The organism is Corynebacterium kalidii (assembly GCF_022869005.1).
GTDB classification, from domain to species: domain Bacteria; phylum Actinomycetota; class Actinomycetes; order Mycobacteriales; family Mycobacteriaceae; genus Corynebacterium; species Corynebacterium kalidii.
This window is the reverse complement of sequence record NZ_JALIEA010000011.1, coordinates 457780-514126: the sequence shown is the minus strand read 5'-3', so window position 1 is coordinate 514126 and position 56347 is coordinate 457780. Positions and strand designations below refer to the sequence as shown.

The following is a 56347-nucleotide window of genomic DNA, read 5'->3' as shown; positions in this document are numbered from 1 at the left end:
CTGCTGGTCGAGTACACGACGCTCCTGCAGGACGACCCGCTGTTCCGCGCGCTGGCGTCCACCACCGTCCTCGTCGCACCCCAGGTGTCCGGCACCAGTCCGGACAAGACCGCGGCACTGGACGGGTGGCGGACACGGATCGCCGACGCCCTCGCCGCCGTCGAGTCCATCCGACCGACTCCGGCCCTGTCCGCCGAGACCTCCGCCGGAATGGTCCTCACGTTCCTCCAGGGCCTCACGGTAACCGCGGTGACCCGACCCCACGACCTTCCGCAACCCGACGACCTCGGCACCGCCATGTCGGCGCTGGTGAGGGGGTTGCTCACTATGTAAGGACCACAGACCCATGATGTCTTCCCGCACTTCTCCCCCGTCATCGCGGAGAGGATCGTCCACCCGGGCGCTCCTCGTCGCCTCGATGGCCCTGTTCACCGACAACCTCGTCGTCGGCCTCGCCGTCCCGGTCCTCCCGCTGCTCCCCAGCGTGGTCGACGCAGGACCGGCGTGGACCGGCGTCCTCTTCTCCTCCTATGCCGCCGCGGTCGTCGTCGCAGCCCTCGTCGCAGGACGGTACGTCGACCGCCATGGACCGAAGACACCCCTGCTCATCGGGATGGTCGGCCTGGCCGCCGCGACCCTCCTGTTCGCCACCGGCGGCCCCTTCTGGCTCCTGCTCGTCGCCCGTACGGCCCAGGGAATCGCCGGCGGCATGTCCTGGGTCGCGGCACTGTCACTGATCGCGGCGACGACCTCCTTCGAGAAACGCGGTCAACAGATGGGGATCGCGATATCGATGATCACCCTCGGTGTGCTCGTCGGCCCACCTCTCGCCGGCGTCATGGTCGAGCACTTCGGCACCGCGTCGCCGTTCCTGTTCGCCGCCGCCGTCGCCCTCGTCGACGGTCTCCTCCGGATACTCCTGATCAAGGACTCGCCACGGGTCGCCGACGACACGTCCGGCCCGGTGGCCGTACTCAGGGTGCCGGGGTCGACGTCGATTGTCCTCGTCGTCGTGATCGGCGCCGCGGTGATGGCCGGGGTCGAGCCCGTCCTCCCGGGGCACCTGGGGGCAGGCTCCCTGACCATCGGGCTGCTGTTCGGACTCGCGGCCCTGACCGGTGTGGTCGGCAACCCCGTCGTGGGAAGCCTCGTCGCATCTGTCCCGTCCCGGCTCCTGGTCGGGGTCGGTGTCGCCGCCGCAGTCGCCGCGTTGCTGGCGATCGGGTGGGCCGAGGACATGTGGCTCACCGCGACCGGCATGGCGCTGCTCGGGTTCTCCGCGGCCTTCCTCCATGCACCCGCCACGACGCTGATCAGCGAGCAGGGCTTCCGTGCACAGCCACCGACATTGGGGGGATCGTTCTCCCTCTACACCCTGGCCTACGCGGCAGGACTCGCCGGCGGTCCCCTCCTGACAGGATTCGCGGTCGACCGGGCCGGATTCACCACCGCGATGGTCATCGCCGCCGTGACGCTGGCTGCCCTCGGCGCCCTGTCGTTGCCCCGCCTCCCGGCGGCCGACGGTCCCCGCTGAGCATGCCGTAGATGACGGTGTCCGTCCACTCCCCCTTGCTCCACCAGTCCTGCCGGAGGTGCGCTTCGCCGACCATGCCGACGGCGGCGGCCAACCTGGCGGAGGCCTCGTTACGGGCGTCCATCTGCGCCGCCACCCGGTGCGCCCGGTAGGCGCCGAACGCCAGGTCGAGGACGGCGGCCACCGCTTCCCGGGCCAGGCCCCGCCCTCCGTACGCGGGGTCAAGTACCCACCCGATCTCGGCGATCCGGTGCCCGCGGTCGGCCCACCAGAGCTGGACGTCCCCGACGACCCGGCCGTCGTACTCGACGACCACCGCAAGCGCCCCGGAGGCACCGTCGAGCCCGTCCTTGCCGGCCCGTTCCATGACGTGACGCTCGGCGTCGTCGGCGGTCCAGGGGCCGTCCAACAGGTACCGCGCGACATCCTCCCGTGCGTAGATCCCGTGCAGGGCAGGTGCGTCCTCCGGCCTGTGCAGCCGGAGCCGTAGCCGGTCGGTGGTCAGGGCGCCGGGGAAACTGTCCTGGGTGTCCATGACACAAACCTAACATAGCTCGCTTAGCGCGGGGTGCCCCTCCGATAGTGTGGTGCCCGTGAACTACTGGGACCACCGCACGCCCGCCCGACGCACGCGGAGCATCACCGAACAGGACATCGCCCGCACCGCCTCGGAACTCCTGGACGAGGGAGGCCTGCGTGCACCGACCGTGCGCGCCGTCGCCCAGCGGCTCGACGTCGCAGCACCGAGCCTCTACTCACGGATCAGGACCGTGGACGACCTGTACGACCTCGCCCTGGACCACACCCTGGGCGCGGACACGGACATCACCGCCGCCGTCCGGGACGCTCCCCTGCACCCGTTGATGATGACCTTCTACCGCCATCTGGTGGCACACCGGTGGGCCTGCCAGGTCATCGCGATGCGGGCACCACGCGGGCCGCACTACCTGCGGTTGTCGGAACGGATGTGCACCCTGCTGGCCGGCACCGGCGTCCCCGACCCCCTCGGGGCGGCGTACGCGCTGTCGAACTTCGTGATCGGCAGCGCCAGCACCGCCCCGATGATCGGCGATGAACGCGCCGCCCCCGTCGACCCGGACACCGCACCGACCTATGCACGTCTCCACCGGGAGCACGCAGTGCCTCCCGAGACGATCGTCTCCGCCGGTCTCGCCGCGCTGGGGGCACCACCGGAGACGACGGCGTCGCGCCACTAAACTATCTATGTTAGTTTTGCGTCATGCTCACCACGTCACTGCTCCCACTGACCTCCGGCACCACCCGGCTGCGGCCACTGGCTGAAACGGACGCCCCCGCCTTCGCCGAGGGCACCCACGACGCGGCGGTCCGTCGGTACGCCCACCTCCCCGCGACCTCCTACACACCGGCCTCCGTCACCGAGATGATCCGCGACGACGCCACGCCGGGCCTGCGCCGCGGTGACCTGGCCGTCCTCGCCATCGCCGACACCGCCACCGACGACTTCTGCGGCAGCCTGGTGATCTTCGACGTCACCGACGCCGACGCCGAGGTCGGGTTCTGGCTGCACCCCGACCACCGCGGTTCCGGCAGGACGGCGGTCGCACTCGACCTGGCGTGCGACCTCGCCCGCCGCAGCGGACTGTCACGGCTCACGGCACGGACCGTGCCTGACAACGCCGCGTCGCAGCGCATCCTCGACCGTGCCGGGTTCACCCCGGACGGCCGGGTCACGGAACCGGCACCATCCGGTCGCCCGGTGGAGCTCCTGCGGTACCGCAGGACGCTCGACACACCCCGCTGACCCCCGCCGTCAGCCCATCACCCTGGCGAAGTACTCCCCCAGCGCCCGGGTGTCGTCGAGGGGCAGGACGGCGGAGACGTACTGGTCCGGACGGACGACGACCACCGCGCCGTCCCGACTGACCCCGCGGGCCTCGAAGATGTCGTCGTCACCCAGCGCGGACCAGACGTTCTCCCAGTTCTGGAGGTGGAACGGCCCCACCCGCGGGAAGAAGACCTCCGGCGCGTCGAAGAGCTCGAAGTCGTGGTGGTTCTGCTGGTAGATGACCTTGATGTCGAACAGCGTGTCGTCGTCCCGGCCGTCCGGGGTCCGACGGCGCACCGGCGACTCCGGGGAGTTCTGCATCCAGTCGGCCCACACGCCGAGCATCGACTCCTCGCCCGGGGCCGGGGAATCGGCGAACACGTAGATCCGCCACCGGCCGTCGGCGGAGTGCTGGTGCCCGATGTGCCTCCGGTTGGCGTCGCACCGGCGCATCGCCGGATGCGACTTGAACCGGCGCCCCACGGGGAAGCCGGACGCCAACCCCTGGTGGCGGTCGTCGGCGGTGATCATGCTCTCGTCGTAGTCCGTCATGAACCCGGCGGCGAACTCCTCGGCCGCGAGATAGTACTTCTCCACGGCGTGCGGGTCCTCGAGTTCCTTCGGCGGCGTCGCCATGAGCGTCGACCACTCCCGGTCGAAGTCGATCAGGTTCGAGGCCGCCGGGTACCGCTCACTGTGGTAGGTCCGGAGCAGCTCCTCCGGCGCCAGCCCGGAGGCCACGTGCCCCAGCTTCCACCCGATGTTGAAGCCGTCCTGGATGGACACGTTCATCCCCTGCCCCGCCTTGGCGGAGTGGGTGTGGCAGGCGTCCCCGGCGAGGAACACCCGCGGCGCGGTGTCCCACGAGGCGGCGGACCCGTCGTCGGCGACGACGACCGCGTCGTCGAACCCGTCGACGAGGCGGTGCCCGACCTCGTAGATGGAGTGCCAGGCCACGTCCTTGACGGTCACGTGGTACGGGTGCACGATCTCGTTCGCCTTGGCGATGATCACGTCGATGGGGGTGTTGCGCACCTCGTGGTTGTCGTCGTCGGCGACCTCCCCCAGGTCGACGTACATCCGGAAGAGGTAGCCACCCTCCCGGGGGATGTGGAGGATCGAGCCCGCCTTGGAGTGGATCGCACACTTGGTGCGGATGTCGGGGAAGTCGGTGTCGGCGACGACGTCCATGACACCCCAGGCGTGGTTGGCCTGCTTGCCGCTCAGGGTCCGTCCGATCGACTCCCGCACCCCGGACCGGGCCCCGTCGCAGCCGACGACGTAGCGGGCGCGCACGGTACGGGTGTGCTCCTCGCCCGGCACCGTGCGGCGGAGTTCGACGGACACCGGGTAGTCGTCCGGGCCGCAGGGACCGTCGGAGACCGTCAGTCCGACGAACTCCCACCCGTAGTCGGGCGTCATCCGCGACGGCGAGTGCTCCATGTAGCGGGCGAAGTAGTCGAGGACGCGGGCCTGGTTGACGATCAGATGCGGGAACTCACTGATACCGTGCTCGTCGTCCACCGGCCGGGCGGTGCGGACGATGTTCTCCGGGGCGTCCGGGTCCGGGTTCCAGAAGGACATCTCGGTGAGGTGGAACGCTTCGTCCATGATCTCGTTGGCGAACCCGAAGGCCTCGAAGGTCTCCACCGACCGCGACTGGATCCCGTCTGCCTGCCCGATCTCCAACCGGGACGGACGACGTTCGACGATCCTGGTGTGCACCTCCGGGAACATGGACAGCTGGGCCGCGGCGGTCATGCCGGCGGGTCCGGTGCCCACGATGAGCACGTCCATCTCGTCCGGGAGGTCGTCGGGACGGTCGATCCCCGAGGCCGGGAGCCGCTTCGGTTCCTCTGAAACGTAGCCGTGGTGGTGAAACTGCATGATGTCCTCTCTGGTTCAAGGTCGTGTGGTGGTGGGGAACCTCGGTCGTCGCCGGCAGGCAGCTGAGAACGACGGCCCGGAGATTCCGGAGATCGTATATGATGTCGCGCTACGTGGCGTCCCGGGAACGCCCGAGGACGAAGTGCCCGGTCGCCTGCTCCGCCTCGTTGTCGGGCCCCAACGCGATCCCGGTGCGGTCCTTCAGCAGCAGCACCGCCGCCAACCCGACGAGCGTGGCGGTGACCAGGTACCCGGTCACTGCGGCGGTGCCGCCGGTACCCTGGACCAGGGCCGCGGCGATGGTCGGGGCGAAGGCCCCGCCGAGGATCGAACCGATCGCATAGGTGATCGACACCCCCGAACCACGGATCGAGGCGGGGAACAGCTCGGCGTACATCGCCGACTGCTGCCCGTAGGTGAGCCCCAGGCCGACGGTCAGGAACACCAGCACCCCGAACAGGATCCAGATGTTCCCGGTCCCGACCAGCGGGAACAACGCCGCCGCACCGACGGCCTGCACGAGGAAGCCGATGATGTACGTCCTGCGCCGTCCCAGGTGGTCCGACACCCAGCCGGCGACGAGTGTGAAGAGCATCCAGGTGGCGGCCGAGCCGGTCACTGCGAGCAGCACCGCACCGCGTTCCATGGCCAGGCCGTCCGGGTCCGTCGCGTGGTTCTGGATGAACCCGCCGGTGGTCATGTAGCCGACCGTGCCGTTACCGGCGAACACCAGCGCACCGACGATGACCAGCGGCAGGTACCGGCGGAAGAGCGAGCCGACCGGATTGGTCGCCCCGGCCTCCGCACGCTGGCTGATCTCCTCGAACACCGGCGACTCGTCCACCCCACGGCGGATGTAGAAACCCACGATGACCAGCAGGATCGAGAAGAGGAACGGAATCCTCCACCCCCACTCCATGAAGGCGTCGCCGGGGGCGATGACGTTCATCAGCGCCAGGACACCGGAGGACAGCAGCAGGCCTGCGGGCACGCCGATCTGCGGACCGGCGCCGAACAGCCCGCGCTTGTGCACCGGCGCATGCTCGACGGCGAGCAGCACGGCCGATCCCCATTCGCCACCTGCGGACACCCCCTGGAGGATGCGCAGGACGATGAGGAGCACCGGTGCCCAGACCCCGATGGAGTCGTACGTCGGCAACAGGCCGATCAACGCGGTGGCCGCACCCATGGTGAACAGGGTGACCATCAGCACCAGGCGCCGGCCCACCCGGTCGGCGAAGTGACCGGCCAGGAAGGCACCGAGGGGCCTGAACAGGAAGGACAGCCCGACCGTCAGGAAGCTGACGATCGTCGCGGCCCCGGACCCCAGGGGCCCGAACATCAGCTGGTTGAAGACCAGACCCGCGACGCTGGCGTACAGGAAGAAGTCGTACCACTCGATGGCGGTACCGATGGTGGTCGCCGCGACGACCCTGCGGCGCTCGGCCAGGGTGGTGTGCGGAGCCGTGGACTCACGGCCGTCGGCTCCCGCGGTTCTCTGTGTCATGGACACCCCTAAAAACTGTGCTTGTCGTCATGTTCCGCCTGTGATGTGATGCGGAACACTTGCCTGCTACGCCACGATCATATACGATTTGGGCTAGTTGGCAACACCCGGCAACACCCAATGACATTCCGCCGACATTCTTCGCTTAGGAGATCCACGTGACGAACGTCCCGCCGCCCCCGGTGCACCCAGGCAAGATCATCGCCGTCCACGTCGCCTTCGACTCACGCGCCCGCCAGCGCGGCCGCTGGCCGAAGAAGCCCTCGTACTTCCTCAAGGCCCCCAGTTCACTGGCCGGGTCGGGCCAGGAGATCGTCCGCCCCGCCGGCACCGAGCTGCTCGCCTTCGAGGGCGAGATCGCCCTGGTGATCGGCACCCCGGCGAAGAACGTCCCCCTCGACGAGGCCTGGGACCACGTCGCCTCCGTCACCGCGTCCAACGACCTGGGCATCTACGACTACCGGGCACAGGACAAGGGGTCGAACCTCCGCTCGAAGAGCCGTGACGGCTACACCCCGCTCGGGCCCGGGTTGATCGACGCCCGAAGCATCGACCCCGCCGCCCTGCGTCTTCGGACCTGGGTCAACGGCGATCTCGTCCAGGAGGGGCGGACCTCGCAGGAGGAGCTCCTGTTCCCCCTGGCCCAGTTCGTCGCCGACCTCTCCCAGCACATGACCCTGGAGACCGGCGACGTCATCCTCACCGGCACGCCGGCGGGGTCGACCGTCATCCAGCCGGGCGACGTGGTCGAGGTCGAGGTCGACGCACCGGACGCCCCCGGGGCCCCCAGCTCCGGGCGGCTGAGCAACACGGTGGTCGACGGTCCCGGTGACTTCGACGACACCGTCGGCATGCTGCCGTCCATCGACGACACCCAGCGCGCCGACGCCTGGGGCAGCCCGGAAGCCGCCGGTCTCCCCGCCGACCCCTACGCCCTGCCCGAGGAGCTGCGGAGCAAGCTGGAGCAGGCCCCCACGGCAGGTCTGTCCGCGCAGCTCCGGAAGCGCGGGCTGAACCAGGTCGTCATCGAAGGTGTCCGTCCGCAGACCACCGGCACGAAGCTGGTCGGTGCGGCCCGGACCCTGCGCTTCCTGCCCGGCCGCGAGGACCTCTTCCAGACCCACGGCGGCGGCTTCAACGCCCAGAAGAAGGCCTTCGACACCGTCCGCCCGGGTGAGGTCCTCGTCATCGAGGCCCGCCGGGAGCCGGAGTCCGGGACGATGGGCGACATCCTCGCGCTCCGGGCACAGTACAACGGTGCCGCGGGTGTGGTCACCGACGGCGGGGTACGGGACTACGAGGCCGTCCGTGAGATCGGCCTGCCGGTCTTCAGCCAGGGCGCCCACCCCGCGGTGCTCGGCCGTCGGCACGTCCCCTGGGACAGTGACCTGGCCATCGCCTGCGGCAACGCGACCGTCGTCCCCGGCGACGTCATCGTCGGTGACGACGACGGGGTCGTCGTGATCCCCCGCGCCCTGGCCGAGGAGGTCGTCGACGACACGCTCGCGAAGGAGCACGAGGACGAATGGGTCGCCGGGCGCGTCGCCGAGGGCGGGGCGCTGGACGGCCTGTTCCCACCGGTGGGCGCCAACCGGGAGGCTTACCGTTCGTACCTGGCCGACCACCCGGTGGAGACACCGGGGACGGGGGAACAATGACCCCCACGACCGGAACGACCAGCGGTACGAAACTGAGCAAGGCCGAGCAGACCTACATCTGGTTGCGGAACAAGATCCGCACCCGGGAGTACGAGCCGGGCCACCGCCTGGTGCTCAGCACCCTCGCCCAGACACTCAACATGAGTGTCGTGCCGATCCGCGAGGCGATCCGGCAACTCGAGGCGGAAGGGCTGGTCACCTACGAGCACAACGTCGGTGCCCGGGTCTCCACGCTCAGCCAGGACGCGTACTTCGAGACCATGGAGTCCGTGGCACTGCTGGAGGGCCACGCCACGGCGCTGTCGGTCCCCCACCTGACCCCGGACGACCTGGGGCAGGCACGGGAGCTCAACGCGCAGATGGAGAGACTGCTCTCCGACTTCGCCCCGGAGACCTTCACCGCCCTCAACCAGAAGTTCCACACCGCCCTGTTCCACCGGTGCCCGAACGCGCGTCTGGTCGAACTCGTCTACGACGAGTGGGACCGGCTCGACTACTTCCGGGTCTCGACCTTCAGCTACGTACCCCGGCGGGCCGAGGACTCGGTGAAGGAACACCACCGGCTGATCGCCCTGATCGAGGCGGAGGCCGACCCCCACTACATCGAACACGAGGCCCGGAACCACCGGCTGCGGACCAGCCGCAGCTACCGGGACCAGATCACCCACTCCACCACCAACCCACCGAAGGAGCCGAACGCATGACCACCGACAACCACTCCACCGTCAAGCCCGACAACCTCCCGGACGTGATCCGCCACTACATCAACGGCGAGTACGTCGACTCCCTCGACGGCGAGACCTTCGACGTCCTCGACCCGGTCACCAACGAGCCCTACATCCAGGCGTCGTCCGGGAAGGCCGCCGACATCGACGCCGCCGTCGCGGCGGCACGGTCGGCGTTCACCGACGGGCCGTGGCCGACGATGCTGCCGGGCGAGCGCTCCCGCATCCTGCGCAGGATCGCCGACATCGTCGAGACCCGCAGCGACGAGCTCGCCGCCATGGAGTGCTTCGACACCGGTCTGCCGATCTCCCAGGCGCTGGGCCAGGCCCGTCGTGCCGCCGAGAACTTCCGGTTCTTCGCCGACCTGATCGTCGCCCAGCACGACGACGCCTTCAAGGTCCCGGGCCGCCAGGCCAACTACGTCAACCGCAAGCCGATCGGTGTCGCCGGCCTGATCACCCCGTGGAACACCCCGTTCATGCTCGAGTCCTGGAAGCTGGCCCCGGCGATCGCCACCGGCAATACCGTGGTCCTCAAGCCGGCGGAGTTCACCCCCCTGTCCGCCTCCCTGTGGCCGGGCATCTTCGAGGAGGCCGGCCTGCCGAAGGGCGTGTTCAACCTGGTCAACGGCTACGGCGAGGAGGGCTTCGCCGGCGACTCCCTCGTGCGGCACCCGGACGTCCCGCTGATCTCCTTCACCGGCGAGTCCCGGACCGGGCAGACCATCTTCGCCAACGCCGCGCCCTACCTCAAGGGCCTGTCGATGGAGCTGGGCGGGAAGTCGCCCGCCATCGTCTTCAACGACGCGGACCTGGACACCGCCATCGACGCCACCATCTTCGGTGTCTTCTCCCTCAACGGCGAGCGGTGCACCGCCGGCTCCCGCATCCTGGTCCAGCGCGACATCTACGACGAGTTCGTCGAGCGCTACGCCGCCCAGGCCAAGCGCGTGAAGGTGGGCCTGCCGTCGGAGAAGACCACCGAGGTCGGCGCACTGGTCCACCCGGAGCACTTCGAGAAGGTCATGAGCTACGTCGAGCTCGGCAAGGAGGAGGGCCGCCTGGTCGCCGGCGGTGGCCGCCCGGCGGACTTCCCGGAGGGCAACTTCGTCCAGCCGACGGTCTTCGCCGACGTCTCCCCGGACGCCCGAATCTTCCAGGAGGAGATCTTCGGCCCCGTCGTCGCCATCACCCCGTTCGACACCGACGACGAGGCCCTGGAGCTCGCCAACAACACCCGGTACGGCCTGGCCGCCTACGTCTGGACCAACGACCTCAAGCGGGCCCACAACTTCGCCCAGAACGTCGAGGCAGGCATGGTGTGGCTGAACTCCAACAATGTCCGTGACCTGCGCACCCCCTTCGGCGGCGTGAAGGCGTCCGGCCTCGGGCACGAGGGCGGGTACCGCTCCATCGACTTCTACACCGACCAGCAGGCCGTCCACATCAACCTCGGCGAGGTCCACAACCCGGTCTTCGGCAAGCAGGACGCCGACTAGTCCACCCCGGTGCACCCGGCACCACCCCGACACGACACCGTCCCTCTTCTGAAAGGCCACTGACATGTCCGACAGCACCCCGATCCCCACCCCGTCCGTCACTCCCCCCGACATCCTGCGCTGCGCGTCAATGGAGCTGCAGGTCACCGACCTCGCCGCCTCCCGGGAGTTCTACGTCGACGTCCTGGGACTCGTCGTCACCGAGGAGGACGAGAACACCGTCTACCTGCGCAGTATGGAGGAGTTCATCCACCACAACCTCATCCTGCGCCAGGGTGACGTCGCCGCGGTCGCCGCCTTCTCCTACCGCGTGCGCTCCCCGGAGGACCTGGACCGCGCGGAGGCCTACTACACCGCACTCGGCTGCCGGGTCGAACGCGACCGCTCCGGTTTCGTCAAGGGCGTCGGCGACTCCGTCCGCGTCGAGGACCCGCTGGGCTTCCCCTACGAGTTCTTCCACGACGTCGACCACGTCGACCGCCTCGCCTGGCGCTACGACCTCTACACCCCCGGCGCCCTGGTCCGCCTCGACCACTTCAACCAGGTCACGCCGGACGTGCCGAAGGCCGAGAAGTACCTGGAGGGACTGGGCTTCCGCGTGACCGAGGCGATCCGCGACGACGAGGGGACGACGTACGCCGCGTGGATGCGCCGTAAGCCCACCGTGCACGACACCGCGATGACCGGCGGCGACGGCCCGCGTATGCACCACATCGCCTTCGCCACCCACGAGAAGCACAACATCCTGGCGATCTGCGACAAGCTCGGCGCGCTGCGGCGTTCCGACGCCATCGAACGCGGACCCGGCCGGCACGGCGTCTCCAACGCCTTCTACCTCTACCTGCGTGACCCGGACGGTCACCGCGTGGAGATCTACACCCAGGACTACTACACCGGCGACCCGGACAACCCGGTCGTGGTCTGGGACGTCCACGACAACCAGCGCCGGGACTGGTGGGGAAACCCCGTCGTCCCCTCCTGGTACACCGAGGCCTCGCTGGTCCTGGACCTGGACGGCAACCCGGTCCCCCTGTCCGAGCGCACCGACGCCTCGGAACTCGAGGAGACCATCGGCGCCGACGGGTTCTCCTACACCCGCCGCGACGAGACCGAGGAGTCCATGCCGGAGTGGAAGAAGGGCGAGTACAAACTCGGCCACCAGCTCTGACCGGCTCTGACCAGCTCCGAAGGCCCGAGAACACAGCAGAACCCAGCGGGAGGGAACATCCACCGTGCTTGACAACGACACGCTCACCAGGATCGCCGACGATCTGGCGGCGGCCGAGGAGGGCCGCACCATGATCCCGCGGCTGACGGCGCAGTACCCGGACATGACCGTGGAGGACTCCTACGCGGTCCAGAACGAGTGGAAGCGCCGCGGCATCGCCGCCGGACGCCGCCTCGTCGGACGGAAGATCGGCCTGACCTCACGGGTCATGCAGGAAGCCACCGGCATCACCGAACCCGACTACGGCGCCATCTTCGCCGACCAGATCTACGACAACGGCTCGGAGATCGAGCACGGACGGTTCTCCAACGTCCGGATCGAGGTCGAGCTGGCCTTCGTCCTCAAGGACGACCTCCGCGGCCCCGGCACCACGATCTTCGACGTGCTCCGCGCCACCGAGTACGTGGTACCGGCCCTGGAGATCCTGTCCTCGCGCATCGAGATGGAGGGGCGCACGATCGTCGACACGATCAGCGACAACGCCGCCCTGGGTGCCATGGTCTACGGCGGCCGCCCCGTCGCCGTCGACGCCGTGGACCTGCGTCGCGTCGCCGCGCTCCTCTACCGTAACCACACCATCGAGGACACCGGCGTGTCGGCGGCCGTCCTCAACCACCCGGCCACCAGTGTGGCCTGGTTGTCCAACAAGCTCGCCGGTCACGGCGACAGCCTGTCCGCCGGGGACGTCATCCTCGCCGGTTCGTTCACCCGGCCCATGTGGGTGCACCAGGGGGACACCGTCCACGCCGACTTCGGCGAGTTGGGAGACATCACATGCCGTTTCATCTAGAACTGCCGCCCACCTTCATCGACCGGCTGCGTGGGGCCGACCGCCCCCAGGTCGGGATGTGGGTGTGCTCCGGGTCGCCGGTCGCCGCCGAGATCGCCGCCGGGTCGGGGCTGGACTGGGTCCTCATCGACGGCGAGCACGCCCCCTACGGTCTGGAGACCGTCACCGAGCTCCTGCGGGCCACCGCCGCGTACCCCGCCACCGCGGTCGTCCGCGTGCCGAGTGTGGACCGGGTGCTGATCAAACAGTACCTGGACCTCGGCGCCCAGAACATCATCGTGCCGATGGTCGACACCGTCGCGCAGGCCGAGGAGGCCGTGGCCGCGATGCACTACCCGCCGCGCGGGGTCCGGGGCGTCGGCAGTGCCCTGGCCCGCGGTTCCCGGTGGAACATGGTCGAGGACTACCTCGGTTCGGCCTCCGGGACCGTCGGTCTCGTCGTCCAGATCGAGTCGACCGAGGCGGTGGAGAACGTCGGGGCGATCGCCGGCGTGGACGGGGTGGACGCCGGGTTCGTCGGACCGAGTGACCTCGCGGCGTCCATGGGTCTGCTCGGCCAGCAGACCCACCCGGACGTCGTCGCCGCGGTGAAGACGGCCATCGCCGCCTTCACCGCCGCCGGCAAACCGGTGGGGGTCAACGCCTTCAACCCGGACCAGGCGCGCGACTACCTCGACGCCGGTGCCTCCTTCGTCCTCGTCGGCGCCGACGTCACGCTCCTCGCCGGCGGGGCGCGGCGTCTCGCCGAGGACTTCGTCGACCCGCTCGAGGGGAACGACCGGTAGGAGTTCTCCCCCGAGGGTCCGTCTGTGCGGAGCGGGAAATATCTGCAGGGAAATACTCCCCGCGTATATTTCCCGTTCCGCACAGTCATGTTGCGACGACATATCCACGCCTGAAAATAGCAGCACTTTTCGGCAAGCCGTGTGCACTCAACGTCAATCCCGACCACCGTGTCCGGGGTCACAATGACTAAGGAAAGCAAAAAACAGCACCGAATGAGGTGGCACCATGGCAGAACACACGACGCACCGGAGTATCACCGGTGACGATACTGCAGGAGCGCCTGCTCTCCGCCGTGGACGTTTGTCGACGGCATCACTCGTCTTCATCATCATCGCGGCATCGGCACCGCTCACCGTGCTGGCGGGCGGTATCCCCACCGCCTTCTCGGTGTCGGGATTGCTGGGCGCCCCACTGGCCTATGTGGCACTCGGGGTGATTCTCGTCCTTTTCGCCGTCGGATACGGACGGATGAGCAGCAGAATACAGAACTCAGGCGCATTCTACGCGTATATTTCGGAGGGTCTGGGAAACCGTCAGGGAATTGCCGCCGCCATCCTCGCCCTGGTCTCCTACAACATGATGCAGATCGGCCTCTACGGCATGTTCGGTTTCTCGGCCGCCGCGGCGGTGTCCGGCTGGACCGGGCTGGACGTCCCCTGGTGGGTGGCCGGCGCGACCGGGTGGGTCATCGTCGCCGTCCTCGGCGTGAACAAGATCGACCTGTCGGCGAAAGTCATTGGCGTGCTCGTCGTCCTCGAGTTCCTCGTCGTCATCGCCGTCTCCGGGCTCTCACTGGGGCACGCCCCCGAGGGGATCACCGCCCAGGGCCTGCTGCCCGACCAGTTCTTCACCGCGGGTATCGGCGTGCTCCTGGCGTTCTCCATCGCGGCCTTCATGGGCTTCGAGTCCGGGGCGATCTACTCCGAGGAGACCCGGGACCCGGAGCGCACCGTCCCCCGGGCGACGTACATCGCGGTCGGCGTCATCGCCGTGTTCTACGCGTTCTCCGCCTGGGCGCTGGCGACCGGGGTCGGCCCGGGGAAGGTCATCGAGGAAGCCACGACGTACGGCCCCGACCTGGTGTTCGTCTGGTTGGCCGAGCGCAGCCCGGTGCTGTCCGACATCGCCACCGTCCTGTTCGTCACCAGCCTGATCGCCGCGCTCCTGGCCTTCCACAACGCCGCCGCCCGCTACTTCTTCTCGTTGGGCCGCGCCGGTGTCATCCCCCGGGTCTTCGCCCGCTCCGGGACCAACGGCGCCCCGGTCGCCGGGTCACTGACCCAGTCCGCACTCTCGCTCCTGGTCGTGGCGGTCTTCGCGGTCGCCGGCCTCGGTTCCGACCTGGGCGACCTGTACCCGGTCCTCACCCTGTTCACCTGGTTGACCAACGCGGCGGCCTTCGGTCTCGTCTTCCTGCTCACCGTCACCGGCGTCGCCATCCTGGTCTGGTCGTCGCGCCAGAAGGACGGCGCCGGGGTCTTCACCCGGGTGGTCGCCCCGCTGGTGTCCAGCATCGGCCTGGCGGTCGTGGCCGTCCTGATCCTGGCGAACTTCGACCTGATGATCGACGGTGCCGGCCCGGAGTGGCTGGTCTACGTGATGCCGGGCGTGATCATCGCCACGGGCCTCGGGAGCCTGGTCTGGGGCGAGGTCCTCCGGCGCATCCGACCGGCGACCTACGCCGCGCTGCAGGACAACCTCGACCAGGTCCCCGACTGACCCCCGTCACGACACACCACCGGAAAGGAACATCCCCATGAACGACACGCACATCGTCATCGTCGGTGCCGGCTTCGCCGGCCTGACCGCCGCACGCGAGCTGCAGGCCGCCGGGCTCAGCTGCGAGATCGTCGAGGCCCGCGACCGCATCGGAGGCCGCGCGTGGACCGCCGACCGCATGGGCCGTCCCCTGGAGCTCGGGGCGACATGGGTCCACTGGCACCAGCCCCACGTCTGGACCGAGATCACCCGCTACGGCCAGCAGATCGTGTCCAGCCCGGTGGACAACGACGCCTACTGGGTCACCGACGGCGAGGTCAGGAGCGGCACCGAGGCCGACCTCGACAACCTGCTCGAGGCCCCGATGCGCAGGATCTTCGAGGGCTCCCGCGAGTTCTTCCCGAACCCCCACGACCCGCTCCACGTGCTGTCGGAGGACTTCGACGGCCCGGCGGAGGTCCGTGAGCGCTTCCTCGCCGCCGACCAGGCGAGTGTCCTGGACCCGGTGCGCACCGGTGAGTTCACCCGCGAGGAACAGGACCTGTGCGACGCCTACTGGTCCGCCGGCTACATCGGGGACCCGAACACCGGGTCGTCGCTGATGGCGAAGCAGTGGGCGGCGTTGTGCGACCACCGGCTGTCCCTCGTCGACGAACAGACCCTGCGGTACAAGCTGGTCGACGGGATGAGGGGGATCTACGGGAACATCGCCGCGGACCTCGACTGCCCCATCCGCCTCAACACCCCCGTCACCGCGGTCGAGCACCACGACACCGGGGCGACGGTGACGCTCGCCGACGGTGAGGAGATCACCGCGGACGCCGTCATCGTCACCGCCCCCGTCGGCGCCCTGGACACCATCGACTTCACCCCTCCCCTGGCGGAGGGCCTCCAACGCACCATCGACCAGAAGTGGAACTCCACCGGCTTCAAGATCTGGATCAAGGTCAAGGGACACCACAGGATCATCGGCTACGCGCCGACACCGGCGACCGTGGCGGTGTTCCGGTCCGAGTACTTCATGGACGACGGCACCACGATCTGCGTCGGTTTCGGGTCCCACCACGACCAGGTCGACCTGGAGAGCGTCGACGACGCGCAGAAGATCGTCGACCAGTGGCGCCCTGACCTGGAGGTCGTGGACTGCACCGGGCACGACTGGGTCGCCGACACCTGGTCGGGGCAGGCGTGGGCGACGCTGCGGCAGGGCCAGTTCGCCGACGCCTGGCACCACTTCGGCAGGACGGACACCCGGCTGTACTTCGCCGGCGCCGACTGGGCCAAGGGGTGGCGCGGTGTCGTCGTGGACGGTGCCATCGAGCAGGGTATCTCCACCGCACGGCGCGTCATCGACGCCGTCGGCCGGCCACGTTAGCCCGGGACGGCGGTCGCCCTCGTCCGGAAGTGGCTCGGTGACTCCCCGTACTCCGCGCGGAACGCCCGGGACACCTGGGAGGCGTCGGGCAACCCGTGGCGGCCCCCGATGGTCTGTATCGTCTCCTCGGCATGCCGCGGGTCGGCCAGGTCACGGCGGATCAGCTCGAGGCGGCGACTGCGGATGTAGTTGGCCACCGAATGGTCGTTGACGGCGAACTGGGAGTGGAGGTGCCGCACCGAGACATACAGGGCCTTGGCGATGCTGGTGGGGGAAAGGTCCACGTCCTGCAGATGCCCGTCGATGTAGTCGGTGGCCTGCCGGAACAACGTCGCCGACGACGACGCGTCCGCGTCCCGCTGCAGTTCCGACGACAGGACGGTGACCAGCATGTCGAGGGCCGAGCGTACCAGTGACCCGGCGTGGGGCCCGTCCAGGACGTCGAAGTTCATGGCCAGCTGCTCGAACAACGGCACCGCCACCCGGCCGAGCCCGGAGTCCCCGGAGATCCTGGTGGCGGTGACACCTTCGACGTCGTCGGGCGGCAGATGCACGAAGCTCTGGGGGAAGTGGACCACCATGGAGCGGGTCCGCCCCGGGTAGTGCAGACGGTAGGGCCGCTGTGTGACGTAGAACGCCAGGTCGCCGGGCATGAGCACGCACTCGCGGCCGTCCTGCTCGACCACGCAGGTGCCCTCCAACTGCAGACTCAGTTTCCCGAACGAGGCGGCCCTCGGAGCGACGTCCTCCTCCCGCCGTTCGACGGTGTGCCCCGGGCTCTCCAGGTCGTAGAGCGTCACCTCCCCCACCGAGATCATGCTCGCCCGGGCCTCGAACGCCTCCGGGTCCGGGGTGGTGATGTGCAACGGCCCGAAGGCCGACGATGCCGCGACCCGCCACTGGCTGAGGCTCTGCGGCTCCGGTGTCCGGTCAGGCAGCCCCACGGGAACCTCCAGATATGTCCTTCACCACACTGATTGTGGAATGTCGTGCACGTTACGTCAAGTTACGCGCTGTGCCGGAAGTCACAATGGAGGGCGTCATCCACCACATCGAGGAGTTTCCATGAACAGTGTGTACACCACCTACAGCCAGCTGCATGCCGCGATCGACGCCGGGGAGTCCGGGCGCACCATCCTGGACCCCGCGACCGGTGAGCCGGTCGGCCACGCCCCGGCCCATACGGTCGACGATCTCGAGCGCGCGGTCACCACCGCCACCGACAGCCAGCGGGCCTGGGCCGCCCTCAGCGACGCCGAGCGGTGCGCCTACCTGGAACAGGCCGCGGACGCGGTCGAGGGTGCCGCCGAGGCACTGGCGGAGCTCGTGTCCCGCGAGCAGGGCAAGCCGCTCTCCGGCCCGGGTGCCCGGTTCGAGGCCGGCGCCTGCTCCGCCTGGCTGCGCACCACCTGCTCGCACGACCTGTCCGAGGAGACCGTCGTCGACGACGGGGAGACGCGTGCGGTCCTCAACTACCGTCCGATCGGCGTCGTCGGCGCCATCGGCCCGTGGAACTGGCCGATGATGATCACCGTCTGGCAGATCGCCCCGGCACTGCGGATGGGCAACACCGTGGTGGTCAAGCCGTCCGAGTACACCCCGCTGTCGGTGCTCGGCCTGGTCGAGGTGCTCAACTCCGTCCTGCCGGAGGGCGTCCTCCAGGTCGTCTCCGGCGACGGCGAGGTCGGCGCCGCCCTGTCGACCCACCCCCGGGTGGGCAAGGTCATGTTCACCGGCTCCACCGCCACCGGCCGGAAGATCGCCGAGGCGTCAGCGGCCTCCGTCAAGCGCCTGACGCTGGAGCTGGGCGGCAACGACGCGGGAATCGTCCTGGACGACGCCGACCCCGCGGAGATCGCCGAGGGCCTGTTCTGGGGTGCGTTCATCAACATGGGTCAGACCTGCGCGGCCCTGAAGCGCCTCTACGTGCACGACTCCATCTACGACGAGGTCTGCGCCGAGCTGGTGAAGGTCGCGCAGAACATGCCCATGGGTGTGGGCCTCGACGAGAACAACGTCCTCGGACCGGTGCAGAACCAGATGCAGTTCGACATCGTCGACCGGCTGGTCACCGCCGCCACGGACTCCGGTGCGCGCGTCCTCCTCGGCGGTGAGCCGGACCGCGACGCCCCTGGGTTCTTCTTCCCCACCACCCTCGTCGCCGACATCGACCCGGCGAACCCGCTGGTGGTCGAGGAGCAGTTCGGCCCCGCCCTGCCGATCATCCGGTACACGGATTTGGACGACGCGGTGGAGCAGGCCAACTCCTTGGACGTCGGCCTCGGCGCGTCGGTGTGGTCGTCCGACCGGGCGCGCGCACGTGCCGTCGCCGCCCGCGTCGAGGCGGGCACGGTGTGGATCAACTCCCACGGTGGAGTGGACCCCCGGATCCCCTTCGGCGGGATCAAGCAGTCCGGCTACGGGGTCGAGTTCGGTGTCGACGGGCTCAAGAGCCTGGGCGTGCCGCAGGTCATCAACGGCTGAATGAGGCGACGTCGGCGGGCTGTTCCCCGCCCCGCCGACGGTGATGTTTTGCCCCCTGGAGTACCATCACTGCGGTCGCACGCCCCACCACGGCACGTCGCCCCGAGTCCCCGCCGCCGTCAGGCGCGGTGACGGGTCACCGCCCACCCCATGCGGTCACCGTCCCGCACCGGCGGCGGCAGTGAACTTGCCTCCCCAAGGAGTACCGTGAGCCCGCACGTCCTGACGATCAGCGTCCTGGTGTTGATCTTCCTCATCGGCACACTACGTCACGTCAACCTCGGCATCCTCGGTCTGATCGGGGCGTTCATCGTCGGTCTCGGGGTCCCCGGCTTCGGGGCGGAGGCCGGCGACGGAGCCGACGGTGTCTTCGACCAGGTCTTCGCCGGGTTCCCCGTCGACCTGATGATCGCCCTCATGGGCCTGACCTACCTGTTCGGGTTCGCCCAGCAGAACGGCACGATCGACATCATCCTCGACTGGGCGATGAAGGCGGTCCGCGGCAACCGGGCGGTGATGCCCTGGATATTCTTCGCCCTGACCGGGGCGTTCATGTCGATCGGCGCGATCTTCGCCATCGGCGTCATCGCGCCGCTCGCCGTCCCGTTCGCGCGCCGGTACCGCATCAACCAGCTCATGATGGGCATGATGGTCGTCCACGGCGGAATGGCCGGACTGCTGTCCCCGTTGAGCGTGTACGGCATCTACGTCAACGACTTCCTCCGCAGCAACGATCTCGGCAACCACCAGTGGACGCTGTTCCTGATGGCGCTGGGGTTCAATGTCGTGATGGGGGCCGTCGTCTACGTGTTCCTCGGCGGACGCAACCTCTTCGGCGCCCGTGCCCGCGCCGAGCAGGCCCGCATCGACGCCGAGGACGCTGCGGACGCTGCGGACGCCGACGGGCCGTCGGCAGGGACGGCGACCGCCACGCGCCGCACGAGGATCAGCTCCTACCAGGCCGCCACGATGGTCGGGCTCGCGGCCCTGGTGGTCGGGGCCGGGATCTTCGCCCTCAACATCGGTGTCGTCTCCCTGGTCATCGGCGGCTGCCTGGCCATCCTGAAGCCGACGGCGTCGCACACCGCACTGGCGAACGTGTCGTGGTCGACGATCGTCCTGGTCGGCGGCATGATCACCTACATCGAGGTCCTGGAGGCGGCCGGGACGGTCGACGTGATCTCCGACGCGATCTCGTCCCTGGGTGCGCCGCTCATCGGCCTGCTCCTGCTGTGCTACCTGTCGGGCATCGTCTCGGCGTTGGCGTCGTCCATCGCGACGATCGGCATCGCCATCACCATGGCCGCCCCCTTCCTCGTCAGCGGGGACCTGCCCATCGCCGGGACCGCCGCGGCGATCGCGGTGGCAGCCACCGTCGTGGACGTCTCGCCGTTCTCCACCAACGGGGCGATGGTCCTGGCCAACGTCGACGCCGCCCACCGGGACCGCTTCTTCCGCCAGATGCTGATCTACTCCGGGGTGGTCGTGCTCGTCGGGCCGCTGCTGGCCTGGCTGCTGGTTTTCCTGCCCTTCTGACACCCCGGCGGGGGGCGGCTACGCCTGTCGCTCGAGGTAGGACTTCAACGACGACACGAAGAACGCCCAACCGTCACCGACGCCCTGCAGCATCACGGAATCCGGCGAGTCGAACCCGGAGTGACGCAGCCGCAGCACCGTGCCGGCCATCCCGTCGTCCTCGAACGGTTCCATCGACCAGCGCACCGTCGTCCTCTCCGACAGCGCCGCCTCGAAGTCCTCGTCCGAGGAGAACAGCGGCCGGTGCATCGGCTGGATCGGGTGCCAGGTGTACTCCACGTACTCGCCCGGGACGACCCCGGTGACCTTCTGGCCGAGGTCCTCGAACTCCCCGGCAGCGTCCGACTTCCACAGGACGGTGTCGCCGGTGCCCCACGAGGAGCTCGGACCGGTGCCGAGCATGTACACCTCGATGTCCGACGGTGTGGTCAGCGCCTCGAAGACCCGTTCCGGTCCGACGCCGAAGATGAATGACACGTAGGTGAACGAGATGTCGCCCATGGTGCAGCTTCCTTCCGGTGGTGTGTGCCGACACGGGGCCACGCGGTGACGCGACCCACCTCCCCGAGGCTACCCGCACCGGGCCGGGACAACAGGAAACTGACACCGCCGTGAGCGGATTTCAGTTCCACGCAGAAGACCGCGCACCCCGGGCCCGTATTACCCGAGGTGCGCGGACGTCTTCGAAAGGGTGACCCTCATGCTCCGAGGTCGCGCCCAGGAGCCATCAATTCCTGGACAACTCCTATGGTATCCCACAGGAACACTCCGAGGAAGAGCGACACCCCGGGGGGGTGTCGAATCGCATGAAACCTGCCCGGCGGGCACACGGTAGAGTGGCCACCGTAGTCACCGGCGGGACGACCCGCCCGGTAATCACCTGAGCAGGGACGACCCCGCAGAAACTCCGGGTACACCGTCATGACCAGTGCATCCGTCCGCATACGCGACACCTTCTCCCCCGCCGACACCGGTCGCCTCGTCCTCGGGTGGGGCACATTCCTCGCCACCGTCGTGGCCGGCCCCTGGCTGGAGGGCCCGCTGCCGACACCGGTACTCACCGGCGTCCTCGTCGTCATCGTCGCCGTCATCGTCGTCTGCGCCTTCGGCGTGGTCGCCCAGGCCGAACACCTGGCGCACCGTCTGGGCGACCCCTACGGCACACTGATACTCACCCTGTCGATCGTGGTCATCGAGGTCATCCTGATCTCCGCGGTCATGCTCGGTCCGGGCGACCACACCACGATCGCGCGCGACTCCGTCATGGCCGTCTCGATGATCATCCTGAACCTGGTGATCGGGGTGGCGCTCATCGTCGGCGGACTCCGCCACGGCGGCATGCTGCCGAACCGGACGGGGACGTCTGCCTACCTCGCGGTGCTGGTCGTCCTGACGACGATGGCGTTGGTGATGCCGGGCCTCATCGGCACCGACGGGACGTACACGACCGCCCAGGAGATCCCGGTCATCGTCTTCACGGTGGTGCTCTACATCTTCTTCCTCTACCGCCAGACGGGCGCGCAACGCGACGACTTCCGGGAGGTCACCCCGCACGACGCCGCGCGGCCCGCCGCGGACGACTCCCCCGCCGACTCCGCCGACGCCACCGACATCCGCGCCGTCATCGCCGGGCACCGCCGCGAGATCCTCGGCCGCTCAGGCATCCTGCTGCTGACCGTGCTGCCTATCGTCCTGTTGTCCCATGACATGGCCGCCCTGCTCGACGACGGCCTGGCACGCGCGGGCGCCCCGGTGGCGCTCTCCGGCGTACTGATCGCCATGGTGGTCTTCCTCCCGGAGACACTCACCACCGTCCGCGCAGCCCACCAGGGTGAGATCCAACGGGTCAGCAACCTGTGCCACGGCGCGTTGGTCTCCACCGTGGGGTTGACGATCCCGGCCGTGCTGACCATCGGGATGGTCACCGGACAGCGTGTGGAGCTCTTCGAGTCGCCGACGAACCTGGTCCTGCTCGCCGTCACCCTGCTCCTGTCCGTGGCGACGTTCACCGGGCGCCGGGTCACGGCACTCCACGGCGCGGCGCACCTGATGGTGTTCCTCGTCTTCGGGTTGTCGATCTTCGCGTAAGCACGCCCGACCCCGGGGGGGGCCACGCCGATCCCCTATGATGGCTCCCGGAAGTACATGACCAACTGAATACCGACCACCCACAGACACGGGGTGTCCCGGCGCGCGGTGCCGGGGCTGAGATCACACCCGTTGAACCTGACCTCATTCACATGAGCGGAGGAATGTCCATGCCGCCCACGCCGGCGGTGGCGGTCGACGATGTCGACGTCGCCTACCCGAACACCCCTGCCGTCCTGCGGGACGTCGGTCTCGTCGTGCCGCCCGGGGAACATGTCGCCGTCATCGGCCGTTCCGGGTGCGGGAAGTCCACGCTGCTGCACCTCATCGGCGGCCTCCTCGACCCGGCGCGTGGCACCGTCGTCGTCCACGGCGACTCCGACGGCCGCGCCAGACTCTCCCACTGTGCCCTGATGCCCCAGGGTGACAGCCTGCTGCCGTGGTTCAGTGTCCGTGACAATGTCGCCGTCCCGTTGCGCAACGCCGGGGTGCGGCGGCGTGCCGCCCGGGCCCGGACGGCCGAGGCACTGGCGTGGTGTGGTCTGCAGCACCACGGTCTCCAGCGGCCTGACCAGCTCAGTGGTGGTATGCGTCAGCGTGCCGCGTTGGCGCGTGCACTGCTGGCCGACAAGCCGGTCCTGCTCGCCGATGAGCCGCTGGGCGCGTTGGACGCGATCACCCGCGCGGAGATCCAGGACTGGTTGCACGGTATGTTGACGGCTCCGGAACCGCAGGCCACGACGATGGTCATGGTGACCCACGACGTGGACGAGGCCCTGCTGTTGTCCCACCGGGTCGTCCTCCTGGCGGACGGCCGGGTGCGGCGGACGTGGCCGGGGTGGTTCGACCGGCGTGCGGGTCGCGCTCGGGAGGACGTGCTGGCCGATCCGGGGTTCGCGGCGGACCGTTCCGCGCTGCTGCGCGAGCTCGCCGGAGGTGACCGGTGAGTACCCGTGTCCCCCGTACCGTCCTGTGTACCGTCCTCCCTCCCCTGGTCACCGTGGTTCTCGTCGCGGTGCTCTGGGTGGCCGTCAGCTCCGGGGGCCGGGTGGAGGACTACGTGCTGCCCTCGCCGGGTGCGGTCGCCGACGCGCTGCGCGACAACTGGTCGGTGCGCCTGTCCTCGGCCACCTGGCTGACGCTGTCCGAGACGCTGCTGGGCGTGTTGTGCGGGGTGGTGGTCGCCGTGGCCGTCACCGTGGCCGTGGGCTACGTTCCGCTGCTCGGTCGGGCCGTGACCCCGTTGCTGGTGGCGTCCCAGGCGGTCCCCACGATCGTCCTCGGCCCGATCCTGACCATCGCCCTGGGCTACGGGATGGCACCCAAGGTGATCGTGGTGGCCCTGGTGTGTTTCTTCCCGGTCGCGATGACCATGCTCTCCGCCGCCCGTGGCGTGGACCGGAGACTGGTGGACACGATGCGCAGCCTCCACGGCACCCGGCATTCGGTGTTCTGGCGTCTGCGGTTCCCCGCCGCCCTGCCGGCCGGGTTCTCCGGGCTCCGCGTCGCGGTGACCTACGCCCCGGTCGCGGCGGTGTTCTCGGAGTACACCGGCTCCACCGACGGGGTGGGTTACCTCCTGCTCCAGGCGATCCCCCGGTTGCAGACGGACTTCGTCTTCGCCCTCGTCGTGGTGCTCACCGGCATGTCCGCCTCCCTGCTGATCCTGGCCACCGCCCTGGAGCGGCTCTGCTGCCCGTGGGTGTCCGACTCCTCCCGTCCGCATTCCCCGAAAGGTCCCCGATGACACTCCTGACCCGTACCGCCACCGTGCTCGTCACCGTCGCCGCCGCGTTCTCCCTCGCGGCGTGCGGCGGCTCCGACGGGGCTGCGCCGGATGACACCCGGCACACCCGCGTCCTGCTGGACTGGAACCCGAACCCCGACCACCTGGCGCTGTACACGGCCAAGCACACCGGCGCCTACGACGACCGTGGGTTGGACGTGGAGTTCCTGCTGCCCGGCAACACCGCCGACGCCGCCAAGGACGTCTCTTTGGGACGCTCGGACCTGGCGGTCAGCTACGAGGCCGACACGATCCTGGCCCGGGCCCAGGGGCTGGACGTGGTCAACGTGGGGGCGCTCGTCCCGACACCGTTGAACTCGCTGATCACCAAGGCGGACTCGGGGATCACCGGTCCCGGTGACCTCGGCGGGAAGTCCGTGGCGATCTCGGGGCTGCCATCCCAGGAGGTCACGTTGCGCTACATCGCGCAGAAGGCCGGTGTGGACCCGGCGTCGGTCACCATGCCGAATGTGCAGCAGAACCTGAACCAGGCGCTGCTCGGTGACCGGGTCGACGCGATCTTCGGCGCCTACCCCAACATCGAGGGCGTGGAGCTGGCCGAACGCACCGACATCACCACCCTCACCGCCGCGGAGATGGGGGTGCCGTCGTCGGCGGAGCTGGTGGTCATCGCCAACCCGACCCGGTTGGCCGAGGACGACGCCTACGCCGGCCGTGTCCGCGACTTCCTCGCCGCCACCGCCGAGGGACACGACGCCGCACTGCAGGACGCCGACCTGGCCGTCGAGGCCCTCACCCCCGATACCGCGGGTGCCTACGACCCGGACCTGCTCGCGGCGATGGTGGACGCGACGATCGCGATCCTGCGGAAGGGCAACAGCGACGGGGACACCACCTTCGGGGTGCAGAACCCGCAGGCGTGGTCGGACTACGCCGACTGGATGCGGGAGAACGGGCTCCTCGACGACACGTCCGGCGCCGACACCGCGGTCGACGGTGCCGACGCCACCACCAACGACTACCTGCCGGAGTAGTCCCGGTCAGCCCGGTCAGCACGATCCTTGACCTCCTGCATCCGGGACTGCAGGTCGGCGGTCACCGCGGCCACGTCGGCGTCGGGTGCGACGCGCACCGGCTCACCGACGACGACCTGCACGGTCACCCGCCGGCCCCAGAGCCTTGGGCGTTCACCCTTCGTCCAGAGCTTCTGCGTCCCCGCGCACCCGACCGGGACGATCACCGCGCCGGACTGCGCCGCCATGCGTACCGCACCCGACTTCAGCGCGCCGACCTCCCGGTCGTGCCGGATGGTCCCCTGGGGGAAGACGGCGACGACCTCCCCGTCCTGCAGGGCCTCCACCGCCGCGGAGAACGACTCCTGGCCCCGGCCCGGGGTGCGGTCGACGGCGATGCCGCCCAGTTCCACGAACAACTTCGTGATCCACCGGGTGGCGAACGCCTCCTTCTTCAGCATGTACCGCGGTTTACGGTCGCCACGGAGCTGGAGCGGGCAGCTGACCGGGATGACGTCGTAGTAGGCCCGGTGGTTCGGGGCGAGCACCACACCCCCGGTGAGCGGGATGTTGTCCGCCCCGACGATCTCGACCCGGATGTTCTGCAGGTAGAAGATCCACAGGATGATGTTCTTCAGCACGTCGTAGAGGGACCGTCGACGTTGTCGCGGAGCGGGCCGGCTGCCGTCTGGAGTGGTGGTGATGGCGCGCGCAGCCCAGGACATGTCATTCAGCATGTGAAACATCCTAGCGTCCGCTACAGGCGCCGTCCCCGGAAACCGCTGACGGCTCTCAGCCGGTCGTCACCGCGCCCACCGAGGCCGACCGCACCAGCCTGGCGTACTTCGCGAGCACCCCGTGCAGCCGCGGGTTCGGCGGCGGGGCCCAGCCCACCGCGCGTTCGGCCAGGACCTCCGGGTCCACCAGCAGGTCGATGCGGCGGGACGGGATGTCCACCCGGATCGGGTCACCGTCCTCCACGAACGCGATCGGCCCGCCGTCCACCGCCTCCGGGGCGACATGGCCGATGACCAGGCCGGTCGAGCCGCCGGAGAACCTGCCGTCGGTGATCAGCAGCACGTCCCGGCCGATACCCGCGCCCTTGATGGCGCCGGTGATCGCCAGCATCTCGCGCATCCCGGGCCCTCCCTTGGGCCCCTCGTAGCGGATGACGACCACGTCACCCTTCTGCAGTTCCCCGTTGAGCACGGCGTCCATCGCGGGGCCCTCCTGGTTGAACACCCGTGCGGTGCCCTCGAACACCTCGGCGTCGAACCCGGCGGTCTTCACCACCGCCCCGTCCGGCGCCAGGGACCCCGTGAGGATGCTGAGACCACCGGTGGCGTGCAGCGGTTCGTCCATGCGGCGCAGGATCTTCCCGTCCGGGTCCGGCGGGTTGATCTCGGCGAGGTTCTCCGCCACGGTCCTCCCGGTCACCGTCATGCAGCTGCCGTCGATGAGTCCGGCGTCCAGCAGGGCACGCATGACCACCGGGATCCCGCCGACGGTGAAGACGTCGTTCATCACGTACCGGCCGAAGGGCTTCAGGTCACCGAAGTGCGGGACTCGGTCGCCGACGTCGTTGAAGTCCTGCAGGGTCAGGTCCTCCCCGGCCTCGTGGGCGATGGCCAGCAGGTGCAGCACGGCGTTGGTCGACCCGCCGAGCGCCATGACCACGGCGACGGCGTTGAGCAGCGACTCCCGGGTGATGATGTCGCGGGCGGTGATCCCCTGACGCAGCAGTCCGACGACCGCCTCGCCGGAGCGGCGGGCGTACTCGGTGCGGTTACGGTGGATCGCCGGTGGCGCGGCGGACCCGGGCAGGCTCATCCCCATCGCCTCGGCCGCCGAGGCCATGGTGTTCGCGGTGTACATGCCGCCGCACGCCCCCTCGCCGGGGCAGACGGCACGTTCGATGACCCCGACATCCTCCTCGGACATCCGGCCCGCCCGGCACGCCCCCACCGCCTCGAAGGCGTCGATGAGCGTGACCTCCTTCTCCGTGCCGTCGGACAGCCGGGCCTGCCCCGGCATCGTCGACCCGTTGTAGAGGAACACCGAGGCCAGGTCCAGCCGCGCGGCGGACATGAGCATGCCGGGGATGGACTTGTCGCAGCCGGCCATGACGACGGAGCCGTCCAGCCGCTCGGCGGACATCACCGTCTCCACCGAGTCCGTGATCACCTCACGGGACACCAGCGAGTAGTGCATCCCCTCGTGCCCCATGGAGATCCCGTCGGACACCGAGATCGTCCCGAACTCCAGCGGGTACCCGCCGGCGGCGTGCACCCCCTCCTTGGCGAAGCCGGCGAGCTTCTTCAGCGTGAGGTTGCACGGGGTGATCTCGTTCCACGAACTGGCGACGCCGATCTGGGGTTTGTCCCAGTCCCCGTCACCCATGCCGACCGCCCGGAGCATGCCGCGGGCGGCTGTCTTCTCCAGCCCGTCGGTGACGTCCCGCGAGCGGGGTTTGATGTCCACGTCGTGTTCCATGTCACGATTCTAGAGGAACACCGGCGACGGTGACCGCGAGCCGGTCACCCCGTACCTCCACGGTGAGGTCGGTGAGCCCGTCGAGGACGGCGTCGGCGGCCATCTCCCCGTCCAGGGCCTCCAGCTGCGCACGTGGGTGGGACGTCGCGACCGCCAGCACCCGTCCCCCGGCGGCCCGTCCCGCCCCCAGCCCGGCTGGCGCGTCCTCGAGGACGAGGCAGTCCGCCGGGTCCACGCCCAGCCGCCGGGCCGCGGCACGGTACCCCTGCGGATCGGGTTTGCCCTCGGTGACGTCCTCCGCGGCGACGAGGACCTCCGGGACGGGGAGCCCCGCGGCGGCCAGGCGCGCACGCATCAGCGCCCGGGACCCGGACGTCACCGCGGCCCAGGCCGACTCCGGGAGCGCGGCGAGGAGTTCGGCGGCGCCGGGGAGTGCGACGACGCCGTCGACGTCGGCGGCCTCGACCCGCTCGAGTTCCTCTGCCTCGGCGGCGACGTCCTCCGCCGGGAGGAACTCCGCGATCGTGTCGGCGGAGCGACGGCCGTGACAGACGGCGAGGACGGCGTCGGCGTCGATACCGTGGCGGGCGGCCCAGGACCGCCAGGCCCGGTTGACGGCGGGCGTGGAGTCCACCAGGGTGCCGTCGATGTCGAAAAGGATCGCCGCCACGGTGAACGTGGAGGACGTGGGCTCTGTACTCATCAAGGCTCCTCACCTCGCCGGTGTGTGTACGCCCTGTCGAGTCTACGGATCACATGACGACCAACGGGACCGCCCAGACCGCGGTGAGGACGAGCCAGACGACGACATTCGCCCACCGGTAGTGCACGACCAGGGCGGCGAACTCGCGGAGGAACGCCGACGGCAGGTAGTACCAGGGGGTCGGTGCGCCCAGCGCCGAGACCCGCGAGCGCAACCGGCGCGACAGCGCCACCGACCGCAGGACGTGGAAGTTGTTGGTCACCACCAGCAGGCTCGGGTCGCTGTAGCCGGCGTCCTCGAGCAGCTCGCCGGTGAAGCGCAGGTTCTCCTCGGTGTTCGTCGACCGGTCCTCGACGAGGATCCTGTCCGCGGGGACCCCGCGTCGCCGCGCGTAGTCGGCCATGGCCGCCGCCTCGGACCGGTCCTCGTCGGGGCCCTGGCCGCCGGACATGACCATCAGCGGGGAGTCCCCTGCCCCGACCCTCGCCCGGTACTCCGCCACGGCGCTGTCGACCCTGGCCGCCAGCAGGGGCGACACCTCACCGTCCACCAGGCCGCACCCGAGGACGACGATCACCTCCTCGTCACCCTGGTGCGGGATCCACCGGTACACCACCGCGTAGACCGTGTACGCCACGAGCTCGACGATCAGCATGCCGCCGGGGATCAGGGCCAGGACGGCGATGTTCCACGCCGCACGCGCCGGCCACGACAGCACCGTCAGGTCATTGGCCACGAGGTACACCGCGACCGCCGCGACGACCACCGTCGCGACCAGGGCCACGCCGATGACGGCCGGTGTCAGCGTCGCCAGCCGCAGCCCCTCCCGACGCACCACCACACCGGTGTTCGCGATGAGTGCCACGCCCGTGACGACCACGATGACGGGGCCGGCCAGCAACGGTGCCGTGCCGATCAGGGCCGGCACCGACACCGCGTGCACCGGCAGCAGTGCGGAGGTCAGTGCCAGTGTCGCGTACCAGAGCGCCCCGGCGGAGGCCAGCAGCCAGAACCCGTTGGACGGGCGTCGGGGATGCCTGCGTATCCGCCAGACGGTCGCTGCGACGGTGACAGCGAGGATGATGAGCGGGACGGCGGTGGCGGTGTGCATACCAGTCACTCTCCCCGGTAGCGGCCGCACGGTCATCGTCCCAGAGGCTGAACTAGCGTGGCGCCCGAGCTATCGGCGTCATACCCCGGTCGTATCCGGAGGGACGGGACGACCGGTGGTGAATTACGTTCATCACCGGCCCCCCTGTTAGCCTGAGGATGCCCGACGAGCCCCCTCCACCTCGACCGACTGACAGGACTGACTACCCCATGGAACTCCTGCGCGACATCGTCATCGTGCTGCACCTCACCGGCTTCGCCCTCCTCTTCGGCTCCTGGGCCGTCGAAGCCCTGGCCCGGCGGATCCGCATCACCTCCGCCATGCACATCGGCCTCACCGTCGCACTCGTCTCCGGACTGGCACTCGCCGCCCCCTGGGGCATGGACGGAGACCTGAACCACATGAAAATCGGCATCAAGCTCGTCGTGCTCGTGGTCATCGGCGCCGTACTCGGTATCGGCGCCGCAAAGCAGAAGCGTGAGGGCGCGGTTCCCCCGGCCCTGTTCTGGGCCGCCGGCCTGCTGACCCTGGCCAACGCGACCATCGCCGTGCTGGTCTAGGAGCCTCCGACGGACGTCAGCGGGTCGCGTCGATGACGAGCTTTCCGTTGGCCTCCCCCGCCTTCGAGATCTCCAGGGCTTCCGCGGCCCCCTCCAGAGGGAACACGCGGTCGATGTGCACCGACACCGCTCCCTCGACGACCTTCTCCAGCAGGCAGTGCAGCCGCCCACCGTCCGGACGCACCCACACCCACCGTCCGCCGTGGTCCTCGACCGTGTCGTCCGCGATCGAGACCATGCGGCTGCCACCGGTCTCACCCAGCAGGGCCAGGCTCTGGTCCACCACACCGCCGACGAAGTCGACGACCGCGGTGACCCCACCCGGCGCGATGCTGCGTACCCGGTCCTCGAGCCCCTCGCCGTAGGCCACCGGTGTCACGCCCATCTCCCGGAGCCGGTCGTGGTTCCCCGGCGACGCAGTGCCGATGACGCTCACGCCGTAGTCGACGGCGAGTTGGGCGGCGATGTGGCCGACGCCGCCGGACGCCCCGTGGATCAGCAGCGTGTCGTCCTGCTTCAGCTCCACCATCTCCAGGGCGCGTAGGGCCGTCCCGCCCGCCAGCGGCAGGCTGGCGGCGGTGTCCATGTCCACCTCGTCGGGGACGATCGCCGCCGACTCCGCGGGCACGGCCACGTACTCGGCGTAGGTGCCGCCGTGGACGACCTCCTTACGGGCGTAGGCGGCGACGCGGTCCCCCACCCGGAACTCCGGGGTGTCCGGTCCGGTGGCCTCCACCGTTCCGGCGACGTCCCAACCGGGGATCACCGGGAAGACGGCGTCGAGCATCATGTCCAGCCCGCCGGCCATCACCTTCCAGTCCACCGGGTTCACCGCGGCCCGTTCCACACGGATCAGGACGGTGCCCGGGCCGACCTTCGGCACCGGGACGTCGTCGAGCTGCAGGGTGTCGGGGGTCCCGTACTCCGGGTAAGTCATCGCACGCATGTGTCGGACAACGCCTCCGCGGACCCGGGTATTCCGACGCCGGTCAGTAGTGGCCGGGCGGGTCACTGCCGGGGAAGGACTCCTCCTCCCACTGGTCGACACGTCGGTCGGCGGCCTCGGGGCTCTCCTGGCCGGAGCCGGGCCGCTCCGACTCGTCGTCGGCGATCTTCTTCTTGTCGTCGCTCATCGTTACCTCCACGTCCATGGTGTCTGGTTCGAGCTTGCCGTCCCGAGGGTACGCCTCTCAGCGCGGTTCCTCAGCGCAGTTCCTCAGCGAGCGCGACGATGATCCCCTCGGGGCCGCGCAGGTAGCACAGCCGGTAGACGTCCTCGTAGCGGACGATCTCCCCGACCAGCCCGGCCCCGCGCCCCTGGAGCCGGGCGACGGTGCCGTCCAGGTCGTCGACGGCGAACATGACCTGGCGCAGCCCCGGTGTCTCCACCGGCTCCGGTGCGCGGTCGCCGAGGTCCGGTTCCGGGCGGACGTACCTGGTCAGCTCGATGCGCCCGTGGCCGTCGGGGGTGTGCAGCATCGTGATGTCGGCGGTCACCCCGTCGATGCCGCAGATCCGGTCGACCCATTCCCCCTGGACCTGCGTGGTGCCGTCGACCTCCATCCCGAGCTCCCGGAAGAAGTCGACGGCCGCGTCAAGGTCCCGGACGACGACGGTGACATGGTCCATACGTTGCAGTGCCATGCCACCGAGAGTAGGCCTACGGCTGACCGGACGGGCCCATGGTCGGGTGCGGGAGGTACACCTGGCCACCGGCGGCGAGGAACTCCTCGCTCTTGCGCCGCATCCCGGCGATGGCCTCCTGCGCCTCGGCGCTGCCGTAGGTGTCGCGGATGTCCTGGGATATACGCATGGAGCAGAACTTCGGTCCGCACATCGAGCAGAAGTGGGCGGTCTTCGCCGGCTCGGCGGGCAGGGTCTCGTCGTGGTACTCCTGCGCGGTGACCGGGTCCAGTCCCAGGGCGAACTGGTCACGCCAGCGGAACTCGAAGCGGGCCTTCGACAGCGCGTCGTCGCGGGCGGACGCTCCGGGGTGCCCCTTGGCGACGTCGGCGGCGTGCGCGGCGATCTTGTAGGTGATCACGCCGGTCTTCACGTCGTCACGGTTCGGCAGGCCGAGGTGTTCCTTGGGTGTGACGTAGCAGAGCATCGCGGTGCCGTGGCGGGCGATCTCGGTCGCCCCGATGGCGGAGGTGATGTGGTCGTAGCCCGGGGCGATGTCGGTGACCAGCGGTCCCAGGGTGTAGAACGGCGCGCCGGAGCACAGCTCCTGCTGCCGCTCGACGTTCTCCCGCACCTTGTCCAGCGGGATGTGGCCGGGTCCCTCCACCATCACCTGGACGTCGTGCTCCCAGGCGCGGTGGGTCAGTTCGGCCAGGGTGTCGAGTTCGGCGAACTGGGCGGCGTCGTTGGCGTCGGCGATCGACCCCGGACGTAGACCGTCACCGAGGGAGAACGCCACGTCGTAGGAGGCGAAGATCTCGCAGAGCTCGTCGAAGTGGGTGTAGAGGAAGTTCTCCCGGTGGTGTGCCAGGCACCAGCCGGCCATGATCGAACCCCCGCGCGACACCATGCCGGTGACCCGGCCGGCGGTCAGCGGGATGTAGCGCAGCAGCACCCCGGCGTGCACGGTCATGTAGTCCACGCCCTGTTCACACTGTTCGATCACCGTGTCCCGGTACACCTCCCAGCTGAGGTCCTCGGCGTTGCCGTCGACCTTCTCCAGCGCCTGGTAGATCGGCACCGTGCCGACGGGAATCGGCGAGTTGCGGATGATCCATTCGCGGGTGGTGTGGATGTCGTTGCCGGTGGACAGGTCCATCAGCGTGTCCGCACCCCAGGTGGCGGCCCACTCCAGTTTCGCCACTTCCTCGCTGATGGAGCTGGTCACGGCGGAGTTGCCGATGTTGGCGTTGACCTTCACCAGGAATCTGCGTCCGATGATCATCGGCTCGGACTCCGGGTGGTTGATGTTCAGCGGGATGATCGCGCGGCCGGCGGCGAGTTCACTGCGCACCAGTTCCACGTCGCAGTTCTCCCGCAGCGCGACGAAACGCATCTCGGGGGTGACGGTCCCCTGCCGGGCGTAGTGCATCTGGGTCACCGTGCGCCCCGGGAGCGCGCGTCGGGGTTCGGGCCGGCGTCCCCGCCACTGTTGCGACGGGCCGCCGCGTCGGACGGCGGCACGGCCGTCGTCGGCCAGGCGGTGCCCGCGGGCGCGGTGGGTGCCGGAGTCGCCGCGGGCGCGGATCCAGTCGTCGCGCCAGGGTTCCAGCCCCTCCTCCGGGACGCTGCCCGGCCCGGCGGTGCGGTAGACCTGCAGTGGTTCGTTGGGGGTCCCGTCCGGGGAGGCCTCCTGGTGGATCTCGGTGACCGGGACCCGGATCCCCCGGTCCTCGATCCACCCGAGACGGTGGGCCGGATGCTGCTGGGCAGGTGTAGACACAGCTACGCTCCTCACTTCCTACGCCGGTGTCAACCGGATCAGGTTCGACGGTCCCGGACGATCACAGCCCGGTCTCAGCCCCTCTGCAGGGGGCACCCGTGTGGACGGATCCATTGATATCACGGCCGGGTGGCCGTGGCAACGCCTCCGGCTCAGACCATGCCCACCACACCGTTGACGACCAGCGTCACCGCACCGGCGAAGGCCAGCAGTGTGGCGATCTTCCTCGTCCCCTCGCTGGAGAGGCGGTCGTACAGACGGTCGCCGAACCACGCGCCGACGAAGATCGCCGCCACGGCGAGCAACCACAGCCAGACCGGGAGGCCGCCGACGTCGACCCCGCCGAAGAACACGATCTTCAGGCCGAAGGACACCAGGTTGGCGACCATGATCACCGGGTGCAGGGTGGCGACGAAGTCGCGGTAGTCCCACCCGGTCAGCCGGGCGTAGACCGTGAACGCCGGCGCGGCGATACCGGCCACCGTGCTCATGAACCCGCCGGCGGCACCGGCCAGCACCATGGGTACGACGGAACGCTCCGACAGCCTGGGGGTCTCCGGCTGGAAGAGGGTGACACCCAGCGCGGCGAGGACGAGCAGACCGACGGTGACCAGCAGCCACGGGCCGTCGATCAGCATCACCACACCCACCGCCGGCAGGGATCCCAGCACCAGACCCCCGGCGAGGAAGCCGAAGCGGCGCCAGTCCGTCCTGTGCCGGACCGACCAGGCGTTGTTCACCGCGTTGACGGCAGACAGGCCGTTGACCACGGTCACCCCTGCGGCCGGGCCGAGCGCCACGGACAGCACAGGGCCGGCGACAAGGCCGACTCCCATGCCGGTGATACGTTGGAGCACCGCTCCGACGAGGACGGAGAGGACCAGGACTATCGCGACGGTGGACACAACCGTCGAGCTTAAACACCGTGCACAGCGACTGGACCCACCGGGCTGTGGCTACCACGTCACTGCGATATGCTCAGGGTGAACTAAGTGTCCTCCAGCACTCCCGATGCCGCGACAGAAGGAACCCGAATGCTCTACGACGTCCCGAAACCCACCGAGGCCCTGCTGATCACCGGCGGGATGATCGCCCGGCAGCCCAACAACCCCTACCGTGTGGTGATCGGGGGCGGGGCCTGGTCCGTCCCGGTCCTGCACCGCGTCCAGCGTTTCCACATCGGCGCCAACACGGTGAACATCGCGGTGCGTGCGCAGTCGAAGCAGAACGTCGACGTGGACGTCGAGGCATCCGTGGTGTTCTCCGTGACCCCGGACAAGAACAGTGTCGTCGAGGCCGCCAACCGGTTCCTGGGGGTCGACCAGGGGCAGATCGTCTCCACCGCCCAGGACATCTTCTCCGGCGAGACCCGCGCGATGATCGGCCAGCTCACCGTGGAGGAGATGATCTCCGACCGCACGGCGCTGGCCAGCCAGGTGCTGTCCAACGCCGAGCCGCGCATGCTGCGCTTCGGCTGGCAGATCGACAGCTTCCAGATCAACTCGATCAGCGACCCGAACGGCTACATCCAGGCGCTGTCCGCACCGGAGCTGGCACGCGTGCAGCGCGAGCGTGCCGTGGCCGAGGCCCAGCGTGACGCCGAGATCGCCGAGGAGCAGCAGAAGTCCGAGCGCCGCAAGTCCGACTTCCAGCGGGAGACCGACACCAAGGTCGCGGAGAACACCAAGGAGATCGCCGCCGCCAAGGCCGAGGCCGCCGCCGCGGGCCCGCGCGCCGAGGCCGAGGCCCAGGAGCAGGTCATCGCCGCCCAGGCCGCCCTGGCCCGGCGCCGCGCCGAGACCGACCGTGAGGTCGCCGAGGAGCAGGCCCGTCTGGCAGAGTCGCAGGCCGCACTGCGCGAGCAAGAGCTGGTGTCCGAGGTCATCAAGCCGGCGGAGGCGGAGGCCGAGCGTACCCGGATCAACGCCGAGGCGAAGGCCGCCGCGCTGCGTACCGAGGCCGCGGCGGTGGCGTCCAACAACGGCGTGATCCTGGACAAGCAGGTCGTCGACCAGCTGCCGGAGATCTTCTCCGCCATGGCCGAGGGCCTCACCGGCGCGAACCTGACAATGGTCGGCGAGGGCCAGGACCTGACCAAGCTGCTCGGCCAGTTCGCCGCGGTGATCCCCACCCTGCGCGAGACCGCCGCCGGCACGCGGGACGGCGAGGTCACCGCCGCAGAGTAGGCGCCGCGGAGTAACCGTGGTGCCCCGTGGGGACTCGAGCCCCACTGTGCCGGCGATAGTCCAGGTATCTCCCCTGGATCCCACGAACGGACTGCACTGCTGTCGGTCCGCGGCGGCGAGCACCCGGCGAGCTTCACAACAGCCCGGGCTATTGTCGGTTTCAGCACTCCGATTCCGACAACGCCCCGGGCTCCCGCGCAGATACTGCCTGTCTGACGGCGAGATCACCGCCGCGGAGTAGGCCTCGTGCCCCTGTGTGACTCCAACCCACACTGTGCCGGCGACAGTCCAGGCATGCCCCCCTGTATCCCACGAACGGACCGCACCGTCGTCGGTCCCCGGCGGCGAGCAACCGGCAAGCTCCACAACAGCCCGGGCTATTGTCGGTTTCAGCACTCCGATTCCGACAACGCCCCGGGCTCCCGCGCAGACAGCCGTACAGCGCGACGCTGACCAGCACAATCACGCTGGTGTGTGCCCGCGACACGGGGAGTACCTGGTCGACCTGATCGACTGGCAGGCAGACGGGTCCGAGAAGTCCTTCGAATCCGAGGGCGTGTTCATGAAGGAGCGTCCCGCTCAGGTGGCCGCCCGGTTCATGTCGCGCAGAGTCGCAACGGACTTGGGGATGCTGATCTGGTTGAACAGTTCCGACGGCTGCGCCTCCAGCTGATCCAGTAGGCTGTCCGGAACCCGGATTCCCTGGTGGGCCGCCTGATACAGGGCGTAGTCCAGGCCGGCCCACGGATCATCCGCGCCGCCGGCAGCATCACGAATGATCTGGCGCCTCGTCTTCTCGTCGAGGTGGGGCCAGAGGTAGGTCAGTACCGGAAAGAGAACAGGGTAGTCAGCATCGTCATACCACTCACGCAGACCTTCTGCATCGGTAGCGAATCGCACGGTCATCCCTCCCCTGTCAGCGTATCCAAGTCCACGACCGGGTCCATCGCAGCGAAGTCCTCAAGGTGCTCCATGATGACGTCTGACACCGGCTCGTCCTCCCCGCAACGCGATCCAGCCTGCCCGTCGACCCCATCGGCCGCAGGCCACCACACGTATCTTCCCGCTCATCCGGTGCCCCCTGTGGGACTCGAACCCACACTGTGCCGATTTTAAGTCGGCTGCCTCTGCCAATTGGGCTAAAGGGGCGTACGGCCTGGCCGTCTAGCGGTTGCGCTCGACGACCTCGGCCAGGATCCCGTCCAGGATATCCTTCTCGCTGACGGTGATCGTCGTCAGCCCCTTGTCCAGGAACCGGGTGGCGAAGGCGTCGATGACGATCGCTCCCCCGCCGATCACGTCGGCACGGCCCGGGTGCATCGCCGGGTACCCGCGACGCCGCTCCACGGTGTCGCCCAGCAGGGTCCGCGCGGTGGAGCGGAAGTCCGCCAGGTCGATCTCCGACATGTGGGTCTTCTCCGGGTTGTACTCGGTGAGCCCCTTCTGGATCGCCGCGACGGTCGTCACGGTGCCGGCCACGCCGACCACCCGGGTGACGGCGTCCAGGTCCACGTTCTCCTCGACGGCTGCCATCAGCCCGTCGACGTAGCCGCGGGCCTCGGCGATCTCCTCGTCGGTCGGCGGGACGGAATGCAGGTACCGTTCGGTGAGCCGCACGCAGCCCATGTCGGCGGAGTACGCCTGCCCGCTGCCCGCAGCGTAGGTGCCGACGACGAACTCGGTGGAGCCGCCACCCAGGTCGATCACGCAGATCGTCCCGTCGGTGGGCCCCAGGTCGGTCACCGCGCCGGCGAAGGACAGCTGTGCCTCGCGGATACCGGTCACCACCTCGGCCTGCACCCCGGGAGCCACACGCCCCAGGTGGCGGCGGGTGATGGCGAAGAAGTCCTCACGGTTCTCCGCGTCACGGGTGGCCGAGGTCGCCCCCATCATCACGTCGGTGACACCGTTCATGATCATGCGGTCGGCGTAGATTCCCAGGGCCTCGTCGACCCGGTCCAGTGCGGCGTCGGCGAAACGCCCGGTGGCGTCCACCCCCTGGCCCAGCCGGACGATGATGTTGTCCCGGTTGACCTCCCGCAGCGTCCCGTCCTCCAGGACCTCGCTGATCAGCAGACGAATGGAGTTCGTGCCGCAGTCGATGGCGGCGTAGGTGCCGGTCACTGGTCCTCCTCGTCGGAGCGGTCGTAGGTCACTTCGTCGACGTGGCCGTCGAAGGCCGCCTCGATGGAGGTTCCGAGCTCCTCCGGGGTGGGCCAGTCGGCGGGGATGGCCGTACCAGACAGCTTCGGGGTGTGTGCGGCAGCCAGTGCCACGGCCTCGGTGCCCAGCCGGACCCGCGACGGCCCCTCGGCCAGGGCGTAGGCGATCAGCACGTGCAGGCACTTCACCCGGTCCGGCATGCCGCCACCGGAGAAGTCGGTGCCCAGGGACTCGATCGCGTCGCGTTCGGCGAGGTAGTGCTCGTGGGCGGCGCGGTAATCGGCGGCCAGCTCGGCGTCCTCCCGCAGGCGGGCCTGCATGGTGCGCATCACCCCGGCGACCTCCAGGCGCGACGCCTCGGCCGTCAGCCGCGGGTCGGTGAGGTAGTACAGGGTGGGGAACGGCGTGCCGTCGGGCAGCCGCGGGGCGGTCTTGACCACCGCCGGCTCGCCGTCCGGCGTGCGGTAGGAGACCTCGATCGCGCCACGGATCTTACGTCCGAGCTGGCGGGACATGGTCTCGTAGTCGGTCTCGCTCACGGTCACTACTGTGCTCCCTGCTGTTGTTGCTGCTGCTGTTCCTGCAGTTCCCGTTGCAGGTCCGGGTCACCTTCCTGGGCGGGTTCCTCAGGTTGGTTGGGGTCAATCGGCAGATTACCGGAACCGCCGTCACCGTCGCCGCCCTGCCCCTGCTCGGCACCGGGGCCGTCACCGCCCTCACCGTCTTCGTCGGCGGGGGTGGCGACCGACCCCCACAGCTGGGTGTACCACGGGTCGGGTTCGGAGTCGTCGTGCTCCATGCCGGGGTCCGTCGGGGAACTGGTGTCGATCCGCGGATCCATCAGTCGGAACGCCGACTCCCCGGGCTCCACGACCCCAAGCCGGGTCCGGGCCTGCTCGCGGATGTAGGCCTCGCTGTTGTACCGGTCCAGTTCGGCGTTGAGGTCGTCACGTTCGGCCAGCTGGCGTTCGATCGTGGCCTCGACCTGGGCGAGTTCGGCCCGCTGCTGGAAGTAGTTGCGCAGCGGCGTCGCCACGGACAGCGCCACGAACGCCACCACCAGGATCACCGCGACGGTGACGAGCGGGTTCATCTTCTTCGGCAGTTCGACGAAGGAGCGCGCCAGCCGGCGCGGTGCGTCGCGGGCCTGACGCTGCCGCCGGTCACGCTTCTCCACCGACCGTGGTCGTGGCAGACCGGGGCCGTCGGTACGTGCGCTGTCGCGCTCGTCCGACGGCCTCGTGTCTTCCCGGTCCCTCCGGTCGCGTGTACCCATGGGGACCGATTCTAGCCCGTTGCCCCGGGACTACTTCGCAGTGAACCGCGGGAAGGCGGAGGCACCGGCGTAGACGGCGGCGCCTTCCAGGTAGCTCTCGATGCGCAGCAGCTGGTTGTACTTGGCCACGCGCTCGGACCGGGCCGGGGCACCGGTCTTGATCTGGCCGCAGTTCAGTGCCACGGCCAGGTCGGCGATGGTGGTGTCCTCGGTCTCGCCGGAGCGGTGGGACATCATGGACTTGTAGCCGTTGTTGTGCGCCAGCGCCACCGCGTCGAAGGTCTCGGTCAGGGTGCCGATCTGGTTGACCTTGACCAGCAGCGCGTTGGCCACGTCCTCGTCGATACCGCGGCGCAGACGGTCGGGGTTGGTGACGAAGAGGTCGTCGCCGACGAGCTGGACCTTGTCGCCGATCTCGGCGGTGAGCTTCGCCCAGCCCTCCCAGTCGTCCTCGTGCAGCGGGTCCTCGATGGAGACCAGGGCGTACTCCTCGACGAGCTCGGCGTAGACCTTCGCCATCTCCTCGGCGGTGCGCTTGCCGCCCTCGAAGTTGTAGTGGCCGTCCTCGTAGAACTCGGAGGCGGCGACGTCGAGCGCCAGCGCCACGTCGGTGCCGAGGCTGTAGCCGGCGGCGGAGATCGCCTCGTCGATGACGTCGAGGGCGGCGCGGGTGGAGTCGACCGACGGGGCGAAGCCGCCCTCGTCACCCAGGCCGGTGGACAGGCCCTTGTCCTTGAGCACCTTCTTCAGGGAGTGGTAGACCTCGGCACCGATGCGCAGCGCCTCGCTGAAGGACGACGCACCGATCGGGGCGATCATGAACTCCTGGACGTCCACCCCGGAGTCCGCGTGGGCGCCACCGTTGAGGATGTTCATCATCGGCACGGGCAGCACGTGGCCGTTGGGGCCGCCGACGTAGCGGAACAGCTGCAGGCCGGCGGACTCGGCGGCCGCCTTGGCCACCGCCATCGACACGCCCAGGATGGCGTTGGCGCCGAGACGGGACTTGTTGGGGGTGCCGTCCAGCTCGATCATGGCCTGGTCGACCAGCCGCTGGTCGTCCGCCTCGATGCCGGCGAGGGCCTCGTCGATCTCGCCGATGACGTTGCTGACCGCCTCGAGCACGCCCTTGCCGAGGTACCGGTCACCACCGTCACGCAGTTCATGTGCCTCGTGCACGCCGGTGGAGGCGCCGGAAGGCACGGCGGCGCGGCCGACGGAGCCGTCGTCCAGACCGACCTCGACCTCGACTGTCGGGTTACCACGGGAGTCCAGGATTTCGCGGGCGATGATCTGCATGATTTCGGCCATGTGGGTGTCAGCCTCCTCGGCTGGGGAATTCGGTGGATATCAGTCACACCTATTCTGCCCTATCCGTACCAAGTCCGTCAGGCAGGCTGCCCCAGCGCGTAGTTCGCCGCGGCGTCACGTACCGAGACCATGTACTCCTCGGACCGGTTGTAGGCGAACAGTGCCGCACTCCACCCCTCGGCGGTGTCGAGGTCGCGGTCGTTTCCGCAGAGCAGACGCCCGGCCGCCGCCGCGGCGTCGCCGATGTCGTGCGGGTCTCCCCCGGCGCCGTAGATCCCCCAGGACTCCGGGAGGAACTGCATCGGCCCGACGGCCCGGTCGTACTCCGTGTCGCCGTCCAGCTCTCCGTCGTCGGTGTCGGGGACCTCCATGAAGCTGCCGGTCCCGTCGAGCTGCGGCCCGATGATCAGTCCACTGTCCCCGTCGACACCGTAGTTACCGTGGTGCGACTCGATGAACCCGATCCCGGCCAGCGTGTTCCAGGCGAGGTTGCAGGACGGGAACTCGGCCGACACCGTCCTGGCCCCGCTGACGTAGCCCTCGAGATGGTTCTCCGGGATCGCCAGCGACTCGGCGGTGGCGGGCAGGTCGTGCACGGCGACCGCGCGTGCCGGGGGCACGTCCCCGGGCACCGGCACCCGCTCCTCCGCCGGCTCCTGGTCCTCGACCAGGAACACCCCGACGACGAGGACGACGAGCAGGACGGTGGCCAACAGGCCGACGACTCCGCCACACCCGGCACACCCGGCACGACCACTCGGTCGGGGGTGTTCCGTCACACCTCCTCCACGAGGCAGAGGATCGCGGACAGGGAGGCGACGGTGAGCTGGACGTCGCGTCCTTCCACGGTGACCACCGCCATGTCCGGGTAGGGACGTTCGCCGACGACGAGGTGCACCCCGGGCACGATGCCGTTGTCCTGCAGGTAGCGCAGCAGCGCGCCGTCGCGGTCGCTGATCCGGTCGACGAGCAGACGTTGGCCCACCGTCGCCTCGGACAGCGGCTCGGTGTCCGGGACGGTGATCGTCCCGTCCGGGCCGGGGATGGGGTCGCCGTGGGGGTCCCGGACGGGGTATCCCATGGCGGCGTCGATCCGGGCGACGAAGGTGTCGGACACGGCGTGCTCGAGCACCTCGGCCTCGTCGTGGACCTCGTCGACGCCGTAGTCGAGTTCGCGCAGCAGGTAGGTCTCGATGAGCCGGTGGCGGCGGACCATCTGCAGCGCCAGGCGGTGGCCGTCCTCGCTGAGGGTGATGTCCCCGTAGGGGGCGTGGACCACCAGTCCGTCGGCGACGAGCCGTTTCACCGCCTCGGACGCGGTGGAACGACGTTGTCCCAGCTCATCGGCAAGGACGGAGAGGGACGCGCCGCTGCGGTCCCACTCCTGGAGATCGTAGATCTTCTTGAGGTAGTCCTGCGACCGGTCCGGCAGATCGGTGACATGCATGCCGGAGAGTCTACCGCACCCCCTGCCCCACCCCATCGCGGTGCACTGACCTGCCCCGTTGCAGTTCACTACGATCGAAGTATAGAGTTCGGCACATTGAACTTATCCGATCTACCGTGGAGAACTCTTGTGATCCGGCTCGTCCGTAGAACCACCGCAGCCACCGCGACCGCCCTCATGGCCGGAAGCCTCGTCGCGTGCGCACCCGGCAACTCCCCCGGCGACTCCCCTGAGGTCCTCGCCACCTTCACGATCCTCGCCGACATGGCCCAGGAGGTCGCCGGGGACGTCCTGGAGGTCGCGTCCCTCACCCGTCCGGGCGCCGAGGTCCACGGCTACGACCCCACCCCCGGTGACATCCGCACCGCCGCGGATGCCGAGATGATCCTGAGCAACGGTCTCGGGCTGGAGAACTGGCTGGACAAACTCACCGCGGACTCCGACGCCACCCGGGTCACGGTCACCGACGGCATCGACCCCGTCACCATCGCGGGCACCGACGACCCCAACCCCCACGCCTGGATGAGCCCCACCCTGGCGTCGGTCTACGTGGACAACATCGTCGACGCACTCAGCGACCACCGTCCGGCCGACGCCGGCACCTTCCGCGACAACGCCGCGGCGTACCGGGAGCGGCTCGACGAGGTACGCCGCGACCTCACCGACGGGCTGTCGCGGCTGCCGGAGCACCAGCGCGCCCTGCAGACCTGCGAGGGGGCGTTCAGCTACCTCACCCGCGACGCCGGCCTGACCGAGAGCTACATCTGGCCGGTGAACTCCGACGCGGAGACCACCCCGGACCAGATCCGCCGTGCCACCGCCTTCGTCGAGGACAACGACGTCCCGGCGGTCTTCTGCGAATCCACCGTGGACCCCGGCCCCAAGGAGCAGCTTGTCCGGGACACCGGCGCCCGCGACGGCGGCACCCTCTACGTCGACTCCCTCACCGAAGCGGACGGGGACGCGCCGACGTACCTGGACCTGCTGCGTCACGACGTCGACACCATCGTCACCGGCCTGCGGGGTGACCGACCGTGACGATCACCCTCCGGGACGTCTCCGTGAGCTACGGGACGGTCCGCGCACTCGAGGACGTCTCCCTGCACCTGGAGGCGGGGAGCGTCCACGGACTGGTCGGCATGAACGGCTCCGGCAAGTCCACCCTGTTCAGCACCCTCACCGGCGGGGTCCGCCCGGACCGCGGGACGGTGTCTGTCACCGGCAGCACCGCCTACGTCCCCCAGTCGGAGAAGGTCGACTGGACCTTCCCCGTCAGTGTCCGTGACGTGGTCACCACCGGCCGCTACGGGCACATGGGGCTGCTCAAACGACCGCGGGAGGACGACCGGCGCGCCGTCGACGACGCGCTCGTCCGCACCGACCTCACCGCCCTGGCGGACCGGCAGATCGGCCAGCTCTCGGGCGGGCAGAAGAAGCGGGTCTTCGTCGCCCGCGGCCTGGCGCAGGACGCCACCGTGGTCCTCCTCGACGAACCCTTCGCCGGGGTCGACACCGTCAGCCAGTCCACGATCAGCACCCTGCTGCGCACCATGGCCGACGACGGACGCTGCGTGCTGATCTCCACCCACGACCTGGGCTCGGTCCCGGAGCTGTGCGACACCGTCACCATGCTGCAGCGCACGGTCGTCGCCCACGGCGCCCCGTCCGAGGTCCTCACCACCGACAATCTCCTGACCACCTTCAGCACCCCTGCACCGGAGGCATGATGTCCGACATCCTGTGGTTCCTCGAACCCCTCGACTACGGGTTCATCCAACGCGCCCTGGTCGTGGCCACCGTCACCGCCGTGATCGCCGGGGTACTGTCCTGCTGGCTCGTGCTGATCGGCTGGTCGCTGATGGGCGACGCCGTCTCCCACGCCGTGTTGCCCGGGGTGGTGGTCTCCTACATCCTCGGCTGGCCGTTCGCCATAGGCGCCCTCGTCGCCGCCCTGCTCGCGGTCGGCATGGTCGGCGCGGTGGGCCAACGCACCACCCTGAAGGGCGACACGGCCATCGGGGTGATCTTCACCGCCCTCTTCGCCCTGGGCCTGGTACTGGTCTCCGTGACCCCGGCGGGGACGAACCTGCAGGAGATCCTCTTCGGCAACCTGCTCGGCATCTCCCGGGAGTCGATGGTCCAGGTCCTCCTGTTCGGCGCGGTGGCCCTGGTGACGATGCTGGTGATGCGACGCTCGATCACCGCCTGGGCCTTCGACCCGGAGCACGCCCGGGTCATCGGGATGCGCACCGGTGCGGTCCGGTGGACGGTGATGGTCTGCCTCGCACTCGTCGTCGTGGCGTCGATGCAGGCCGTCGGCGTGATCCTCGTCGTCGCCCTGCTCATCACCCCCGGCGCGACGGCGTACCTGCTGACCCGCCGGATCGGACGGATGATGCTCATCGCCCCGGCGGTGGCCTGGGCCAGCTCGGTGGCGGGCATCTGGCTGAGCTTCTACCGCGACATCTCGGCCGGCGGGACGATCGTGCTGGTCCAGGCCGGGGTGTTCCTGCTGGCCTACCTCTTCGCGCCGAGGGAAGGCCTGGTGACCGGCATGCTGCGCGGTCGTGGCGCCCGTGGGGTCACTTCCCCCAGCCGTCGGCGCCCCCGCCGTAGCGGTGCTCCAGTTCCCTCCGGAACGTCTCGACCGCGGTGATCAGGCGGTTGTCCGAGTCCCCGATGTCGTCGCGCTCCAGCCCGATCATCGGGAAGCGGATGTCGGTGGGGATCTCGGAGTCCGCCAGGCCGTGCCGGCGGGCCAGGATGATGACCTCCTCCGCCGCCGCGAGCGCCGACGGTGCCGACGGTGCCGACGGGGCAGCCTCGGACGCCTCGGCACCGGTCACCGCGGCGAACGTCGTGGCATGCGGCTCCTCGCGGACCGGGGGCTGGTCCTTGTAGGCAGGCTTGCCCTCCTTCGCCCGTCCCTCGGCCCAGAGCCGGTCCTGCTCCTCCCGCGAGACCGGACGTTCCACGTCCTCGAACAGGTACGGCGCCCGCGAGCGCAGTTTGGCCACGAACGCCCCGGCGACGTGGCCGATGTCGAAGGCCCCGCGCCGGTTGGCGATCTCGGCGTGGAAGAGCACCTGCAGCAGGATGTCGGCCAGTTCCGTGCACAGCTCCTGCTGGTCGATGCCGGACTCGTCCTCGCCGGGGTCCACCTGGGCGACGACCTGCGCCAGCTCCTCGGTCTCCTCCCGCAGGTAGGCCATCAGCGAGTGGTGGGTCTGGGACTGCTCCCACTCCCCCTGCCGCATCGCCCGGGTCATCAGCGCCACGGCGTCCTCGATCTCGTCGATCACCGAGGACGGCACCTCGGTGCGCGAGGTCCGGCGCAGACCGGCGACGGCGGCGGTGTGGTCGTCCGTGCCGACGATCTCACCGTCCACCACCCCTCCGCCGGAGTAGTCCACCGCCGCCTGGGCCGCCTGTGCGGGAGCTGTCGACGGCGCGGCCTCGATCTCCCGGTCGCCGGCCATCTCCATGAGCAGGCTCGGCGCCTTGACCAGCGTGTCTCCCCGCTCGAGGCGGTCGACCACGGTCTCGTTGGCGAGGTCGGTGGTCACGATCACCTCGGTGTCCTCCACGGTGTGCCCGCCGAGGTCGGCGATGACCCAGCGGATCCGCACCGGCACCTCCTCGGTGTAGCAGACGTCGTCACCGAGCAGCGGTACCGCCTCCACGGGCAGCATCGCGGGGAATCTGGGGTCCAGCAGCACGACTGACATGGGGGTCAGTGTACCGGGTCACGCTCGGGTCTCAGCGGGTAACCGGCTCCGAGTGTCCGGCTGCGGCCGTGATGTCCCGCCGCGGGACGCCCGCCAGGTCCGTCAGGGCGTTGGCGCACCACTGCACCAGATCCAGGTCACGCAGGGCGACGGCCCGCATCCCCGACCCCTCCTTCGGCACCGGGACCAGCACCGTCTTCGGGGTGGCCCGGTACGTCGCCGCCGGGAAGAGCCGCTTGAGACGCACCTGCCCGGAGTCGGCCAACGTGATCGGCGAGAAGCTGATCTTCGACCCGGTCTGGATGACCTCGGTGACGTCCAGGTCCCGGCACACCATCCGCAGACGGGCGACGACCACGAGCCGCTGGACCTCCTCGGGGATGTCGCCGTAGCGGTCGCGGAGCTCCTCGAGCACCTGGCGCAACGCCTCGTCGTCGGCGGCCTCGGCGAACTTGCGGTACGCCTCCAGCCGGAGGCGCTCGCTGGCGATGTAGGTCACCGGGATGTGGGCGTCGACCGGCAGGTCGATCCGGATCTCCCGGCGCTCGGCGGTGTCCGACCCGTCCACCGTCTCCCCGTCCGCCATGGCGCGGAAGGCCTCCACGGCCTCCCCGACGAGCCGCACATACAGGTCGAAGCCGACCCCGGCGATATGCCCGGACTGCTCGGCGCCCAGCACATTGCCCGCACCACGCATCTCCAGGTCCTTCAGCGCCACGGCCATACCCGCACCCAGGTCGTTGTTCTGCGCGATGGTGGTCAACCGGTCGTAGGACGTCTCGGTGAGGGTCTCGCCCTTCGGGTAGAGGAAGTAGGCGTAGGCCCGCTCACGGGAACGTCCCACCCGGCCCCGCAGCTGGTGGAGCTGCGACAGGCCCATGTGGTGGGCGTTCTCCACGATCAGGGTGTTGGCGTTGGCGATGTCCAGCCCGGTCTCCACGATCGTGGTGCACACCAGCACGTCGAACTCCCGGTCCCAGAACCCCTGCACCGTGGTCTCCAGCTGCTCCTCGCTCATCTGCCCGTGGGCGACGACCACCCGCGCCTCGGGCACGAGCTGCCGGATCCGCGAGGCGGTGTCCTCGATGCTCTTGACCTTGTTGTGGACGTAGAACACCTGGCCGTCACGCAGCAGCTCCCGCCGAATCGCCGCGGCCACGTGCTTCTCGTCCTGCGACCCCACGTACGTCAGCACCGGGTGCCGGTCCTGCGGCGGGGTGAGGATCGTCGACATCTCACGGATGCCGGCCATCGACATCTCCAGCGTGCGCGGGATCGGCGTGGCTGACATCGTCAGCACGTCCACGTGGGTACGCAGGGACTTGATGTGCTCCTTGTGCTCCACACCGAACCGCTGCTCCTCGTCGACGACGATCAGCCCCAGGTTCTTCCACTGGATCCCCGTCCCCAGCAACCGGTGGGTACCGACGACGATGTCGACGGTGCCGTCGGCCATCCCGGCGAAGATCTCCGCGGACTCCTTCGCCGAGGTGAACCGCGACAGCTCCCGGATCTGCGTGGGGAAGTCCTGCATCCGGTCGACGAACGTGCGGTAGTGCTGCTGCGCCAGCAACGTCGTCGGCACCAGCACCGCGACCTGCTTACCGGACTGCACCGCCTTGAACGCCGCCCGCACCGCCACCTCGGTCTTGCCGTAGCCGACGTCACCGACGATCACCCGGTCCATCGGCACCGGCTTCTCCATGTCCCCCTTCACCGCCTCGATGGCGTTGAACTGGTCCTCGGTCTCGGTGAAGGGGAACGCCTCCTCCATCTGCCGCTGCCAGGGCGAGTCCGGGTCGAAGGCGTAGCCGGGCGCGGCCTGCCGGGCCGCGTAGAGCTGCACCAGCTCACCGGCGATCTCCCGGACCGCACCACGGGCCTTCTTCTTCGTGTTCTTCCAGTCCGACCCACCCATCTTCGACAGGGACGGCTTCTCCCCGCCGACGTACCGCGACAACAGGTCCAGCTGGTCCATCGGCACGTACAGCTGGTCGCCCGGGCCACCTCGCTTCGACGGGGCGTACTCCAGCACCAGGTACTCGCGCCGCGACGCGTCCGGCCCCTTGCCGACGGTGCGCTCGGTCATCTTCACGAACTTGCCGATACCGTGCTGGTCGTGGACGACCAGGTCACCCGGCGCCAGGGCCAGCGGGTCGACCCGGTTACGCTTCTTCGCCGGCTTCCGACGCCCGGTCGCACTGGCCTCCACCCGGTTGCCCGTGACATCGGACTCCGTGATGAACAGCAGCTCACGGGTCTCCAGACCGGCCTGTGCCGGCGCCTGGTAGATGCTCACCGTCCCGGCCGCCGGCACCTCGTCGGTGTTGTGCTTCGACCGGCGCATCCGTCCCTGGCCGGTGATGCCGTCCAGGTCCACGCCCACCGCCTCCGCCGCGATCCCGGCCTCCCGGAACCGCCGCAGCATCCGGGCGACGATCGTCGGCGACGGTGCCGCGTACGCCACGCGCCCACCGTCCTCCACCCGACGCCGGACCGTGGCCATCAGCTGACCGATCGCCTCCATCTCCCCGTGCGGGGCCGGCGCCGGCGTGAAGTCGAGCAGCAGCGGCTCACTGTCGGCCCCGTCGTCGCCGTCCTCCCAGTCCGCGACGCCGGTGGGCGACAACGTCCACCACGGCATCCCCAGGGCGTCCTGCGTCGCCCGCAGCGACGCCAGCCCCCGGTACCCCGCCCGGTCGACGTCCAGCGCGCCGTCCTGCGACTCCGCCGCGATCGCACCGACGTCCACCGGCGCCGCACCACCCATCGCCGCGACCTCCCACCCCGCGGCGAGGAACTCACGGCCGGTGGCGATGAGGTCCTCGGCCCGCCGGTGCACCGCCGCCGGGGCGAGCACCACGGTGTGCGCCCCGTCCGGCATCAGCTCCGGCAACGTCTGCATCGGCCCGTCGTAGAGCAGCGGGATCAGCGACTCCATCCCCTGCACCGGGGTGTGCTGGCTGATCTTGTCGAACGCCTCCGCCAGCTCCGGGTTCCCCGCGTTCTCCCGCGCCAGCGCCCCGGCGCGCCGGGCGACGTCGTCGGTGACGAGGAGTTCGCGGACGGGGTGGACGTCCACCGGCTGGGCCACCGCCTCCGGGATCGTGCGCTGGTCGCCGACCGAGAACGCCCGGACCTCGCTGACTTCGTCACCCCAGAACTCGACGCGCACCGGCATCTCCGCCGTCGCCGGGAAGATGTCGAGGATGCCGCCGCGGGTGGCGAACTCACCGCGCCGTCCCACCACGTCGGAATGGGTGTAGCCGAACTCCACGAGCCGTTGCTGGACCTCGGCGAAGTCCAGTTCCTCGCCCTCGACCAGCCGCACCGGCTCCACGTCGCCGAGTCCGGCCATCACCGGCTGCACCACGGAGCGGGTCGGTGCCACCAGGACCCGCACCTGGCCCTGGGCCAGCCGGTACAGCGCCCGACGACGCTGCGACACGGTCTCCACCCCCGGGGACAGCCGCTCGTGCGGCAGCGTCTCCCACGACGGCACCATGGCCACCGTGTCCCCCAGCATCGCGGTGAGCTGGGCGGTCAGGTCCTCGGCCTGCCGTCCGGTCGCGGTCACCAGCAGCACCGGTGCCTCCTGCGCCAGGGCGCCGACGGCGAAGGGCCACGACGCCTCCGGCCCCTGCATGTGCAGGCGCCGGTCGCCCACATGGGTGACCATTCCCCTCAGCTTCGGATCGGAGGCGACGGTACGCAGTACTCCAGACAGCGGTGGAGTCGTGTGGGTGGCACTCATGGGCAACCATCGTAGTCTGACGGTCATCAGGTAGAGTGACCGGTTGACCGGGACGGGTGGCTGCACCGGATGAGCCACAGCCCGGGCTGTTCCCCCATGGTGTAATCGGCAACACTGCGGTTTTTGGTACCGTCATTCCAGGTTCGAGTCCTGGTGGGGGAGCTTTTTCATGTCGGGGAACGACCGGCCGGAACCCGCTGACCTGCCCCGTGCCCGGTGTACGGGGTCCCCGGCGTTACACTGTCGGTCATTCGTGTGATCCACCTCCGCAGTCGACCGCCAAGTGAAGGACACCGCCCATCGTGACTGAACAGAACAAGCCGGTCGCCGTCGTCGTACTCGCCGCCGGTGCCGGGACCCGCATGAAATCCACCACGCAGAAGACCCTGCACTCCATCGGCGGACGGACCCTGCTGTCGCACAGTCTGCACGCCGCGGACACCGTCGCCCCCGAGCGCATCGTCGCCGTCGTCGGCCACGGCCGCGACCAGGTCGGCCCGGCCGCCGAGAAGATCGCCGGGGAGCTCACCGCCCCGGTCGAGCTGGCGGTCCAGGACGAACAGCTCGGCACCGGACACGCGGTGCAGTGCGCCATGCCCGCTCTCGAGGGCTTCGAGGGCACCGTGATCGTGACCAACGCCGACGTCCCGCTGCTCACCGGGGACACCCTCGGCCACCTGCACGCCGCGCACACCGAGGTGCCGACCGCGGTGACCGTGCTGACCACCTCCCTCGCCGACCCGTACGGGTACGGCCGGATCATCCGGAACGAGGAGAACGAGGTCACCGCCATCGTCGAGGAGAAGGACGCCACCGAGGCGGAGCGTCAGGTCACCGAGATCAACTCCGGGGTCTTCGCCTTCGACGCGGCGATCCTGCGCGACGCCCTGACCCGGCTGCGTACGGACAACTCCCAGGGCGAGCTCTACCTCACCGACGTGCTCGGCATCGCCCGGCACGACGGGCACCCGGTCCGTGCCCACCGCTCCGACGACTACCGCGAACTCGCCGGCGTCAACGACCGCGTCCAGCTCGCGGCCGCCGGCCGGGAACTCAACCGCCGGACGGTCGAGGCGGCGATGCGTGGCGGCGCCACCGTCGTCGACCCGGCGACCACGTGGATCGACGTGGAGGTCAGCATCGGCGCGGACGTGACCGTCCTGCCCGGCACCCAGATCAAGGGACGGACCACCGTCGCCGAGGGCGCCACCGTGGGCCCGGACTCCACGCTGCAGGACGTCACCGTCGGCGCGCGTGCCTCGGTGGTGCGCACCCACGCAGTGGACGCCGTCATCGGTGCCGACGCCGAGGTCGGCCCGTTCACCTACCTGCGCCCCGGCACCGTCCTGGGTGACGAGGGTAAGCTCGGCGGGTTCGTCGAGGCCAAGAACGCGACCATCGGCCGCGGTTCGAAGGTGCCGCACCTGACGTACGTCGGCGACGCCACCATCGGCGAATACTCGAACATCGGCGCGTCCAGCGTCTTCGTCAACTACGACGGGGTGAACAAGCACCACACCACCGTCGGCTCCCACGTGCGCACCGGGTCGGACACGATGTTCATCGCCCCGGTGACCGTCGGCGACGGGGCGTACTCCGGCGCCGGGACGGTCATCAAGGACGACGTCCCCGCCGGCGCCCTGGCGGTCTCCGGTGGTCAGCAACGCAATATCGAAGGCTGGGTGCAGCGCAAGCGTCCCGGTAGCGCGGCCGCTGAGGCTGCTGAGGCCGCCCAGCGTGGGGACGGGGCCTGACCCGCCGGATTGGTCCGGAGGTTGCCCCCGTCTTACACTCACAGCAGCGATATACTCAGCAAAGTCCTGTACCCACACCTCCCCGCAGTCGGAAAGGTCGTAGAACCCGTGTCCCACTGGATCGACAACCAGAAGAACCTGATGCTCTTCTCCGGTCGTGCCCACCCGGAGCTCGGCGAAGCCGTCGCCCGCGAGCTCGGTATCGAGCTGACCCCCACCACCGCACACGACTTCGCCAACGGCGAGATCTTCGTCCGGTTCGAGGAGTCGGTCCGCGGCTCGGACGCCTTCGTCCTGCAGTCCCACCCGCAGCCGCTGAACAAGTGGATCATGGAACAGCTGATCATGATCGACGCCCTGAAGCGCGGGTCCGCCAAGCGCATCACCGCCATCCTGCCGTTCTACCCCTACGCGCGTCAGGACAAGAAGCACCGCGGCCGTGAGCCGATCTCCGCCCGCCTGATCGCCGACCTGCTCAAGACCGCCGGCGCCGACCGGATCGTCTCGGTGGACCTGCACACCGACCAGATCCAGGGCTACTTCGACGGCCCGGTCGACCACATGCACGCCATGCCGATCCTCACCGACTACATCATCGGGAAGTACGGCAAGGACAACCTCTGCGTGGTCTCCCCCGACGCCGGCCGCGTGAAGGTCGCCGAGAAGTGGTCGAACGTGCTCGGCGGCGCCCCCCTGGCGTTCGTCCACAAGACCCGTGACATCGACGTGGCCAACAGCGTCACCGCGAACCGCGTCGTCGGCGACGTCGAGGGCATGACCTGCATCCTGCTCGACGACATGATCGACACCGGCGGAACCATTGCCGGCGCGGTCAAGGTCCTGCGTGAAGCCGGGGCCGGCGACGTCATCATCGCCACCACCCACGGCGTGTTCTCCGGTCCGGCCCGCGAGCGGCTCGACAACTGCGGTGCCCGCGAGATCATCACCACCGACACCCTGCCGCAGAGCACCGAGGGGTGGGACAACCTCACCGTCCTGCCGATCGCACCGCTGGTCGCCAAGACCATCCACGAGATCTTCGAGAACGGTTCGGTCACCACGCTCTTCGAGTGATACACTCGTGACCGTCTCGGCGAGGGCTGGTCCACACCAGCCGTTATCGGCGCGCATACGTTCCACGGTGTTCTTTCACCACGGGACGGTCACCGCACCATGAGCCGCAGCAGAGTCTGCGGCTTTTTTCGTGAGACCGATCAGTTCCGACATCCAGGAGTTCACCATGGCAACCAACATCACCCGCATCAGCGCACTGCCGCGCAACGAGTTCGGCAAGGGCGCGTCCCGCCGTCTGCGTCGCGACTGGCGCATCCCGGCCGTCCTCTACGGATCCTTCCACGAGCCGATCCACGTCAGCTTCGACCTGCTGGAGTTCCAGGGCATCGTCCGTAACCACGGCGTCAACACGATCCTCGAGGTCGAGGTCGACGGCCAGGACAACCTCTGCATGATCAAGGCCGTCGACCAGAACGTGCTGACCCTGGACATCGACCACGCCGACCTGCTGTCCGTCAAGCGCGGCGAGACCGTCGAGGTCGAGGTCCCCGTCGTCGCCGAGGGCGAGGCCGCCCCGGGCACCCAGGTCGTCCAGGACGCCGACGTCGTCACCATCGCGGCCGACGTCCTGTCCATCCCCGAGGAGATCACCTTCTCCATCGAGGGCAAGCTCATCGGCGACCAGGTCACCGCCGGTGACCTGCAGATGCCGGCGAACGCCTCCCTGGTGTCCGACGCCGACACCCTGATCGTCAACATCATCGAGCCCGAGGTCGCCGCGGAGCCCGAGGAGACCGACGAGGCTGCCGGCGAGGCCGCCGAGGAGTCCGCGGAGTAGTTTCACCCCGCACCCGGGTATGGGAGACTGGATCAGTGAACAGCACTGACCGGTCTCCCTTTCTCGTTGTCGGCCTCGGGAACCCCGGGTCCCGGTACGACGGCACCCGCCACAACGTCGGCGCCATGGTCCTCGACGAACTCGCCGGGCACTGCGGCGGTCCCGCCGGCCCGCCGACCTTCACCACGAACCGGAAGCTCAACGCGCGGGTCGCGGAAACCAGGATCGGGGACCGTCGCGTGGTCCTCGGCGTCCCCCGCAGCTTCATGAACCAGTCCGGTGGACCGGTGAAGGCGATGGCCTCCTACTACGGGGTGCCGGCCGACGCCGTCGTGGTCGTCCACGACGAACTGGACCTCGACCCCGGCGTGGTGAAGCTGAAGTCCGGCGGCGGGCTCAACTCGCACAACGGTCTCCGCGACATCGCCAAGTCCCTGGGCACCCGCGACTTCCACCGGGTGCAGGTCGGTATCGGACGCCCGCCCGGACGCATGGCCCCGGCGTCGTACGTCCTCAAACCCTTCTCGAAGGCCGAGCGGACGGAGCTGCCGATCACCCTCGCCGACGCCGCGGATCTCATCGTCGGCCTGGCGGTAGGCTCGGGGTCATGAGTCTGCTCGCCCGCCTGACGGCCCTCGTCCGCCGCCCCTCCTCCCCCGGCACGGACGGCGGCACGGACGGCGCGGAGACGCCCGCCCGGTGGCTGGTCATCGGACTCGGCAACCCCGGGGGACGGTACGAGGGCACCCGCCACAACGTCGGCTACCTCGTCACCGACCGCCTCGTGGAGCGCTCCTCCGCCGACGGGCTCCGTGGGCTCCCCGGGACGAAGGCGACGGTCGCGCGCGTCGACATCGACGGCGAGGCCGTCCTGCTCGTGCGCTCGACGACGTTCATGAACCTCTCGGGTGAGGCGGTGGCCCCGTTGGCCGCGCGCCACGGGATCAGCCCGGACCACGTGGTCGTCGTCCACGACGAACTCGACCTCCCCGCCGGACGGGTCAAGGTGAAGCTGGGCGGCAACGAGAACGGCCACAACGGGCTGAAGTCGGTCTCCGCCGAACTGGGCACCCGCGACTACGTGCGCGTGCGGGTGGGGATCGGGCGTCCGCCGGCCGGGACCGGCGTGGTCGAGTATGTCCTGACCGCCCTCGACGACGGCACCGACTGGGACGCCACCGCCGGGACCGCCGCCGACGCGGTCGACATCATCGTCACCCGGGGGCTCCCGGCGGCGCAGCACGAGATACACTCCCGGTCGTGAGTACCGCGAAGAAGAGGTCCGCCCGTCAGCCGTCGCCTGTCGCCGGGACGTACGAGGGCGACTACGGCATCCTCGAACTCGAGCCCGACCCGGACCACACCGACGGCTGGCTGATCAGCGTGAACGGGGTGCCCAGCAGCCACATCGTCCTCGGAGAACCCCGGACGCTCGCCTTCGAGTACATGCAATGGATCGCCGTCGGCCTACGCGCCCACGTCGACGCGCACCTGGACCCGTCACGGCTGCGGGTGACCCACCTCGGCGGAGGGGCGTGCACCCTGGCCCGCTACGTGGCGGACGTCTACCCGGAGTCCCGGAACACCGTCGTCGAGCTCGACGGCGAGCTGGCCCGGTTGTCCCGCGAGTGGTTCGACATCCCCCGTTCCCCGCGAGTGAAGATCCGGGTGGACGACGCCCGCGACGTCGCCGCCGACGTCACCGAATCCAGCCGCGACGTGGTCATCCGGGACGCCTTCGCCGGCGCGGTGACCCCGGAGAACCTCACGACCGTGGAGTTCTTCCGCGACTGCCACCGTGGGCTCGCACCCGGTGGCGTGTACCTCGCCAACTGCGGTGACCACGCCGACCTGGCCGGCGCGAAAGCGGAGCTCGCGGGCATGGCGGAGGTGTGGGAGCACCTCGCCGTGATCGCCGATCCGCCCATGCTCAAGGGCCGTCGCTACGGGAACATCATCCTGGCCGGCTCGGACGTGCCCCTGCTCGAGGCCGGCACGCCCGCGCATGCTGCGGCGACCCGGGAGCTGCTCGGCGGCGCGGTGCCGGCCCAGTACCGGGACGACGCCTGGGTGCGGCAGTTCTTCTCCGGCGCGAAGCCGCGGCGGGAGGGCTGAGCCGGGGATAGACTGGCCCGCATGTTTGAGTCACTTCACGAAGCGCGGGCAGCCATAGAAAAGCACGTCGCGCCGGAACACGTGGACAACGTGCTGGATGTCCTCATACCGGCAATCGGCCTCAAGCCCGGCGACCCTGACGAGACCGTCCGCACTGGCTCGAGACTCGGCGGAGTACCAGACCTACCTGTCGGCATGGAGTGGCCACGCCCCGAACCCCCGACGGACCCCAGGGACATCGCCGGACGTGGGCATTCGTCTGACGAGAAGATGATGCTGGACCACCTGTCCCGGAACCTGCCCTTCGCCTTCGTCGCCCAGATCGACCTTGCCGAGGCACACGCCCTGGGGGAGGTCGCCGCCGACCTGCCGGACACCGGTCGCCTCCTCTTCTTCTACGACTTCTGTGTAGGCCCCTGGGAGAACGGTGCCCGCGTCGCCGCCGTTGTCTGGGACACCTCGCCCGCTGAACAGACAGTGGCCGCGACCATGCCCGACGACCTGGCTGACGCCGCTGCGCACGGCACCGGGAGCTTCGATGCGGAGGTGTTCCACGCCCCGGCCCGCCCGGTGACCCTGTTCGGCGGAGTCACCATCCCCGTCGAGACCAGCAACGCCCCCGAAACGGAGTACGTGTTCGAGCCGGGCGGACTCGCTGACGTCACCGACGGTGTCGAGGACTTCTGGGACGAGGACGAGTGCTGGGACGGATGGCGGCATCATCAGCTGCTCGGAACCCCTGTCCCGCTTCAGAGCGATCCCCGCGACTACATCGCCGGTGACGGTACCGATGAGGAAGTCTCCGACTGGAGGTTGCTGTTCCAGCTCGACATCTACAACTGGGACGGGGGCAAGTACGGCGACGGCGACGTCTACTTCCTCATCCGGACGGCCGACCTCGCCGCCCGCCACTTCGATCGGGTGCAGGCCGTCTACCAGCAGACCTGACAATCAATCGAGGAGTCTTCGACGTTTTAGAACTGACGTTCGAAGAAATAGTGCTCTTCGCCGTTTCGTGTCCGCCCTGTCCGATACAGTGTTCGTATCGACAAGGAGGGGACCATGCCGCGAACAGAACCGATCTCGGGTGAGACCTACGCCGCCC

53 protein-coding genes, 2 tRNA genes and 1 riboswitch (1 of these 56 cut by a window edge) are annotated in these 56347 nt (G+C 69.4%); of the genes, 31 read left to right on the top strand and 24 right to left on the bottom strand.

Annotation, left to right across the window (positions count from 1 at the left end):
• Together MUN33_RS05520 and MUN33_RS05515 are read left to right on the top strand one after the other, a co-directional pair.
• Nucleotides 1–333: the 3' portion of a TetR/AcrR family transcriptional regulator gene (locus MUN33_RS05520; RefSeq protein ID WP_244803879.1), read on the top strand. It extends 273 nt beyond the left edge of the window; 333 of the gene's 606 nt are visible here — the last part of the coding sequence; its start codon lies beyond the left edge, outside the window; its stop codon occupies nt 331–333.
• A gap of 13 nt (nt 334–346) precedes the next feature.
• Nucleotides 347–1534 (top strand): MFS transporter, encoded by a 1188-nt coding sequence (locus MUN33_RS05515; protein WP_244803878.1) that lies wholly within the window; start codon nt 347–349, stop codon nt 1532–1534.
• Here MUN33_RS05515 and MUN33_RS05510 read toward each other — a convergent pair.
• On the bottom strand, nt 1458–2069 hold the full coding sequence (locus MUN33_RS05510) for a GNAT family N-acetyltransferase (RefSeq protein ID WP_244803877.1): 612 nt from the start codon (nt 2067–2069) through the stop codon (nt 1458–1460). The genes MUN33_RS05515 and MUN33_RS05510 overlap by 77 nt on opposite strands.
• Before the next feature lie 58 nt (nt 2070–2127).
• Here MUN33_RS05510 and MUN33_RS14195 point away from each other — a divergent pair, with 58 nt between their 5' ends.
• Both MUN33_RS14195 and MUN33_RS05500 read left to right on the top strand, forming a co-directional pair.
• Nucleotides 2128–2751 (top strand): TetR/AcrR family transcriptional regulator, encoded by a 624-nt coding sequence (locus MUN33_RS14195; RefSeq protein ID WP_244803876.1) that lies wholly within the window; start codon nt 2128–2130, stop codon nt 2749–2751.
• A gap of 23 nt (nt 2752–2774) precedes the next feature.
• On the top strand, nt 2775–3317 hold the full coding sequence (locus tag MUN33_RS05500; RefSeq protein ID WP_244803875.1) for a GNAT family N-acetyltransferase: 543 nt from the start codon (nt 2775–2777) through the stop codon (nt 3315–3317).
• A 9-nt stretch (nt 3318–3326) separates the two neighbouring features.
• On the opposite strand, the gene MUN33_RS05495 is transcribed toward MUN33_RS05500, so the two are convergent.
• Both MUN33_RS05495 and MUN33_RS05490 read right to left on the bottom strand, forming a co-directional pair.
• Nucleotides 3327–5228 (bottom strand): FAD-dependent monooxygenase, encoded by a 1902-nt coding sequence (locus MUN33_RS05495; protein ID WP_244803874.1) that lies wholly within the window; start codon nt 5226–5228, stop codon nt 3327–3329.
• Between the two features lie 109 nt (nt 5229–5337).
• Nucleotides 5338–6735 (bottom strand): MFS transporter, encoded by a 1398-nt coding sequence (locus MUN33_RS05490; RefSeq protein WP_244803873.1) that lies wholly within the window; start codon nt 6733–6735, stop codon nt 5338–5340.
• A gap of 158 nt (nt 6736–6893) precedes the next feature.
• Between MUN33_RS05490 and MUN33_RS05485 the strand changes: the two genes are divergently transcribed.
• The 8 genes from MUN33_RS05485 to MUN33_RS05450 all read left to right on the top strand — a co-directional run bounded on the left by MUN33_RS05485 (nt 6894) and on the right by MUN33_RS05450 (nt 16515).
• Nucleotides 6894–8393, top strand: a complete 1500-nt coding sequence (locus tag MUN33_RS05485; protein WP_244803872.1) for a fumarylacetoacetate hydrolase family protein — start codon at nt 6894–6896, stop codon at nt 8391–8393.
• Complete coding sequence (locus tag MUN33_RS05480) at nt 8390–9097, top strand: GntR family transcriptional regulator (protein WP_244803871.1); 708 nt, start codon at nt 8390–8392, stop codon at nt 9095–9097. Before MUN33_RS05485 ends, MUN33_RS05480 begins: the two co-directional genes overlap by 4 nt.
• A complete protein-coding gene (hpaE, locus tag MUN33_RS05475; protein WP_244803870.1) occupies nt 9094–10617 on the top strand; it encodes a 5-carboxymethyl-2-hydroxymuconate semialdehyde dehydrogenase in 1524 nt (507 codons plus the stop codon). Before MUN33_RS05480 ends, hpaE begins: the two co-directional genes overlap by 4 nt.
• A gap of 64 nt (nt 10618–10681) precedes the next feature.
• Entirely contained in the window at nt 10682–11785 is a 1104-nt protein-coding gene (hpaD, locus tag MUN33_RS05470) for a 3,4-dihydroxyphenylacetate 2,3-dioxygenase (RefSeq protein WP_244803869.1), read from the top strand.
• A gap of 64 nt (nt 11786–11849) precedes the next feature.
• Nucleotides 11850–12635: a fumarylacetoacetate hydrolase family protein gene (locus tag MUN33_RS05465; protein WP_244803868.1), complete on the top strand. Its 786-nt coding sequence runs from the start codon at nt 11850–11852 to the stop codon at nt 12633–12635.
• Complete coding sequence (locus MUN33_RS05460) at nt 12620–13420, top strand: HpcH/HpaI aldolase family protein (RefSeq protein ID WP_244803867.1); 801 nt, start codon at nt 12620–12622, stop codon at nt 13418–13420. The genes MUN33_RS05465 and MUN33_RS05460 overlap by 16 nt, the downstream gene beginning before the upstream one ends.
• Before the next feature lie 226 nt (nt 13421–13646).
• A complete protein-coding gene (locus MUN33_RS05455; RefSeq protein ID WP_244803866.1) occupies nt 13647–15140 on the top strand; it encodes an APC family permease in 1494 nt (497 codons plus the stop codon).
• Between the two features lie 37 nt (nt 15141–15177).
• Nucleotides 15178–16515, top strand: a complete 1338-nt coding sequence (locus MUN33_RS05450) for an NAD(P)/FAD-dependent oxidoreductase (RefSeq protein ID WP_244803865.1) — start codon at nt 15178–15180, stop codon at nt 16513–16515.
• Here the strand turns inward: MUN33_RS05450 and MUN33_RS05445 are convergent.
• A complete protein-coding gene (locus tag MUN33_RS05445) occupies nt 16512–17453 on the bottom strand; it encodes an AraC-like ligand-binding domain-containing protein (RefSeq protein ID WP_255806539.1) in 942 nt (313 codons plus the stop codon). The genes MUN33_RS05450 and MUN33_RS05445 overlap by 4 nt on opposite strands.
• A gap of 127 nt (nt 17454–17580) precedes the next feature.
• On the opposite strand from MUN33_RS05445, the gene MUN33_RS05440 reads away from it, so the two are divergent.
• Both MUN33_RS05440 and MUN33_RS05435 read left to right on the top strand, forming a co-directional pair.
• On the top strand, nt 17581–18999 hold the full coding sequence (locus MUN33_RS05440) for an aldehyde dehydrogenase family protein (protein ID WP_244803863.1): 1419 nt from the start codon (nt 17581–17583) through the stop codon (nt 18997–18999).
• Between the two features lie 207 nt (nt 19000–19206).
• A complete protein-coding gene (locus MUN33_RS05435) occupies nt 19207–20535 on the top strand; it encodes an SLC13 family permease (protein WP_244803862.1) in 1329 nt (442 codons plus the stop codon).
• Nucleotides 20536–20553: 18 nt separating this feature from the next.
• Here the strand turns inward: MUN33_RS05435 and MUN33_RS05430 are convergent, their stop codons facing one another.
• The gene (locus tag MUN33_RS05430) at nt 20554–21036 is read right to left on the bottom strand and encodes an SRPBCC domain-containing protein (RefSeq protein WP_244803861.1); all 483 of its coding nucleotides are present in this window, start codon (nt 21034–21036) and stop codon (nt 20554–20556) included.
• A gap of 420 nt (nt 21037–21456) precedes the next feature.
• On the opposite strand from MUN33_RS05430, the gene MUN33_RS05425 reads away from it, so the two are divergent.
• The 4 genes from MUN33_RS05425 to MUN33_RS05410 all read left to right on the top strand — a co-directional run bounded on the left by MUN33_RS05425 (nt 21457) and on the right by MUN33_RS05410 (nt 25404).
• Nucleotides 21457–22623 (top strand): calcium:cation antiporter, encoded by a 1167-nt coding sequence (locus MUN33_RS05425; RefSeq protein ID WP_244803860.1) that lies wholly within the window; start codon nt 21457–21459, stop codon nt 22621–22623.
• Between the two features lie 170 nt (nt 22624–22793).
• Nucleotides 22794–23570: an ATP-binding cassette domain-containing protein gene (locus MUN33_RS05420; protein WP_244803859.1), complete on the top strand. Its 777-nt coding sequence runs from the start codon at nt 22794–22796 to the stop codon at nt 23568–23570.
• Nucleotides 23567–24370, top strand: coding sequence for an ABC transporter permease (locus tag MUN33_RS05415; protein ID WP_244803858.1), 804 nt, complete (start codon nt 23567–23569; stop codon nt 24368–24370). The genes MUN33_RS05420 and MUN33_RS05415 overlap by 4 nt, the downstream gene beginning before the upstream one ends.
• On the top strand, nt 24367–25404 hold the full coding sequence (locus MUN33_RS05410) for an ABC transporter substrate-binding protein (RefSeq protein WP_244803857.1): 1038 nt from the start codon (nt 24367–24369) through the stop codon (nt 25402–25404). Before MUN33_RS05415 ends, MUN33_RS05410 begins: the two co-directional genes overlap by 4 nt.
• On the opposite strand, the gene MUN33_RS05405 is transcribed toward MUN33_RS05410, so the two are convergent.
• The 4 genes from MUN33_RS05405 to MUN33_RS05390 are packed head-to-tail and all read right to left on the bottom strand — an operon-like array spanning nt 25389 to nt 29690.
• Complete coding sequence (locus MUN33_RS05405) at nt 25389–26120, bottom strand: lysophospholipid acyltransferase family protein (RefSeq protein ID WP_244803856.1); 732 nt, start codon at nt 26118–26120, stop codon at nt 25389–25391. The two genes, MUN33_RS05410 and MUN33_RS05405, sit on opposite strands and share 16 nt — an antisense overlap.
• Before the next feature lie 55 nt (nt 26121–26175).
• Entirely contained in the window at nt 26176–27876 is a 1701-nt protein-coding gene (gene ilvD, locus MUN33_RS05400; RefSeq protein ID WP_244803855.1) for a dihydroxy-acid dehydratase, read from the bottom strand.
• Nucleotide 27877: 1 nt separating this feature from the next.
• Complete coding sequence (locus MUN33_RS05395; RefSeq protein WP_244803854.1) at nt 27878–28579, bottom strand: HAD-IA family hydrolase; 702 nt, start codon at nt 28577–28579, stop codon at nt 27878–27880.
• A 49-nt stretch (nt 28580–28628) separates the two neighbouring features.
• A complete protein-coding gene (locus MUN33_RS05390; RefSeq protein WP_244803853.1) occupies nt 28629–29690 on the bottom strand; it encodes a YdcF family protein in 1062 nt (353 codons plus the stop codon).
• A gap of 209 nt (nt 29691–29899) precedes the next feature.
• On the opposite strand from MUN33_RS05390, the gene MUN33_RS05385 reads away from it, so the two are divergent.
• Nucleotides 29900–30250 (top strand): Fe-S protein, encoded by a 351-nt coding sequence (locus MUN33_RS05385; protein WP_244803852.1) that lies wholly within the window; start codon nt 29900–29902, stop codon nt 30248–30250.
• Between the two features lie 16 nt (nt 30251–30266).
• Here the strand turns inward: MUN33_RS05385 and MUN33_RS05380 are convergent, their stop codons facing one another.
• The 5 genes from MUN33_RS05380 to MUN33_RS05360 form a co-directional block, all read right to left on the bottom strand.
• Nucleotides 30267–31196, bottom strand: coding sequence for an NADP-dependent oxidoreductase (locus tag MUN33_RS05380; protein WP_244803851.1), 930 nt, complete (start codon nt 31194–31196; stop codon nt 30267–30269).
• 43 nt (nt 31197–31239) lie between these two features.
• Nucleotides 31240–31383 (bottom strand): hypothetical protein, encoded by a 144-nt coding sequence (locus tag MUN33_RS05375; RefSeq protein ID WP_244803850.1) that lies wholly within the window; start codon nt 31381–31383, stop codon nt 31240–31242.
• Between the two features lie 70 nt (nt 31384–31453).
• Nucleotides 31454–31894 (bottom strand): VOC family protein, encoded by a 441-nt coding sequence (locus MUN33_RS05370; RefSeq protein WP_244803849.1) that lies wholly within the window; start codon nt 31892–31894, stop codon nt 31454–31456.
• 16 nt (nt 31895–31910) lie between these two features.
• Nucleotides 31911–33656, bottom strand: coding sequence for a phosphomethylpyrimidine synthase ThiC (thiC, locus tag MUN33_RS05365; RefSeq protein ID WP_369414926.1), 1746 nt, complete (start codon nt 33654–33656; stop codon nt 31911–31913).
• Nucleotides 33655–33766, bottom strand: a riboswitch (TPP riboswitch). (Overlaps the previous gene by 2 nt.)
• A 42-nt stretch (nt 33767–33808) precedes the next feature.
• Complete coding sequence (locus MUN33_RS05360; RefSeq protein WP_244803848.1) at nt 33809–34561, bottom strand: sulfite exporter TauE/SafE family protein; 753 nt, start codon at nt 34559–34561, stop codon at nt 33809–33811.
• Between the two features lie 129 nt (nt 34562–34690).
• Here MUN33_RS05360 and MUN33_RS05355 point away from each other — a divergent pair, with 129 nt between their 5' ends.
• Nucleotides 34691–35842, top strand: a complete 1152-nt coding sequence (locus MUN33_RS05355; protein ID WP_244803847.1) for an SPFH domain-containing protein — start codon at nt 34691–34693, stop codon at nt 35840–35842.
• A gap of 579 nt (nt 35843–36421) precedes the next feature.
• Here MUN33_RS05355 and MUN33_RS05350 read toward each other — a convergent pair.
• From MUN33_RS05350 to MUN33_RS05315, 8 genes are all read right to left on the bottom strand, one after another.
• The gene (locus MUN33_RS05350; RefSeq protein WP_244803846.1) at nt 36422–36748 is read right to left on the bottom strand and encodes a hypothetical protein; all 327 of its coding nucleotides are present in this window, start codon (nt 36746–36748) and stop codon (nt 36422–36424) included.
• Nucleotides 36749–36917: 169 nt separating this feature from the next.
• A tRNA-Leu gene (locus MUN33_RS05345) sits at nt 36918–36991 on the bottom strand.
• A gap of 15 nt (nt 36992–37006) precedes the next feature.
• A complete protein-coding gene (locus MUN33_RS05340) occupies nt 37007–37966 on the bottom strand; it encodes a Ppx/GppA phosphatase family protein (RefSeq protein ID WP_244803845.1) in 960 nt (319 codons plus the stop codon).
• Nucleotides 37963–38550 carry a DUF501 domain-containing protein gene (locus tag MUN33_RS05335; RefSeq protein WP_244803844.1) on the bottom strand — a complete coding sequence of 196 codons (588 nt, stop codon included), beginning with the start codon at nt 38548–38550 and terminating at the stop codon, nt 37963–37965. The genes MUN33_RS05340 and MUN33_RS05335 overlap by 4 nt, the downstream gene beginning before the upstream one ends.
• Entirely contained in the window at nt 38550–39281 is a 732-nt protein-coding gene (locus MUN33_RS05330) for an FtsB family cell division protein (RefSeq protein WP_244803843.1), read from the bottom strand. Before MUN33_RS05330 ends, MUN33_RS05335 begins: the two co-directional genes overlap by 1 nt.
• A 30-nt stretch (nt 39282–39311) precedes the next feature.
• A complete protein-coding gene (gene eno / locus MUN33_RS05325; RefSeq protein ID WP_244803842.1) occupies nt 39312–40592 on the bottom strand; it encodes a phosphopyruvate hydratase in 1281 nt (426 codons plus the stop codon).
• A 77-nt stretch (nt 40593–40669) separates the two neighbouring features.
• Nucleotides 40670–41371 carry a lysozyme family protein gene (locus MUN33_RS05320; protein WP_244803841.1) on the bottom strand — a complete coding sequence of 234 codons (702 nt, stop codon included), beginning with the start codon at nt 41369–41371 and terminating at the stop codon, nt 40670–40672.
• Complete coding sequence (locus MUN33_RS05315; RefSeq protein ID WP_244803840.1) at nt 41368–42039, bottom strand: metal-dependent transcriptional regulator; 672 nt, start codon at nt 42037–42039, stop codon at nt 41368–41370. The genes MUN33_RS05320 and MUN33_RS05315 overlap by 4 nt, the downstream gene beginning before the upstream one ends.
• Nucleotides 42040–42216: 177 nt before the next feature.
• Here MUN33_RS05315 and MUN33_RS05310 point away from each other — a divergent pair, with 177 nt between their 5' ends.
• The 3 genes from MUN33_RS05310 to MUN33_RS05300 are packed head-to-tail and all read left to right on the top strand — an operon-like array spanning nt 42217 to nt 44695.
• The gene (locus MUN33_RS05310; protein WP_244803965.1) at nt 42217–43077 is read left to right on the top strand and encodes a metal ABC transporter substrate-binding protein; all 861 of its coding nucleotides are present in this window, start codon (nt 42217–42219) and stop codon (nt 43075–43077) included.
• Nucleotides 43074–43766 (top strand): metal ABC transporter ATP-binding protein, encoded by a 693-nt coding sequence (locus tag MUN33_RS05305; RefSeq protein ID WP_244803839.1) that lies wholly within the window; start codon nt 43074–43076, stop codon nt 43764–43766. The genes MUN33_RS05310 and MUN33_RS05305 overlap by 4 nt, the downstream gene beginning before the upstream one ends.
• A complete protein-coding gene (locus MUN33_RS05300; RefSeq protein WP_244803964.1) occupies nt 43766–44695 on the top strand; it encodes a metal ABC transporter permease in 930 nt (309 codons plus the stop codon). Before MUN33_RS05305 ends, MUN33_RS05300 begins: the two co-directional genes overlap by 1 nt.
• Here MUN33_RS05300 and MUN33_RS05295 read toward each other — a convergent pair.
• Both MUN33_RS05295 and mfd read right to left on the bottom strand, forming a co-directional pair.
• A complete protein-coding gene (locus MUN33_RS05295; RefSeq protein ID WP_244803838.1) occupies nt 44622–45767 on the bottom strand; it encodes a MazG nucleotide pyrophosphohydrolase domain-containing protein in 1146 nt (381 codons plus the stop codon). The two genes, MUN33_RS05300 and MUN33_RS05295, sit on opposite strands and share 74 nt — an antisense overlap.
• A 31-nt stretch (nt 45768–45798) precedes the next feature.
• Nucleotides 45799–49521, bottom strand: a complete 3723-nt coding sequence (gene mfd / locus MUN33_RS05290) for a transcription-repair coupling factor (protein ID WP_244803837.1) — start codon at nt 49519–49521, stop codon at nt 45799–45801.
• A 90-nt stretch (nt 49522–49611) separates the two neighbouring features.
• Here mfd and MUN33_RS05285 point away from each other — a divergent pair.
• From MUN33_RS05285 to MUN33_RS05250, 8 genes are all read left to right on the top strand, one after another.
• Nucleotides 49612–49683, top strand: a tRNA-Gln gene (locus MUN33_RS05285).
• 140 nt (nt 49684–49823) lie between these two features.
• Nucleotides 49824–51275, top strand: coding sequence for a bifunctional UDP-N-acetylglucosamine diphosphorylase/glucosamine-1-phosphate N-acetyltransferase GlmU (gene glmU / locus MUN33_RS05280; RefSeq protein ID WP_369414925.1), 1452 nt, complete (start codon nt 49824–49826; stop codon nt 51273–51275).
• 108 nt (nt 51276–51383) lie between these two features.
• Nucleotides 51384–52349, top strand: coding sequence for a ribose-phosphate diphosphokinase (locus MUN33_RS05275; RefSeq protein WP_369414924.1), 966 nt, complete (start codon nt 51384–51386; stop codon nt 52347–52349).
• 166 nt (nt 52350–52515) lie between these two features.
• Entirely contained in the window at nt 52516–53127 is a 612-nt protein-coding gene (locus MUN33_RS05270; RefSeq protein ID WP_244803836.1) for a 50S ribosomal protein L25/general stress protein Ctc, read from the top strand.
• A gap of 35 nt (nt 53128–53162) precedes the next feature.
• On the top strand, nt 53163–53738 hold the full coding sequence (gene pth, locus MUN33_RS05265; RefSeq protein WP_244803835.1) for an aminoacyl-tRNA hydrolase: 576 nt from the start codon (nt 53163–53165) through the stop codon (nt 53736–53738).
• Nucleotides 53735–54391 (top strand): aminoacyl-tRNA hydrolase, encoded by a 657-nt coding sequence (pth, locus tag MUN33_RS05260; RefSeq protein WP_244803834.1) that lies wholly within the window; start codon nt 53735–53737, stop codon nt 54389–54391. Before pth (MUN33_RS05265) ends, pth (MUN33_RS05260) begins: the two co-directional genes overlap by 4 nt.
• On the top strand, nt 54388–55242 hold the full coding sequence (locus MUN33_RS05255; RefSeq protein ID WP_244803833.1) for a spermidine synthase: 855 nt from the start codon (nt 54388–54390) through the stop codon (nt 55240–55242). The genes pth (MUN33_RS05260) and MUN33_RS05255 overlap by 4 nt, the downstream gene beginning before the upstream one ends.
• 21 nt (nt 55243–55263) lie before the next feature.
• Complete coding sequence (locus tag MUN33_RS05250; protein ID WP_244803832.1) at nt 55264–56190, top strand: YwqG family protein; 927 nt, start codon at nt 55264–55266, stop codon at nt 56188–56190.
• Nucleotides 56191–56347 lie beyond the last annotated feature (157 nt).

What these genes read in the sequence shown, in the direction of transcription:
- MUN33_RS05515 (WP_244803878.1), top strand. Translation starts at nt 347, where the DNA reads ATGATGTCTTCCCGCACTTCTCCCCCGTCATCGCGGAGAGGATCGTCC.
- MUN33_RS05510 (WP_244803877.1), bottom strand. Translation starts at nt 2,069, where the DNA reads ATGGACACCCAGGACAGTTTCCCCGGCGCCCTGACCACCGACCGGCTA.
- MUN33_RS05500 (WP_244803875.1), top strand. Translation starts at nt 2,775, where the DNA reads ATGCTCACCACGTCACTGCTCCCACTGACCTCCGGCACCACCCGGCTG.
- MUN33_RS05495 (WP_244803874.1), bottom strand. Translation starts at nt 5,228, where the DNA reads ATGCAGTTTCACCACCACGGCTACGTTTCAGAGGAACCGAAGCGGCTC.
- MUN33_RS05490 (WP_244803873.1), bottom strand. Translation starts at nt 6,735, where the DNA reads ATGACACAGAGAACCGCGGGAGCCGACGGCCGTGAGTCCACGGCTCCG.
- MUN33_RS05480 (WP_244803871.1), top strand. Translation starts at nt 8,390, where the DNA reads ATGACCCCCACGACCGGAACGACCAGCGGTACGAAACTGAGCAAGGCC.
- hpaE (WP_244803870.1), top strand. Translation starts at nt 9,094, where the DNA reads ATGACCACCGACAACCACTCCACCGTCAAGCCCGACAACCTCCCGGAC.
- hpaD (WP_244803869.1), top strand. Translation starts at nt 10,682, where the DNA reads ATGTCCGACAGCACCCCGATCCCCACCCCGTCCGTCACTCCCCCCGAC.
- MUN33_RS05460 (WP_244803867.1), top strand. Translation starts at nt 12,620, where the DNA reads ATGCCGTTTCATCTAGAACTGCCGCCCACCTTCATCGACCGGCTGCGT.
- MUN33_RS05455 (WP_244803866.1), top strand. Translation starts at nt 13,647, where the DNA reads ATGGCAGAACACACGACGCACCGGAGTATCACCGGTGACGATACTGCA.
- MUN33_RS05450 (WP_244803865.1), top strand. Translation starts at nt 15,178, where the DNA reads ATGAACGACACGCACATCGTCATCGTCGGTGCCGGCTTCGCCGGCCTG.
- MUN33_RS05440 (WP_244803863.1), top strand. Translation starts at nt 17,581, where the DNA reads ATGAACAGTGTGTACACCACCTACAGCCAGCTGCATGCCGCGATCGAC.
- MUN33_RS05430 (WP_244803861.1), bottom strand. Translation starts at nt 21,036, where the DNA reads ATGGGCGACATCTCGTTCACCTACGTGTCATTCATCTTCGGCGTCGGA.
- MUN33_RS05425 (WP_244803860.1), top strand. Translation starts at nt 21,457, where the DNA reads ATGACCAGTGCATCCGTCCGCATACGCGACACCTTCTCCCCCGCCGAC.
- MUN33_RS05420 (WP_244803859.1), top strand. Translation starts at nt 22,794, where the DNA reads ATGCCGCCCACGCCGGCGGTGGCGGTCGACGATGTCGACGTCGCCTAC.
- MUN33_RS05410 (WP_244803857.1), top strand. Translation starts at nt 24,367, where the DNA reads ATGACACTCCTGACCCGTACCGCCACCGTGCTCGTCACCGTCGCCGCC.
- MUN33_RS05405 (WP_244803856.1), bottom strand. Translation starts at nt 26,120, where the DNA reads ATGCTGAATGACATGTCCTGGGCTGCGCGCGCCATCACCACCACTCCA.
- ilvD (WP_244803855.1), bottom strand. Translation starts at nt 27,876, where the DNA reads ATGGAACACGACGTGGACATCAAACCCCGCTCGCGGGACGTCACCGAC.
- MUN33_RS05395 (WP_244803854.1), bottom strand. Translation starts at nt 28,579, where the DNA reads ATGAGTACAGAGCCCACGTCCTCCACGTTCACCGTGGCGGCGATCCTT.
- MUN33_RS05390 (WP_244803853.1), bottom strand. Translation starts at nt 29,690, where the DNA reads ATGCACACCGCCACCGCCGTCCCGCTCATCATCCTCGCTGTCACCGTC.
- MUN33_RS05385 (WP_244803852.1), top strand. Translation starts at nt 29,900, where the DNA reads ATGGAACTCCTGCGCGACATCGTCATCGTGCTGCACCTCACCGGCTTC.
- MUN33_RS05380 (WP_244803851.1), bottom strand. Translation starts at nt 31,196, where the DNA reads ATGCGTGCGATGACTTACCCGGAGTACGGGACCCCCGACACCCTGCAG.
- MUN33_RS05375 (WP_244803850.1), bottom strand. Translation starts at nt 31,383, where the DNA reads ATGAGCGACGACAAGAAGAAGATCGCCGACGACGAGTCGGAGCGGCCC.
- MUN33_RS05370 (WP_244803849.1), bottom strand. Translation starts at nt 31,894, where the DNA reads ATGGCACTGCAACGTATGGACCATGTCACCGTCGTCGTCCGGGACCTT.
- MUN33_RS05355 (WP_244803847.1), top strand. Translation starts at nt 34,691, where the DNA reads ATGCTCTACGACGTCCCGAAACCCACCGAGGCCCTGCTGATCACCGGC.
- MUN33_RS05350 (WP_244803846.1), bottom strand. Translation starts at nt 36,748, where the DNA reads ATGACCGTGCGATTCGCTACCGATGCAGAAGGTCTGCGTGAGTGGTAT.
- MUN33_RS05330 (WP_244803843.1), bottom strand. Translation starts at nt 39,281, where the DNA reads ATGGGTACACGCGACCGGAGGGACCGGGAAGACACGAGGCCGTCGGAC.
- eno (WP_244803842.1), bottom strand. Translation starts at nt 40,592, where the DNA reads ATGGCCGAAATCATGCAGATCATCGCCCGCGAAATCCTGGACTCCCGT.
- MUN33_RS05315 (WP_244803840.1), bottom strand. Translation starts at nt 42,039, where the DNA reads ATGCATGTCACCGATCTGCCGGACCGGTCGCAGGACTACCTCAAGAAG.
- MUN33_RS05310 (WP_244803965.1), top strand. Translation starts at nt 42,217, where the DNA reads ATGGCCGGAAGCCTCGTCGCGTGCGCACCCGGCAACTCCCCCGGCGAC.
- MUN33_RS05300 (WP_244803964.1), top strand. Translation starts at nt 43,766, where the DNA reads ATGTCCGACATCCTGTGGTTCCTCGAACCCCTCGACTACGGGTTCATC.
- MUN33_RS05295 (WP_244803838.1), bottom strand. Translation starts at nt 45,767, where the DNA reads ATGTCAGTCGTGCTGCTGGACCCCAGATTCCCCGCGATGCTGCCCGTG.
- mfd (WP_244803837.1), bottom strand. Translation starts at nt 49,521, where the DNA reads ATGAGTGCCACCCACACGACTCCACCGCTGTCTGGAGTACTGCGTACC.
- MUN33_RS05270 (WP_244803836.1), top strand. Translation starts at nt 52,516, where the DNA reads ATGGCAACCAACATCACCCGCATCAGCGCACTGCCGCGCAACGAGTTC.
- pth (WP_244803834.1), top strand. Translation starts at nt 53,735, where the DNA reads ATGAGTCTGCTCGCCCGCCTGACGGCCCTCGTCCGCCGCCCCTCCTCC.
- MUN33_RS05250 (WP_244803832.1), top strand. Translation starts at nt 55,264, where the DNA reads ATGTTTGAGTCACTTCACGAAGCGCGGGCAGCCATAGAAAAGCACGTC.